Source organism: Gammaproteobacteria bacterium (assembly GCA_029881255.1).
GTDB lineage: Bacteria > Pseudomonadota > Gammaproteobacteria > S012-40 > S012-40 > JAOUMY01.
The window spans coordinates 115,344-173,014 of sequence record JAOUMY010000004.1 but is presented as its reverse complement, the minus strand read 5'-3'; the positions used below and the strand labels follow the sequence as shown (position 1 = coordinate 173,014).

48 protein-coding genes and 1 pseudogene (2 of these 49 cut by a window edge) are annotated in these 57,671 nt (G+C 46.5%); 13 read left to right on the top strand and 36 right to left on the bottom strand.

Annotation, left to right across the window (positions count from 1 at the left end; translation table 11 throughout):
- On the bottom strand, positions 1 to 1,785 hold the 5' portion of the coding sequence (htpG, locus tag OEZ43_10265) for a molecular chaperone HtpG (GenBank protein MDH5545968.1). It extends 90 nt beyond the left edge of the window; only the first 1,785 of its 1,875 coding nucleotides appear in the window; it begins with the start codon at positions 1,783 to 1,785; its stop codon lies beyond the left edge, outside the window.
- Positions 1,786 to 1,988: 203 nt separating this feature from the next.
- Between htpG and OEZ43_10260 the strand changes: the two genes are divergently transcribed.
- The 3 genes from OEZ43_10260 to gpmI all read left to right on the top strand — a co-directional run bounded on the left by OEZ43_10260 (position 1,989) and on the right by gpmI (position 7,178).
- Complete coding sequence (locus OEZ43_10260) at positions 1,989 to 3,044, top strand: sensor domain-containing diguanylate cyclase (protein MDH5545967.1); 1,056 nt, start codon at positions 1,989 to 1,991, stop codon at positions 3,042 to 3,044.
- A gap of 89 nt (positions 3,045 to 3,133) precedes the next feature.
- Entirely contained in the window at positions 3,134 to 5,518 is a 2,385-nt protein-coding gene (gene ppsA, locus OEZ43_10255) for a phosphoenolpyruvate synthase (protein MDH5545966.1), read from the top strand.
- Between the two features lie 106 nt (positions 5,519 to 5,624).
- Entirely contained in the window at positions 5,625 to 7,178 is a 1,554-nt protein-coding gene (gpmI, locus tag OEZ43_10250) for a 2,3-bisphosphoglycerate-independent phosphoglycerate mutase (protein MDH5545965.1), read from the top strand.
- Here the strand turns inward: gpmI and OEZ43_10245 are convergent.
- Positions 7,175 to 7,549, bottom strand: a pseudogene (locus OEZ43_10245) (NifU family protein). The gene gpmI and the pseudogene OEZ43_10245 sit on opposite strands and share 4 nt — an antisense overlap.
- A 254-nt stretch (positions 7,550 to 7,803) precedes the next feature.
- Between OEZ43_10245 and OEZ43_10240 the strand changes: the two are divergent.
- Positions 7,804 to 9,696 carry a hypothetical protein gene (locus OEZ43_10240; protein MDH5545964.1) on the top strand — a complete coding sequence of 631 codons (1,893 nt, stop codon included), beginning with the start codon at positions 7,804 to 7,806 and terminating at the stop codon, positions 9,694 to 9,696.
- A 14-nt stretch (positions 9,697 to 9,710) separates the two neighbouring features.
- On the opposite strand, the gene arsC is transcribed toward OEZ43_10240, so the two are convergent.
- The 4 genes from arsC to OEZ43_10220 all read right to left on the bottom strand — a co-directional run bounded on the left by arsC (position 9,711) and on the right by OEZ43_10220 (position 14,160).
- Complete coding sequence (arsC, locus tag OEZ43_10235; protein MDH5545963.1) at positions 9,711 to 10,061, bottom strand: arsenate reductase (glutaredoxin); 351 nt, start codon at positions 10,059 to 10,061, stop codon at positions 9,711 to 9,713.
- A gap of 631 nt (positions 10,062 to 10,692) precedes the next feature.
- Positions 10,693 to 12,129, bottom strand: coding sequence for a sigma 54-interacting transcriptional regulator (locus tag OEZ43_10230; GenBank protein ID MDH5545962.1), 1,437 nt, complete (start codon positions 12,127 to 12,129; stop codon positions 10,693 to 10,695).
- Positions 12,119 to 12,712, bottom strand: a complete 594-nt coding sequence (locus OEZ43_10225; GenBank protein ID MDH5545961.1) for a hypothetical protein — start codon at positions 12,710 to 12,712, stop codon at positions 12,119 to 12,121. The genes OEZ43_10230 and OEZ43_10225 overlap by 11 nt, the downstream gene beginning before the upstream one ends.
- Positions 12,700 to 14,160 (bottom strand): ATP-binding protein, encoded by a 1,461-nt coding sequence (locus OEZ43_10220; protein ID MDH5545960.1) that lies wholly within the window; start codon positions 14,158 to 14,160, stop codon positions 12,700 to 12,702. The genes OEZ43_10225 and OEZ43_10220 overlap by 13 nt, the downstream gene beginning before the upstream one ends.
- A gap of 277 nt (positions 14,161 to 14,437) precedes the next feature.
- On the opposite strand from OEZ43_10220, the gene OEZ43_10215 reads away from it, so the two are divergent.
- Genes OEZ43_10215 through OEZ43_10200 form a run of 4 tightly spaced genes read left to right on the top strand, consistent with a single transcriptional unit; the run spans position 14,438 to position 17,774 of the window.
- Positions 14,438 to 15,265 (top strand): phosphate ABC transporter substrate-binding protein, encoded by an 828-nt coding sequence (locus tag OEZ43_10215; GenBank protein ID MDH5545959.1) that lies wholly within the window; start codon positions 14,438 to 14,440, stop codon positions 15,263 to 15,265.
- A complete protein-coding gene (locus tag OEZ43_10210; GenBank protein ID MDH5545958.1) occupies positions 15,249 to 16,130 on the top strand; it encodes an ABC transporter permease subunit in 882 nt (293 codons plus the stop codon). Before OEZ43_10215 ends, OEZ43_10210 begins: the two co-directional genes overlap by 17 nt.
- Complete coding sequence (pstA, locus tag OEZ43_10205) at positions 16,117 to 16,956, top strand: phosphate ABC transporter permease PstA (protein ID MDH5545957.1); 840 nt, start codon at positions 16,117 to 16,119, stop codon at positions 16,954 to 16,956. Before OEZ43_10210 ends, pstA begins: the two co-directional genes overlap by 14 nt.
- A complete protein-coding gene (locus OEZ43_10200; GenBank protein MDH5545956.1) occupies positions 16,953 to 17,774 on the top strand; it encodes an ATP-binding cassette domain-containing protein in 822 nt (273 codons plus the stop codon). The genes pstA and OEZ43_10200 overlap by 4 nt, the downstream gene beginning before the upstream one ends.
- Positions 17,775 to 17,788: 14 nt before the next feature.
- On the opposite strand, the gene OEZ43_10195 is transcribed toward OEZ43_10200, so the two are convergent.
- A complete protein-coding gene (locus OEZ43_10195) occupies positions 17,789 to 19,315 on the bottom strand; it encodes a DUF1835 domain-containing protein (protein MDH5545955.1) in 1,527 nt (508 codons plus the stop codon).
- A 277-nt stretch (positions 19,316 to 19,592) separates the two neighbouring features.
- On the opposite strand from OEZ43_10195, the gene rrtA reads away from it, so the two are divergent.
- On the top strand, positions 19,593 to 20,192 hold the full coding sequence (gene rrtA / locus OEZ43_10190; protein MDH5545954.1) for a rhombosortase: 600 nt from the start codon (positions 19,593 to 19,595) through the stop codon (positions 20,190 to 20,192).
- Here rrtA and OEZ43_10185 read toward each other — a convergent pair.
- From OEZ43_10185 to leuC, 16 genes are all read right to left on the bottom strand, one after another.
- Positions 20,189 to 20,647 (bottom strand): cyclic nucleotide-binding domain-containing protein, encoded by a 459-nt coding sequence (locus OEZ43_10185; GenBank protein MDH5545953.1) that lies wholly within the window; start codon positions 20,645 to 20,647, stop codon positions 20,189 to 20,191. The two genes, rrtA and OEZ43_10185, sit on opposite strands and share 4 nt — an antisense overlap.
- A 152-nt stretch (positions 20,648 to 20,799) precedes the next feature.
- Positions 20,800 to 22,314 (bottom strand): amidophosphoribosyltransferase, encoded by a 1,515-nt coding sequence (gene purF / locus OEZ43_10180; protein MDH5545952.1) that lies wholly within the window; start codon positions 22,312 to 22,314, stop codon positions 20,800 to 20,802.
- Between the two features lie 15 nt (positions 22,315 to 22,329).
- Positions 22,330 to 22,821 carry a CvpA family protein gene (locus tag OEZ43_10175; protein MDH5545951.1) on the bottom strand — a complete coding sequence of 164 codons (492 nt, stop codon included), beginning with the start codon at positions 22,819 to 22,821 and terminating at the stop codon, positions 22,330 to 22,332.
- A 103-nt stretch (positions 22,822 to 22,924) separates the two neighbouring features.
- Positions 22,925 to 23,527 carry an SPOR domain-containing protein gene (locus OEZ43_10170; protein MDH5545950.1) on the bottom strand — a complete coding sequence of 201 codons (603 nt, stop codon included), beginning with the start codon at positions 23,525 to 23,527 and terminating at the stop codon, positions 22,925 to 22,927.
- 2 nt (positions 23,528 to 23,529) lie between these two features.
- The gene (gene folC / locus OEZ43_10165; GenBank protein MDH5545949.1) at positions 23,530 to 24,801 is read right to left on the bottom strand and encodes a bifunctional tetrahydrofolate synthase/dihydrofolate synthase; all 1,272 of its coding nucleotides are present in this window, start codon (positions 24,799 to 24,801) and stop codon (positions 23,530 to 23,532) included.
- Positions 24,802 to 24,805: 4 nt separating this feature from the next.
- Complete coding sequence (gene accD / locus OEZ43_10160) at positions 24,806 to 25,699, bottom strand: acetyl-CoA carboxylase, carboxyltransferase subunit beta (GenBank protein MDH5545948.1); 894 nt, start codon at positions 25,697 to 25,699, stop codon at positions 24,806 to 24,808.
- A 21-nt stretch (positions 25,700 to 25,720) separates the two neighbouring features.
- Positions 25,721 to 26,527 carry a tryptophan synthase subunit alpha gene (gene trpA / locus OEZ43_10155; GenBank protein MDH5545947.1) on the bottom strand — a complete coding sequence of 269 codons (807 nt, stop codon included), beginning with the start codon at positions 26,525 to 26,527 and terminating at the stop codon, positions 25,721 to 25,723.
- On the bottom strand, positions 26,524 to 27,723 hold the full coding sequence (trpB, locus tag OEZ43_10150) for a tryptophan synthase subunit beta (GenBank protein ID MDH5545946.1): 1,200 nt from the start codon (positions 27,721 to 27,723) through the stop codon (positions 26,524 to 26,526). Before trpB ends, trpA begins: the two co-directional genes overlap by 4 nt.
- Positions 27,710 to 28,348: a phosphoribosylanthranilate isomerase gene (locus tag OEZ43_10145; GenBank protein ID MDH5545945.1), complete on the bottom strand. Its 639-nt coding sequence runs from the start codon at positions 28,346 to 28,348 to the stop codon at positions 27,710 to 27,712. Before OEZ43_10145 ends, trpB begins: the two co-directional genes overlap by 14 nt.
- 36 nt (positions 28,349 to 28,384) lie before the next feature.
- Positions 28,385 to 29,185, bottom strand: a complete 801-nt coding sequence (truA, locus tag OEZ43_10140; GenBank protein MDH5545944.1) for a tRNA pseudouridine(38-40) synthase TruA — start codon at positions 29,183 to 29,185, stop codon at positions 28,385 to 28,387.
- Positions 29,182 to 29,874 (bottom strand): hypothetical protein, encoded by a 693-nt coding sequence (locus OEZ43_10135; GenBank protein ID MDH5545943.1) that lies wholly within the window; start codon positions 29,872 to 29,874, stop codon positions 29,182 to 29,184. The genes truA and OEZ43_10135 overlap by 4 nt, the downstream gene beginning before the upstream one ends.
- Positions 29,875 to 29,926: 52 nt before the next feature.
- Positions 29,927 to 33,154, bottom strand: coding sequence for a hypothetical protein (locus OEZ43_10130; protein ID MDH5545942.1), 3,228 nt, complete (start codon positions 33,152 to 33,154; stop codon positions 29,927 to 29,929).
- 46 nt (positions 33,155 to 33,200) lie between these two features.
- Complete coding sequence (locus OEZ43_10125) at positions 33,201 to 34,226, bottom strand: aspartate-semialdehyde dehydrogenase (GenBank protein MDH5545941.1); 1,026 nt, start codon at positions 34,224 to 34,226, stop codon at positions 33,201 to 33,203.
- 15 nt (positions 34,227 to 34,241) lie between these two features.
- Entirely contained in the window at positions 34,242 to 35,405 is a 1,164-nt protein-coding gene (gene leuB / locus OEZ43_10120; GenBank protein ID MDH5545940.1) for a 3-isopropylmalate dehydrogenase, read from the bottom strand.
- A gap of 46 nt (positions 35,406 to 35,451) precedes the next feature.
- A complete protein-coding gene (leuD, locus tag OEZ43_10115) occupies positions 35,452 to 36,090 on the bottom strand; it encodes a 3-isopropylmalate dehydratase small subunit (GenBank protein MDH5545939.1) in 639 nt (212 codons plus the stop codon).
- Between the two features lie 13 nt (positions 36,091 to 36,103).
- Positions 36,104 to 37,510 carry a 3-isopropylmalate dehydratase large subunit gene (gene leuC, locus OEZ43_10110; protein MDH5545938.1) on the bottom strand — a complete coding sequence of 469 codons (1,407 nt, stop codon included), beginning with the start codon at positions 37,508 to 37,510 and terminating at the stop codon, positions 36,104 to 36,106.
- A 104-nt stretch (positions 37,511 to 37,614) separates the two neighbouring features.
- Here leuC and OEZ43_10105 point away from each other — a divergent pair, with 104 nt between their 5' ends.
- On the top strand, positions 37,615 to 38,478 hold the full coding sequence (locus OEZ43_10105) for a LysR family transcriptional regulator (protein ID MDH5545937.1): 864 nt from the start codon (positions 37,615 to 37,617) through the stop codon (positions 38,476 to 38,478).
- Between the two features lie 66 nt (positions 38,479 to 38,544).
- On the opposite strand, the gene OEZ43_10100 is transcribed toward OEZ43_10105, so the two are convergent.
- The 4 genes from OEZ43_10100 to OEZ43_10085 form a co-directional block, all read right to left on the bottom strand.
- On the bottom strand, positions 38,545 to 38,727 hold the full coding sequence (locus OEZ43_10100; GenBank protein MDH5545936.1) for a hypothetical protein: 183 nt from the start codon (positions 38,725 to 38,727) through the stop codon (positions 38,545 to 38,547).
- A 260-nt stretch (positions 38,728 to 38,987) separates the two neighbouring features.
- A complete protein-coding gene (locus tag OEZ43_10095) occupies positions 38,988 to 39,422 on the bottom strand; it encodes a DUF1249 domain-containing protein (GenBank protein MDH5545935.1) in 435 nt (144 codons plus the stop codon).
- Positions 39,423 to 39,595: 173 nt separating this feature from the next.
- Positions 39,596 to 40,324, bottom strand: a complete 729-nt coding sequence (locus OEZ43_10090) for an RNA polymerase sigma factor FliA (protein MDH5545934.1) — start codon at positions 40,322 to 40,324, stop codon at positions 39,596 to 39,598.
- A 263-nt stretch (positions 40,325 to 40,587) separates the two neighbouring features.
- The gene (locus tag OEZ43_10085; GenBank protein ID MDH5545933.1) at positions 40,588 to 41,121 is read right to left on the bottom strand and encodes an HPF/RaiA family ribosome-associated protein; all 534 of its coding nucleotides are present in this window, start codon (positions 41,119 to 41,121) and stop codon (positions 40,588 to 40,590) included.
- A gap of 507 nt (positions 41,122 to 41,628) precedes the next feature.
- Between OEZ43_10085 and OEZ43_10080 the strand changes: the two genes are divergently transcribed.
- Genes OEZ43_10080 through OEZ43_10070 form a run of 3 tightly spaced genes read left to right on the top strand, consistent with a single transcriptional unit; the run spans position 41,629 to position 46,369 of the window.
- A complete protein-coding gene (locus tag OEZ43_10080) occupies positions 41,629 to 43,551 on the top strand; it encodes a PrkA family serine protein kinase (GenBank protein ID MDH5545932.1) in 1,923 nt (640 codons plus the stop codon).
- Between the two features lie 26 nt (positions 43,552 to 43,577).
- A complete protein-coding gene (locus OEZ43_10075; protein MDH5545931.1) occupies positions 43,578 to 44,855 on the top strand; it encodes a YeaH/YhbH family protein in 1,278 nt (425 codons plus the stop codon).
- A gap of 8 nt (positions 44,856 to 44,863) precedes the next feature.
- Complete coding sequence (locus OEZ43_10070; GenBank protein MDH5545930.1) at positions 44,864 to 46,369, top strand: SpoVR family protein; 1,506 nt, start codon at positions 44,864 to 44,866, stop codon at positions 46,367 to 46,369.
- Positions 46,370 to 46,390: 21 nt separating this feature from the next.
- Here OEZ43_10070 and OEZ43_10065 read toward each other — a convergent pair whose 3' ends face one another.
- From OEZ43_10065 to OEZ43_10025, 9 genes are all read right to left on the bottom strand, one after another.
- The gene (locus OEZ43_10065) at positions 46,391 to 47,179 is read right to left on the bottom strand and encodes a capsular biosynthesis protein (GenBank protein ID MDH5545929.1); all 789 of its coding nucleotides are present in this window, start codon (positions 47,177 to 47,179) and stop codon (positions 46,391 to 46,393) included.
- Between the two features lie 118 nt (positions 47,180 to 47,297).
- Positions 47,298 to 48,494, bottom strand: coding sequence for an O-antigen ligase family protein (locus OEZ43_10060; GenBank protein ID MDH5545928.1), 1,197 nt, complete (start codon positions 48,492 to 48,494; stop codon positions 47,298 to 47,300).
- 198 nt (positions 48,495 to 48,692) lie between these two features.
- Complete coding sequence (locus OEZ43_10055; GenBank protein MDH5545927.1) at positions 48,693 to 49,358, bottom strand: hypothetical protein; 666 nt, start codon at positions 49,356 to 49,358, stop codon at positions 48,693 to 48,695.
- A 72-nt stretch (positions 49,359 to 49,430) separates the two neighbouring features.
- Positions 49,431 to 50,648 (bottom strand): hypothetical protein, encoded by a 1,218-nt coding sequence (locus OEZ43_10050; protein ID MDH5545926.1) that lies wholly within the window; start codon positions 50,646 to 50,648, stop codon positions 49,431 to 49,433.
- Positions 50,648 to 53,314, bottom strand: coding sequence for an XrtA-associated ATPase (locus OEZ43_10045; protein MDH5545925.1), 2,667 nt, complete (start codon positions 53,312 to 53,314; stop codon positions 50,648 to 50,650). Before OEZ43_10045 ends, OEZ43_10050 begins: the two co-directional genes overlap by 1 nt.
- 51 nt (positions 53,315 to 53,365) lie before the next feature.
- Entirely contained in the window at positions 53,366 to 55,645 is a 2,280-nt protein-coding gene (locus OEZ43_10040) for a polysaccharide biosynthesis tyrosine autokinase (protein ID MDH5545924.1), read from the bottom strand.
- A complete protein-coding gene (locus OEZ43_10035; GenBank protein MDH5545923.1) occupies positions 55,645 to 56,385 on the bottom strand; it encodes a polysaccharide export protein in 741 nt (246 codons plus the stop codon). Before OEZ43_10035 ends, OEZ43_10040 begins: the two co-directional genes overlap by 1 nt.
- A 647-nt stretch (positions 56,386 to 57,032) precedes the next feature.
- Complete coding sequence (mrtJ, locus tag OEZ43_10030; protein MDH5545922.1) at positions 57,033 to 57,470, bottom strand: JDVT-CTERM system glutamic-type intramembrane protease; 438 nt, start codon at positions 57,468 to 57,470, stop codon at positions 57,033 to 57,035.
- Positions 57,471 to 57,485: 15 nt separating this feature from the next.
- Positions 57,486 to 57,671, bottom strand: partial view of an FAD-binding oxidoreductase gene (locus tag OEZ43_10025; protein ID MDH5545921.1) — the end only. It continues 786 nt past the right edge of the window; only the last 186 of its 972 coding nucleotides appear in the window; its start codon lies beyond the right edge, outside the window; its stop codon occupies positions 57,486 to 57,488.

Genomic DNA, 57,671 nt, shown 5'->3' with positions numbered 1-57,671 from the left:
AAACAACAATGTCGACCAATTTGCAAAATCTTCCTTATTCGAGACTGAATCCAGTCGCTTGACCAGAGGATGGCTCGGGTTGATTTCGAGTATAGGCTTGGAATCCGGTATGGCCTGCCCCGCTGCCTTGAGCATGCGTTGAAGATTAGCAGCCATCTCGTCCTCATCGACGACCAGACAGGAAGGAGAATCGGTCAGACGGTGCGTCACCCTCACCTCTTTGACCTTATCTTCAAGCGCTTCCTTCATACGTCCAAGCAGGTCTTTAGCTGCTTCAGCCTCTTGTTCGCGCTTTGCCTTTTCTTCCTTATCGCCCAGTTCGTCCAGGTCTAGGTCACCCTTAGAGACGGACTGAAAGGACTTGCCATCGAATTCTGTCAGATGGCTCATCAACCACTCGTCTACACGATCAGACAAGAGCAAAACCTCTATACCGTTCTTGCGAAAGACCTCCAGATGGGGACTATTTTTCGCGGCGGCGAAACTTTCCGCCGTCACGTAGAAAATCTTCTTTTGATCCGGCTTCATACGCGAAATATAGTCTGCAAGCGAAACATTCTGCGTATTGTCATTATTGTGAGTAGATGCAAAACGCAAAAGACCGGCGATCTTTTCTTTATTGGCGTAGTCTTCGCCAGGACCTTCCTTCAGAACATTGCCAAACTGCTGCCAAATCGTGGTGTATTTTTCTGCCTCATTCTTGGCAACGCCTTCGAGCAAACCCAAAACCTTTTTAACAGAACCGGAACGCATCGAATCAATTTGTTTATTCTTCTGCAATATCTCACGTGAGACATTCAACGGCAGATCGTCTGAGTCGACTATACCGCGCACAAAACGTAGATAGTCAGGCATCAAGTGCTCGGCGTCATCCATGATAAATACGCGCTTGACGTACAGCTTCACGCCCTGGCGGCGGTCACGATCCCAAAGATCGAACGGCGCGCGCTTGGGGATATAGAACAACGACACATAGGATTGAGTACCCTCTACACGGCTATGTATATGGGCGATCGGGTCCTCAAAATCATGGGAAATGTGTTTGTAAAATTCATTGTATTCGTCGTCGCTGATGTCTTTCTTGGCGCGTGTCCAGAGAGCGGCGGCCTGATTAACACGTTCCTCACCCGCTTCATCCTCACCTTCCTTCGCCATCATGATAGGAATGGAAATATGATCTGAATACTGTCGAATAATATGACGCAGACGGTAGGATTCGGCGAATTCCTTTTCCTCTTCCTTTAGATGTAATGTGATAGTGGTACCACGTTCCTCGCGCTCGACATTCTCCAGGGTATACTGCCCATCGCCTTTAGATTCCCAACGTACTCCATGCTCAGCGCCCAGCCCACCACGTCGCGTCTCCAGTGTAACGCTGTCAGCGACGATAAATGATGAATAAAAACCAACACCGAACTGGCCTATAAGCTGAGCATCACGCGCTTTGTCTCCAGTAAGCGATTCCATAAACTTCTTGGTACCTGAGCGGGCGATGGTGCCAATATTTTCGATCACCTCTTCGCGACTCATTCCAATCCCATTGTCACGGATAGTGACTGTATTGGCTTCCTTGTCAAAGCTCACGTCAATCCTGAGTTCGCTATCGCTTTCAAATAAGGCATCGTCACCCAGGGCCTCAAAGCGCAGCTTGTCGCAGGCGTCAGAGGCATTTGAGATAAGCTCTCTCAAGAATATTTCTTTATTTGAGTAAAGCGAATGGATCATCAACTGCAGTAGCTGATTGACTTCGGTTTCAAATTGGAGGGTTTCTTTGTTTGTTTCCACGCTAGTCACGCCTATTCCTCTTAATGTTTACAATTACTTAGCCCCGAATGTGGGGACATAAAGCATAAATTCAATACCAAGTAGCGGCATTATAGAAGATATCTACCTTTGCTTCGAGCCACCCGATCGTTCTGACGTTTAATCCACTTTTCATTTTTCCTTCATAGGATAGGGACAATTTTTTCGTGGAAGCTTTGAGGCCAATGACTATGCACGATAGCCAGGTACTAAACCGAATATTTATGCTATCCGAGCGCATGATCGTCTTCGATGGCCTGGACGATGTCTTCGAACATATCGTAAAAACCGCCGTCGCCCTCACCCACGCCGAGGCGGCAACGATACGAATCTTTGATATGGACTCGGGCAACATAGAAATCGTAAAAGGTTTTGGTGTCACCGAAGGCTTTCTATCCCAACCACCCATCCGTATTGGAGAAGGTATTACTGGACGAGTCGTTCAAACCGGCAAACCGTTTTACTCGCCCGAAATTTCCATCGAACCCGCCTGCAAAAATGCCGAGCTGGCGCAATTGGAGGGTATACGTTCGATTATCTGTGTACCTATGAAGACCCGTGAAAGCGCCATTGGCAGCATTTCAGTTTACAGAAAGACCAATGAGCCTTTTGAGCAACACGAAATGCTGATACTTAGCATCTTTGCTGCCGAAGCAGTGCAGGCTGTCGAGAAGGCAAGGCTACTTCAGGAGCTACATAAACAGGCTACCTACGACCCACTCACCGGTCTGTACAATAAACGCGCCTTTATGCAGAAGCTCACGGCCGAGATGGACCGCAGTATTCGCAATAACCAGCCCTTGTCTCTGCTGTTTCTCGATCTTGATCATTTCAAGAAATTTAATGATCAACATGGTCACCTAATGGGAGACAAAATGATTCATGATTTTACTTCCATCCTGAAACAGCATTGCCGCAAGATCGATATCGTTGGACGTTTTGGTGGTGATGAATTTGTCATTTGCGCACCGCAAACTGACTACGAGGGTGCAAAAACTCTGGCGAACAAATTACTCGAAACCGTGAGAGGCCAGCGCTTCCTTAGCAGCAAACTGGATCAATATTTCCAGACGACGAGCAGTATCGGCGTCGCAGTCAGTTACCCCAACGAACCCATGGTAATTGAAGAACTCTTAGAACGCGCTGACAAAGCGCTGTATGAAAGCAAACACAAGGGACGGGATTGTTATTCCATAGCGCCGCAAACACCGGTTTCCAAGGCCATCATCTCTCAGGACTGAGACCCGCACTTTCTTATTTGCAGCCCATCCGATAATATTTGCCTTATATTCGCTCCGAATTTTTCGGAGCCAAACCCTGAGGCAAAGCCATGGCCTATATCAAATTCTTCTCAGAAATCTCAAATAAGGATGTTGCTATCGTTGGCGGCAAGAATGCCTCCCTGGGAGAGATGTATGGTGCTCTCACCCCGTTAGGCATTCGTGTACCTAATGGTTTTGCAACTACGGCAGAAGCCTTTCGCCACTATCTCACCTATAACAACCTGCATAAGCGTATATCCTCGTTACTCTCCGAACTCAAGCCCGACGATGTAGAGTCACTCGCGTCAGTCGGTGCCCAAATACGACATTGGATCACTTTAGGCGATATGCCTGATGATCTTGCAACTGAAATTCGCGACGCCTATCACCGGCTTGAAGAAGAGTATGGCCCTAACCCTGATGTAGCCGTACGCTCCTCTGCTACGGCAGAGGATTTACCAAATGCATCCTTCGCGGGACAACAGGAAACCTATCTGAACATTCGCGGCAGTTTTAATCTGATCAATACCTGCCGACAGGTATTCGCCTCTTTGTTTACCAATCGAGCCATTTCCTACCGTATACACCAGGGATTCAATCATCTCGACATTGCGCTATCTGTCGGGGTACAAAAAATGGTGCGTTCTGACAGCGGTGCATCGGGCGTCATGTTTACTTTGGACACGGAGTCCGGGTTTCGCGACGTCGTATTTATCACGGCAGCCTACGGACTTGGCGAAAATGTCGTCAAAGGTGTTGTCAATCCAGATGAATACTATGTATTTAAACCCACGTTGGAAACCCACCACCGATCAATACTCAAACGCCAATTGGGCGATAAAGCCATCAAGATGGTCTATAGCCGCGACCCGCTTGCCGGGCGTTCCACACGTAACGTCGAGGTCAGCAAGGAAGACCGTGAACGCTTTGCGATAACAGACAATGACGTTTTACAACTCGCTTTATACGGAACCTCTATTGAGAAACATTATTCTGCGCTTGCTGGCCGGGATATGCCTATGGATATCGAATGGGCCAAAGACGGTGAAAGCGGTGAGCTTTTCATTGTACAGGCAAGGCCCGAAACCGTTCAGGCCCAGGCTGACCAAAATCAGTTGAAGATATACCGACTCAAAGAAAAAAGTGATGTGTTGTGCACAGGGAAATCCGTAGGAACCGGTATTGCCAGTGGAAGCGTCCGCGTCATTTTTGATGCGGAAGACATGCACACTTTGCAGCCGGGCGAAATTCTTGTGACTGACATTACGGATCCTGACTGGGAACCAGTAATGAAAAAGGCAGCAGGCATAGTCACCAATCGAGGAGGTAGAACGTGTCACGCGGCTATTGTTGCGCGTGAACTTGGCATACCCGCCGTCGTCGGATGCGGCGATGCAACGCTTAAACTGGAAGACAGTGACGCAGTAACGATATCCTGCGCCGAGGGAGATACCGCATATATCTACGCGGGCATACTCGAATATGAAATTGAACGCCAGGATTTACGTTCTGATCGGCAAACGCGCACCAATATCATGGTCAACCTGGGTAATCCGGAATATGCCTTCGTAACTTCCCGTCTACCGGTCGCTGGTGTTGGTTTGGCGCGCCTGGAATTCATCATAAACAACACCATTCAAATTCATCCCAAAGCGCTACTCGAATACAAATCGTTACCGACTGAATTACAAACACGCGTTGATCACATAACGGCGGGGTACGCAGATAAGGTTTCGTTTTATATCGATCGTTTAATGGAAGGCGTTGGCATGATCGCCGCCGCCTTTTATCCGAAACCCGTTATTGTTCGTTTGAGCGATTTCAAATCCAATGAATATGCCTCAATGATAGGTGGTGAGCTTTTTGAGCCTATCGAAGAAAATCCAATGATAGGTTTGCGTGGTGCAGCGCGTTATCCGTCGAAAGAATTTGCTGACTGTTTCGCCCTGGAATGCGAGGCCTTGCGACGCGTGCGCGATGATATGGGGTTGGACAATGTCGCCCTGATGGTACCTTTTGTACGCACTGTTGAAGAAGGTATAACCGTCCTGGCGCTATTGGCAGAACATGGCCTGCAACGCGGCACAAACGATTTAAAAATTTATTTAATGTGTGAAATCCCCTCAAACGCGCTTTTAGCCGACGAATTTCTACAACATTTCGATGGCTTTTCTATCGGATCTAATGATCTTACACAATTAACTCTCGGTGTCGATCGAGACTCCGGAATTGTTGCAGGTTTTGATGAACGAAATCCGGCTGTACTGAGTCTAATGGAAATGGCGATAAAGGCATGCAAACAACATGAAAAATATGTTGGAATCTGTGGTCAGGCGCCGTCTGATTATCCTGAAATCACCCGCTGGCTGGTAGAGCAGGAAATAGACTCAATTTCACTTAATCCTGACGCAGTTTTGCGCATGCGACAAACTGTCATCGAGGCGGAAAAGTAACAATCACTTCACATTTTCCCCTCCCCCTTACCGCCTGGTATGGCGCTTGTATTCAAACCGCCAGATTCGTGCCGATAAAACACTACACGCCTTCCAACGGACGCATATGGACACACACAAAAAACTACGCAAACCCGTATTACTCATCATAATGGACGGTTTTGGATTAAATCCAGAAACGGAAAACAATGGCATTGCCTTAGCCAACACCCCACACCTAGACGAACTTTTTACCCACTATCCCATGACTCCAATTAAAGCCTGTGGAAACGCCGTCGGGTTGCCCGAAGGACAGATGGGTAATTCGGAAGTTGGACACCTAACCATTGGTAGTGGGTCTATTCAGCGCCAAGACCTGGTTCGTATCGACGATGCGATACGTGATGGCAGTTTTCGACGCAATGCAGCATTACGCACAGCCATGGCCCGTAGCCGGACGAGAGGGCGACCTGTCCATCTAATTGGCCTGTGTTCCGACGGCGGTGTACATAGCCATGTAAATCACCTGAAAGCCTTGATCGATATGTGTGGAGATGAAAATGTAATTCCCTCGCTACATATGATTACCGATGGTCGTGATACCGCGCCAAATAGTGCCATGAAATTCTTAGAACAGATACAACCCAAACTTGAAGCAGTTGGAGGATACGTCAGTACCGTCAGTGGTCGCTTTTTCGCCATGGATAGGGACAAACGCTGGGAACGCACTATCAAGGTGTGGGAAGCAATGATTCATGGTCAGGGTATGCCTGCCTGCGCAGCACAACTGGCAATAGTACAAGCATATGAAATGGGCCAAAGTGACGAATTCATCGTACCTACGGTAATTACCGGCGGCCAATGCATACAGCCGGGTGATGGAGTGATTTTTTTCAATTTCCGCAATGATCGCGCGAGACAATTAACCTATATGTTGGCCGGTAAAGAGTTTCTGCCATTTGACCGAGGTGAATACCAACCGGTAGAACTCACCTGTCTCACTGAATACGATCCGCAACTACCCTTACCCATTGCCTTCACGCCGGAAGCACCTCGTGTCACCCTGGCCGAAACGCTCAGCAACATTGGCGTTGCGCAGCTTCACTGTGCAGAAACCGAAAAATACGCACATGTCACTTTTTTCCTCAACGGTGGCAGAGAACAACCGTATCCACTGGAACAACGCATCATGATAAATTCGCCTGCTGTGGAGACATATGACATGGCGCCGGAAATGAGCGCCGCCGCATTGGCAGATACGGTAATTAACGCCGTTCAGGAAGGCGAATTCGGCTTCATTGTATGTAATTTCGCCAATGGTGATATGGTTGGTCATACTGCCAACCGTAATGCTGTGATCCAGGCAGTGGAAACACTGGATACAGAAGTTTACCGGGTCGTGGAGGTAGCAAAGGAATGTGGTTATAGCGTCGTACTTACCGCCGATCACGGTAATTGCGAATTATTGCTAGATCCAGTGACGGGTCTGCCACATACGCAGCATACGACCTTTCCAGTACCTTGCGTTATCATTGATTCAGATGTACATGAAATCAATCAGGAAGGAGGGTTAAGCCAAATTGCCGCGACTATTCTTGAGTTGATGGGCCTGTCTGTGCCACCGCAAATGAGAAGCAGCCTGCTTTCACATTTCGTATCAGGAAAGATAAACGCCGCTTAAAATACATTTTCGATACGCTGGACACCCGGTGCATGCGCCCTTATTAGCCGTTCTACGACATTTTTCAAATCCAAGGCTGCATTTGGACAACCAACACACGCTCCTTTCAGCCTTACTCTGACGGTTCTGTCATAAATCCCCACTAGTTCAAGATCGCCACCATCCTGTTGCAATATCTTTCTCGCCTCTTCAATCGCCAGACTTACATCTTCGATATGAATTGGTTCATCGCAGTCTTGCACGACGCGCGCTTGTTTGGCCAAGAACTGCATACGATCAATACGCAAGGCCAATGCAGCGTCCAACTGCTCGATCGCGTCCAGTTCCTCATCACTATATACGTGTTCGGAATTGTCACTCAGCAGATGCGCAGCGGGTGACGATTGTTGGGAATTTGACATATTCTAAAAATCTCATTTAGCTAATAATCGGGAGAACCCTTCCCCATGAACGCCGAACAATGGCACAATAACTGAGAAAGCAAGTATTCGCATGTATGGTGTCTATAAGCCAATCACTACAATTAAGTTTTATTTAACGCCATTACACTATAAACATCTGAAAAATAAAGACCGCCTTACACAAAGTCAAGGCAGCATGGGGACAGGAAATAAGGGGTAATATCTTGTACGTAAGAGTCACGTTATTTTCGCTCGCTCTTTTTTCGCTAGCCAGTTGTGGGGGTGGTCAACCGCCAACTGGACCGGTGGGAGACACAACTGTTAAATGTGACACCCTGCAGGAAATTGAAGCCCCAAAAAATAATATTACCAGCCCTGTCATTCTAAGCTCAGGTTGTTATCGAATACGCAACCATTTATATGTCGCTGCCGGCGGTTCGTTAAATATTGCCCCCAATACCGTAATTAAATTCGATGCTGACGCCGCACTTACTTTGAATGGTGGTGACTTATTTGCCAGTGGTGAACCGAACAATCCCATCAAATTTACTGGGATGATTGATCAGGCGGGTTACTGGCAAGGTATACGTTTCCATCACCAGGGTACTGGAAGTAGCTTTATTCGTAATGCCATAATCCAGTACGCTGGTGGAAAGCCATTTGATGCACCTGCTGGCGTTTCCACCTCAGTTGTGGTTTCAGGTCCGGCAGACATGGAAGACATGCAGGTTCAGCCCTTTGTATCGCTGAGCAATAATCGGATTGAGTACAGCGGCGGTCTCGGCGTATACATCGGAAAGCACAGTTTTATAACCGAATTTCGGAATAACCTGATTCATGAAGGGCGTGATGCGCCACTGTCAGTCGATGCCGCAAAACTCAACCTTGTTGAAACATCTAATCAAATGAAGAACAACTTCTATGATTATATTGTGGTCACAGGTGATAAGTTGGGCGATCCTGATATACGAGTCACGTCGCAATTTGCCTACTGGCCCAAACACCAGGGCACTTCCTATTTTGTGAATGAGCTGATTAAAGTATATACAAACTTAACGATAGAACCTGGTGTAACCGTGCGCTTTGATGATGGCGCGGGATTAGCTGTCTTAGGAGAACGGGCATCTTTTAGCGCGCGCGGAAATAAAAACCAACCTATCGTATTAACATCAGCCACCAGCACCCCTGGCGGATGGCGAGGTGTAACGATTGATGGCAGTTCTTCAGAGTCCAATCAACTTGACTATGTACGGCTCGAATATGGTGGGAAACAGATCCTAAATTCGTATAAAGAAGTCGTAAATACCACAGGTTTACACGTTCTTGGCTCCAATGTTGACAGTATAACCATGCTAAAAGTTTCTAATTCAGAGTTTAGTTTTTCAGATGGCTACGGAATTATTTTAGAAAGCAAAGGTAATTTGCTCAATTTTGAAAATAACCGAATTTTCGGCAACGCAAAAGGGGCTATGATTTTACCGCTTTCCAAAGCAAACACGGTATCGCTCACGTCAAATCTTGAAGGAAATGGCAATGACCACATACTGATTACGCCCAGTGTTTTGCAATCAGACCAGACATTAGATCATTGGACTGCAGCTAACATCAGGTATCGATCTATGAGCGATATTAGAATTGAAGGTCGAGCTACAATTGATGCGGGCGTAACTATTGAGATTGCGCCAAGGAAATTGTTTCTCGTTCGTGGTCAAAGCTCACAACTTCAAGCGAAAGGCTCATCAAATAATCCGATTACCTTTACACGAATAGAAAACTACGGTGACGGAATATCTTTTCCGCAAGCTTGGTCTGGTATTAGATTTCGCAATTCTGATGACCGAAAAAATTTGTTGGACAATGTCGTTGTGAAATACGGTGGTGAAATGTCTGACTACATAGGAATCCAATCTGTGAACAATGCGGCAAATATCACTGTAGAACCTGAGCGCTCAAACAGCACGGTTCAATCCTATGTAAAAATTCAAAATAGTGAAATAACTGATAGCATAGGTTACGGTATCTGGGTATCAGAAAACTCCGAAGCCGTCATTGACCAGAATACGACACGTGTTCTCGGTAATGCGCTAAATCCCATCTGCCACTATCCCTGTAATTAGAAATAGAGACTAGTTTACAGTAACGACGCTACCAGCTTGGGAGGCCGACCAATTACGGCTTGCTTGCCGTCTTTAATAACGATGGGCCTTTCAATAACCCTGGGATATACGACCATTTTTTCCAGAATGACCTCATCACTCAAGCTCATATCATCCAGACCCGCTTCTTTATATTCATCTTCTCCTGTCCGCAACAATGCGCGAGGCTTGATACCCAGGAGTGAAACAATGTGTCGCAGCTCTTCCACTGTTGGCGGGGCCACTAAATATTCGATTATTGTTGGCTCGACTTCTTTATCACGTAGCAATTGCAAAGTTTCACGCGATTTGCTGCAACGCGGATTATGATAGATAGTAAATGACATACGTCTTCCTAAACTCAATAAAAACATGTACGTATTTTGGCAAAAAAAAAGCCCCTTAAAAAGGGGCGTTCTGAGGAGTATAACAGAGAAACGTAGTGCGAAAATCGTAATTAACCAATAATAGAGGCGTAACTGGCTACATAGAACATCGTTACACCGATAATGACAGTACCTACAAGAACTTTCATCTCAACTGCTCCAAACCGAATACTATTAAACTGTGTCCATGATCTTTCGATCGCTATCTCGTGAGTGACGTCCCTGCTCAACCCATGTGTTCAAATTCGTTCAGCGACTATGTAAACTTTCGTCACAAATCGTCAGACCTTTAGTCCCAATTTTGGGAAGCCTTCGGGAGACCGTCCTTGGCACCTCCCATTCCTCGAAAGTCCGGGGAATAACGCCTCTAAAAACTTCAATCCTTGAATAATGAATTGTCAAAGGCCTTCGCATCACCGATTCCTAATGATGCTAGTTTATTTATTACAAAAACCAGACCAACTTTATTATTTCCTATTAATACAAGCAGATACATGGATCACAACAAAGATAGACTGAATCACTACAGGTAAAAAGGCTTGAGATGTCGTGGCGAAGATACATGTCGCACATGCTCTACGCCACGACTCTATTAGACTAGCGCTACTTGCGGCTTTTGAGATGGTTCTGTTTTTTCTGTTTCTTGAACAGTACGAGAACGTGCTAGCTTGAACTCCGCAGGATTCAGATGATGTCTATGTAAAAGCTTATAAAACTCGGTGCGATTGCGATTGGCTAAACGCGCCGCTTGACTGACGTTGCCACTGGTCAACTGCAAAAGTTTCAACAGATAATCATGCTCAAACCGCCTCTTGGCCTCAGTAAGAGGCATAATCTCGCCTGACTTTCCACGTAAAGCCTTCAGCACCAGCCTTGCCGGAATGATAGGCGTTGTACACAGCGCAAAACTTTGTTCAACCACATTCTTTAATTGGCGAATATTTCCCGGCCAGGGAGCCGTCATGAGCATTTCCATTGCCTCAGGTGCGAAAGCCTTTACCTTCTTCTTCTGACGTTTTACCAAATCTTCGAGAAAGTGATTGGCCAATAACGGAATATCCTGCCTTCTGTCGGTTAACCGCGGTAATTCCAGGTTGACCACGTTCAAACGGTAATATAAATCCTCGCGAAAATTCCCCAGGTTCATTTCTTTGTCAATATCACAGTGTGTTGCCGAAATAATACGGACATCCACATCGACACTCTTAGTCGAACCAACCGGCCTTACCTGACGCTCCTGTAGAACCCTTAGTAGTTTGACTTGTAAGGTCAAAGGCATATCACCGATTTCGTCCAGAAAAATTGAGCCTTTGTGAGCTGCCTGAAAAAGTCCTTCATAACTGCTGGCCGCCCCGGTAAATGCACCTTTAGTGTGACCAAATAGTTCAGACTCCAGCAAATGTTCTGGTATTGCTGCGCAATTTACAGCAATAAACGGGTGATCCCGTCGTGAGCTGGCCTTGTGTATTGCCTTGGCCAACAATTCCTTACCCGTACCGCTCTCGCCATGTATAAAGACACTGGCGTCCCCTTTTGCCACTAAGGCTGCCTGACTCAGCAGTTCCTCCATAACAGGGCTACGGGAGATGACTTCAGAACGCCATTCACTGGGGTTGTCTTCGTAATCGTCATCGGCGTGGGTATTTGAACTGATACTCAGGGCTTTTTCGATTTGAGTCAGTAGCTGTTTGCTATCGAAAGGTTTGGTTAAATAGCTAAACACGCCTTGCTTGGTCGCTTCGATGGCATCGGGTATGGTTCCGTGTGCGGTGAGTATAATTACCGGCAAAGCAGAATTTACCTTATGGATGGCGTTGAACAGCGCCATTCCGTCCATACCTTCCATGCGCAGATCGGTAATCACCACAGCGGGACGCTTCAACGACACCTGAACCAGGGCCTGTTCACCACTTTCTGCAGCAACGACATCGTATCCCGATGCCTCTAAACGCATGGACAGTAGGCGTAAAATATCCTCTTCATCGTCCACAATTAAAATCGTCTTGTTTTTCAAGCGATTATCTTCCATCATGTATAGTACCTACTTCTCGTTCGTGAATATTTTTGTCGATAGATTTCAACGCATTCAACTGTTCTTTAATCGTTTCCAGCTCAGACTCACGCTTCTCCAGCCGCTTTTCCAATCTACCGATTCTCTCAGCCGCATGTACGCGATGTAAGGTGATCTGCCCCAGAAGCTCAACCAACGCGATATAGCCGTCTCCCGGCTTTACGCTTTTGGACTTCTGTAGTGATTTGACAACAGAACGGGCTTCGGCCAAATCTTCGGTTCTCCCGGATAAAATGAGAATAAGCACATATTCGATACCCTTATCCAGGGTCTCATGCTCCCGAAACTGTTCTTTGGCCAGTTCCCTGTGTTGCTTAATTTCCTTACTCGGCGCTTTATACAAGCCTTCGTAAAGCGCTAGTAACTCCTGCGCAGTCATTGCTTCACTGCCTAATGCGATATCCTCTTGTTCCTTCTGTTCCGGGATATCCAGTTCCTTGCTGGTGGAGTCACGTTGGGCCCCGTCCTTGACCCAGTTTAACGCGCTACAACTACTCAGCAAGAAACAAACCACAATCAATGCACCAACTACACGGCCCATGCTAACTCCTCTTCTTCCACCTTCATTGGCAACACCACTCTGAAATGCGCGCCGTGGCCTTCTTCACCTACCACCTCTATTGAACCATTGTGGTTTTCCACAAATTCTCTAACTATGGAAAGCCCCAGGCCGCTACCGCGAATCAGCCCCTTACCAGCGCTATCTCCTCTATAAAAGGCCTCAAAGACCTTTTCTCGTTCTTCTGCCTTGATGCCTGGACCGGTGTCCCTTACGTCCAGTATCAAATTATTCCCCCTGGACCCCATTTCCAGATTGATGGCTCCACCGTCCGGAGTGTATTTGATTGCGTTTGACAATAAATTATCCAGAACGGCTCGCAATTGTTCTTCGTCACCATGAATAGAAACCTCGCTACAACGAGTTTCCAGCTTTAACTGTTTGGTCATGACGACAGCTTTATGATCCGCCACCACGGTTTCTACCAGTTTTGCCATATGCACTTCAGACGAACCCGAGGTCAGTGACGCCTGACCTGGTAGGTTAAAATTCAGAAGCTTCTCAATCATTTTCTGAAGATTGACGCTACTTTTCTTCAGTATCCCGGTGACTTCCTGCTGATGGTTGGTCAGTGGGCCAATGACGCCTTCTGACAACAGTTCTGCGCTTTCTCGAATTGAAGTGAGTGGGGTTTTAAGCTCGTGAGAAACGTAATGCAGAAATTTGACCTTTTTTTCTTCCAAATATTTGAGACGCAGACGCAACCACTCGAGTCGCTCACCTAAATATTCAATATCTCTCGGGCCCTTTACTGCAATTTCGGTATCGAACTCCCCTGCCCCCAGGCGTCTTATCGCAGCATCTATCTGGCGAACCGGACGAGACAATAAGATAACGAACACTATGATAAATATTACCGCGCCGGGAACAACGGCCAATAGTTCCCAATAAATAATTCGTCTGGCCTGCTCTGACATATCATGCATGATGGCCATTTCGCTATCGATCAAAAGATTACTGTCGCGTAATAGAATCTGAGCTAACTCAGTCAAGGCAATTGAGTCATTATCATCAAATTGCTCCCGCTCATCGCCCATAAATCGGTCGTATAGACGCCTTTCCATATCGTTCAACATATTGAGCCGCTGTTTCAATGAGTCATCAAGAAATAAAGGCGTCAATTTTACTGACGTTTCTGCATAAACTTGATGCCGTTCAGCGTAAAGGTTTAACAGTTGTTTATCTTTCAACACCAGATATTGACGCGTATAGCGCTCCATCGTCGAAACCTGTTCCACCAGGCTGCGGCTCATCTGAGTCGCCTGTACTGCCCGGTACACTGCCTCCTGACTTTGATTAGTCAGCCGGTCAACATAAAAGGCGCCGGTAACCAATGCCACTATCAGTGGAAGTGCTACCAATGAAAAACCGGCGATGATGAGTTCGAAGAAGGATCTGGGATGTGAAAAATGGCGATGCTTTCGATCCATAGTCTCATTCCCCAAAGGGTTTGTTTTAAATCCAAGTCGTGAAATTACCCCGAAACCACGTGTGGCACGGTTAGCATGTTTCGTGTTCAACCTGTTTTTCCTACGCAGCCTATTGGCCTGCCGTACGGCTAGCATGCCATTGATTATTATCTGATGACTCGGAATTGCCGTGTCAACTATTTGACCCGCACTTCCCAGTACGAAGAAAACGGGAACTTATTGTAACAAAATTATTGATTTTACATCTGATTAATAACTTGGCGACCGGGGGTAACATATGTCTCGAATAGCGACATTTTTTGTTTTTATGTATGGGCTGTTGATAGGGGCTTGTCAGAGTGAATCTGCGCTCGACGCCTCCCCACCAAGAGAAAAAATTGTCATCAGCGGGTCGAGTACGCTTGCGCCGATGATATCGGTGATGGCAAAGACGTTTGAACAAGATCATCCAAATTTTCGCATTGATGTACAAACCGGCGGATCATCACGAGGAATTAACGATGTTCAATTGAAACTAGCAGATATTGGCATGGTTTCTCGGCATCTGGAAGATACTGATACATACCGCGCCCATACCATTGCGCAAGATGGCGTCACCATGATTGTTCACAAAAACAATCCTCTGACCTCATTAAACAAGAACACCATAATAGCAATTTATCAAAAACAGATTCTCGATTGGTCCGGCCTGACTACATTCAGTGGTGATATTACTGTCATCAGCAAAGCTGAAGGACGATCTACACTGGAAGTGTTCTTACACTACCTTGGACTTAAAAACAGCGAATTGCGACCTGATTCTATCATTGGAGACAATGAGCAGGCGGTTAAGCTCGTCGTAAATAATCCCAATGCCATCGCCTATGTTTCCAGCAGTACTGCTGAGTCACATATCAAAAACGGAAGCCCGATTAAAACCATACAGATTGATGGTGTCATTCCCAGTACCGAAAATGTTGCCAATGGCAAATTTCCAATAGTTAGAAAACTCAATCTTATCGCCTCTCCCTCACCGTCGACCGCAGTAAAACAATTCTTAGAGTTTTGTAGTAGTGTGCAAGGTAAACGTCTGATTGAGGAATTTCATTTTGTACCATCTGTCTGACAAGTTTTTTCGCCTATCGCAATTACTAGGTGGACTAATTGCTACTACGATAATCGCAATCATTGTCATAGTCCTTTTGATCGAGGCTTGGCCAAGCGTTGCACACTATGGCCTTTTTCATTTTTTCACTGCCAGCGGGTGGTTTCCGCTTGAAGCGGAGTACAACCTGGCGCCTATGTTGACGGGCACATTGGTGATTACTCTTGGCGCTATGTTCATCGCCATTCCACTAAGTCTTGCCTCTTCTATTTTTGTTGTATTTTACATTCATGGCGTATATCAACACCTGGTTACGCGTCTACTTGAGTTATTAAGCGGAATTCCGTCCGTGGTGTTTGGCCTTTGGGGAATGATATTCGTCGTTCCAGCACTACTAAAAATCAAATCCCCCGGCACTAGTCTCGCGGCCGGCAGTATTGTTCTAGCAACAATGCTAATTCCCGGTCTGGTACTGATGTGTATGATGGCGTTCCGCCAAACACTGGAACATTTCTATTTAGCCGGTAGATCCCTTGGTTTAACGAAAATGCAGACAGTGATTCAAGTTTTAATCCCATCTTCACTACCATCGTTAAGTTCAGCGATGTTCTTGCAAACGGCAAGAGCAATCGGAGAAACCATGGCAGTACTCATGGTCTGCGGTAATATAATTCAATATCCAACAAGCCTTTTCGATCCAGTTCGTACGTTGAGCACCAATGCGGCCTTGGAAATGGCCTATGCCACAGGTGATCATCGCTCTGCTTTGTTCACCAGCGGTCTGTTACTATTAGGGCTAGTCGCAATACTGTTGAAGACCTCCAGGCAACGATCAATCCCTGAAAATATTGCTTGCTTCAGGAGCAGAACCCGTGAATCCCTCTGAGAAAGTCATTCTTGGCACATGCATTTTTTCTATCACTTTGCTCGCATTACTCTATGGCCAAATAGTTTGGGAAATCACCATTAACGGCCTGCCCAGGCTTTCATGGAATTGGTTTACACAAGCGCCAGCAAACGCTGGTTTACAAGGTGGCATTTCTTCTATATTAATTTCGACCATGCTCATTATTTGTGTCAGTTTGATAACCGCGACACCTGTCGCGTTGGCCATTGCCATTAATCTCAGTGAAATACCAGCCACTCACTCCCGAGGCATATCTTTTCTACGCGCTTCACTCGACTTGTTGGCTAGCATTCCTTCGATTGTCTATGGTTTGTTTGGATATGCTTTTTTCGTCATCCTCTGCAAACTGGGGTTTAGCTTACTTTCCGGCGGATTAACTTTGGCGTGTATGATTCTGCCCTTGTTAGCGCGTCTTTTCGAAGATCGCTTGAAAGAAATTCCCATAGCTCATTTCCAAAGTGCGCGAGCTTGCGGTATGCATCAATGGCAAATCTATTTTTTTGTTTTGTTGCCATCTATATCCCGCGGATTGATTGGCAGTATTATTTTGGCCCTGTCCCGGGCCTTATCAGAGACAGCGGCCTTGGTATATACCGCAGGATACGTCGATCGCATGCCATCAACTCTTAGCGACTCGGGGCGCAGTTTGTCGGTACACATACTGGATTTATCTATGAACGTACCGGGTGGTAATCAAAACAGTTATGCATCAGCGTTAACACTTCTACTACTTTTACTTTTTATAAATAGTAGTGCCCTGTGGATGGGAAATCAAAAATCTAATCAGGAACGCATAAAAGTATGAAACCAGACCTTAATACGAATATCTCTACGACTGATTTGACGGAAACACTGTCCAAACCCACTATTCTCGAATGTGAAAATCTCAGCACCAAGTTCCATCAGCAATATGCATTTAAAGATATCTCGCTATCTTTTGATTTCAACAAAATTCACGCCATCGTTGGCCCATCAGGATGTGGAAAAACCAGTTTTCTCATGTCTATCAATCGAATCAACCAACATCTACATGGCTGTTCATCTGAAGGAAAAATAAATTATAAAGGAAAAAATATATTAACTTTGGACGCCGATTTGACGATGTTACGAAGACAGATAGGCTTCGTGTTCCAAACGCCGCAACCTTTCCCTTTTTCTATAGAAAAAAACTTCACTATTCCTTTGAAAGCCCATGGCATACGTAACCGACAGGAAATAGCCGATCGAATAGAGCATTTTCTGAAACTCACCGGGTTATGGAACGAAGTAAAATCTCGGCTGCATCTGCCCGCGCTAGCGCTTTCTGGCGGACAGCAACAGCGACTGCTAATAGCGAGAACACTGGCACTTGAACCAGAGCTGGTCCTATTGGATGAGCCCTGTAGTGCGCTCGATCCGATATCAACACGTAAAATTGAGGATTTATTAATCGATCAGCGCAGTCGTCACACCTTCATTGTCGTCACGCACAATCTTTCCCAAGCCAAACGCATAGCTGATACAACTACGGTTTTCTGGCAAGATCACGATCATGGCATTGTGCTGGAACATAACAGCAGCCAACATATTTTCTCTTCATCTGCACTTCCGCTAACACGTCGATATATACAAAGCGCAAATTGACATCATTTCCTATTCTATTTAAGTACTGGCTGTTGATGCTCTCCAGACCAATACCAATTTCTATAACCTTGACGAATTACCACGCCACCAAGATGTCTGACATAGTTTTCATTGATCATCAGCCAATTCGATTCTCCACTAAGCAGCTTTTTCCCGAATTCTGTTAGTGACAACCGCATCCGCCGCATTGGATTGTCATCCGGATAGCGGTCGACTATTTCTATCGCGGCATTCTTGCATTGCCAAAGTGGACGTATCCCGGTAAGCAACATAATGTCTCCAAGATATGGCAATGGCTCTAACTCTGACATCAATAGATTAAATATGGCACCTGGTCTCAATGGCCCATGCTCGGCAAGAATCGTAAGGACGAGGTGCTCGGTTAGACCGAGACCATTTCCCCTCCAGGGTAGCTCCATAAGCATGCGTCTTACGGCAGCCTGCAAGTGCGGAAGCGGAACTTGTGGCTCCTCCGTTAGTTGCCATAAGGTTATCGGGTCACTGGCAACAAAACCTTGCCACACGCGCGCGCCATAGGCTAGCATCGCCGCTGTTACCTCGACCCGCCGAGGCCACAAGGCAAGCAACACTTCCGGCGTCTGCGTCAGTTGCCCAATGCCGATGAATTTTTTAACGCCAGGGAAGCGATCAATTTGAATACACTCAATGGTAATGTCAAATAGATCCAGATTCGACAAATGCGCGAATACATAGGCTTTGCACAATTGATCAAAGGGATCATGTTCAAACCACAGTACTATGCGTTGATAATTCTTTGTCAGGTTATGAAGGGTGCGCTCAACGTGCAAAATCTCCTGTTCAGTGTTTTCAATTCTTTCCTTAGCAATATCGCTTGGTAAATCGTTTTGATAATTGTTACGGATAAATTCTGTACGCGTAGAGACAAAATATTCTAATGGTTCATAGTGCGGCACTGGACCCTGCGGAAACGGATTGCTGATTTCAAGATAGTCCCCAACAAAACCGCATTGCTTAAGCGACTCTTGTATATCGGTACCACATCGAATGTGCAAGGTTTTGAGTTTCTCATCCGGTCGAAATACATTATTGCCGAGGAATTCTAATGCCCTGTCCACCTGCTCTATGTGAGCTTTTAGTTTTGCCCAACTTGCCAGACCATTTTCTTTTGCAATCACCAATTGAGCATCGGCAAGCTTGTATTGCTCAGGCGATTTAGTATGGTACTGCATGATTCGTTTCAAAACTTCCGGAGAAGACGACTTTACCTGTCTGAGTAATTTCTTGGCGTCTTTCCTGAGTTTTTCCAAAGAAAGTTTCTTAATACGCATCGGTTCACTGGAAACCAACATACGCGCATCTATCAACTCAGGTTTGAAATCAGTGTTACTTGCTAAGGGGTGATGACGTCTAAATTGTGCGATCGCGCCGGCATCACCCGCAAAATACCTATTAAGCAGACTTACCGCCTTTTCCTGATTGCTATTACGTAGTGCTTCAGTCGGTTCAGGTACACAATACAGACTCGTCTCGGCCGACAAGCCGGAATGTTCTTTAGACATACGATTCTCCTTCTGTCCGTATCCGCCCGACGGGAAAAAATCGTATTTGATGAATTGTAATAAAGCGAATTCTCGTTGGGCTCAGCCCTTTCTGCGGATAAGTGGCGTTCGAGAGACACCAGGACACTTTAGCTGCTCGGCTACCCGAATGTCAATTGTGGCTTAACTACACGACGAAACAAGTTTTCCCCTTAACGAGCACCTGTCGTATAGCGGTTTGCTCATATCGGCGCTAAACTACGATTCCGTGAATTAGTGCGATGAATTGCGTCTAGCCATGAATCTCTTTGCAGAAAAAATTCCCTTACCCCAATTGATTTTGCTAGGCCTAGTCTCGCTAGTGGTATTAATCAATACCCTATTCGAGCAATCACTTGTTGAACTGTTGCCTTATGAACGCGAGTTGATTGCTGAAGGAGAGTATTGGCACATGTTGAGCGGACACTTTATGCACCTGACCTGGGGGCATTTGTGGATGAACTTGGCGGGTTTGATTTTTATATTCTATTTCTTTGGTAGCCTCATTTCGGCTACGCATTGGGCGATATTGATTTTCTTTTCTGGTATGTTTATCAGTATTGTTTTGTATTTCACACAACCGACATTACACAGCTATGTTGGGCTATCTGGCGTGCTCCACGGACTTTTCATCGCAGGTGGCATTGCAGATCTCAAGCCGCGTCGCAAAGAAGCCATCCTGTTTTTAATATTTATTATTGGAAAATTGCTGTATGAACAAATTCAGGGGCCACTCCCAGGCTCCGAGGAAAGTGCTGGTGGCCCTGTATTAGTGGACGCCCATTTTTATGGAGGTGTTGCAGGGGGAATCTATATGTTGGGTGTATATGCGAAACAGTATTTGAGAAAGACAACTTAACGGGATTTATTGGTTTGCACCAATCTGTCGGCAAGAATTCTGGCCACGTTGCGCATAATTACATAACCGATACGTGGCTGTTTTTTGATGACTTCATGAAAAATTTCTGCATATAACTGTAACAACACACAGTCCTGCGCTGCCATTACCGTTGCTGTGCGTTTGACGTGTTTTACCAGACTGATCTCTCCGACGACTTCGCCGGCACGCATGGTGTGTACGACGCCAACGCCATCTACTTTGATCTGCATCTCACCAGACAGTAGTATAAACATACTTTTTCCAGGGTCGCCCTGTTTAAAAAGCACGTCGCCATCACGCGCAGCAGCACTGGTGCACATGCCCAGCACTTTAAAATATTCATCTTCCAGAAGGCCATTGAAACACGGAATTTTCTTCAGTATTTGAACGGCTTTAGCTCTGGCGATGACTTTTTCCGAAACCCTTCCACTCACATCCTGTCCCGTTAGAAAAGTCCAACCGGGTATATAGTCGGCAGCATAGTATGCAAACTGTAGAAACAGCTTAAAGAAGTAAGGATGTTAAGCATTTAAATTAGGCCGACAAACCAAATACTTAATCGAGTCCCTACTACCTAACTTACCCATTAGCGATTGTTGTACAACTCCATAACCTCACGCTCAATAAGGTTTCGTGTTTCTTTGGCGGCATCGTTTCGACGTTGTTCCAGATCATTTAAATAGGCTTCGGTGATATCACCTGTCACATATACCCCGTCAAAACAGGACGCATCAAAGCCTTGCACGCCTGAACTTTTCTCGTGTATTACGGCGGCGACCAGATCTTCCAGATTCTGATACACCAACCAGTCTGCACCTATCGCCTGGGCGATTTGCGCATCGTCGCGGTTATGCCCTATCAGCTCTTCCTTAGTCGGCATGTCTATTCCGTATACGTTCGGAAATCGCACCGGAGGCGCAGCTGAGGCAAAAAACACCTTGTTCGCGCCGGCCTCTCTCGCCATTTGTATAATTTGGCCTGATGTTGTTCCGCGCACGATGGAATCGTCGACTAACAGTACATTCTTGCCGCGAAACTCCAGATCTATCGCATTCAATTTTTGCCGAACGGATTTTTTGCGCTGTTTTTGTCCGGGCATGATGAACGTGCGGCCAATATAACGATTCTTGATAAAACCTTCCCGGTATTTAATGCCCAGAGAATTCGCCAACTGCAGGGCTGTAGTTCGACTGGTATCGGGTATAGGAATAACGACATCAATGTCTTCATGAAGATTCGCTTTTTCTATCTTGCGCGCCAGATATTCTCCCATGCGCAAACGCGCCTTATACACAGAAATCCCATCGATAATCGAATCAGGACGAGCGAAATACACGTACTCAAAAATACAGGGAGAATACTGCGTTTTTTCCGCACATTGCCGTTTCGCCAATGTGCCGTCTTTGCCAAAAAACACCGCCTCGCCCGGCGCAAGATCTGCGATCAATTCAAAATCCTGAGAATCCAGTGCTACGCTTTCCGAGGCAACCATGTATTCTGTGCCTTCAGGAGTTTCACGCTTACCATATACCATAGGTCGAATACCAAAGGGGTCACGAAATCCGACGATGCCATAGCCGGTGATCATGGCCACAACGGCATAGGCGCCACGGCATCGTCGATGCACACCTTTTACTGCGTCAAAAATATCGTCTGCAGTGATTTTCAGTTTACCTAAAGCCTGCAATTCATGAGCAAATACATTGAGCAGGACCTCTGAATCCGAGTCCGTATTGATATGGCGTAAATCTTCCCGATATAGATCTTCCATCAGCTGATGGGTATTGGTGAGATTACCGTTGTGCGCCAAAGTAATACCGTAAGGAGAATTCACATAAAACGGTTGCGCTTCCGAAGTGGACGAAGAACCTGCCGTAGGGTAGCGCACGTGACCAATGCCCATATAGCCGGTTAGTTTGATCATGTGTCTTGCGGCAAATACGTCCCGCACAAGACCATTATCCTTACGCAGATGTAGTCGCCCCATATCGCAGGTAACGATACCGGCCGCGTCTTGACCTCTGTGTTGCAAGACGGTCAATGCGTCATATAACGATTGATTCACGTCACGTTTGGCGACTATGCCGGCAACTCCGCACATACGTATTCTCCGGTGTTAGTTATAAACGATTCCAGCTGCGGCATCAGGTGGAAGATATTCGCGCAGCCAGGATGCCATTTGTTCAAAATGACTAAGTAAACGGGATTCCTGCCACCATCTTTCCTTTGGTAGTTCAGTAATTCCCGCCAGTAGCACTAATACTGAGACAATGACCGCTCCGCGGGCCACACCAAAAATCAAACCTACCATGCGATCCGTGCCACTTAGCCCGGTTTTTTTGACCAAACTGCTCAACAAGACATTCAAAAGCGTGGCCAGAATTAAAGTCACAAGGAATAAAACAATGAAAGCGACGCCAACACGCAGTGAGGGATGGGAAATATACGATTCAAGAAAAAGCGTTCCCAGACCTGTATAGGTAACTGCCACCCAGATAGCCAACACCCATGCCGCAAGGGAAAAGACTTCTTTGGTAAATCCACGCACAAAACTGATTAGGGCCGACAGTAGCAAGATCCCCAGAATCGCTAGATCGAGCGCATTCATACAAGGTATGCCTTTGATTTAATAGATAAATAAGCCACAACACCTTCCGGGCTGATTCTGGGCAAGGCGCATTGTAGCAAAAGACAAACTATGGGGTGAAGTTTTACGGATGTCGTACCACCAACGATTCCAGACCCGTTGTCGATTCGAGCCGTTGCTTTAATTCAACTGCCTTTTTGGCGCTCAATTCAGGCCCTACACGCACCTGCCAAATCGTTTTTCCTGCTTCATTTTTTCGTTCACGCAAGTAGGCAGGATAGTCCGCCTTACGAAGCCGATCGCGTAATTCGAGCGCATTTTTTTCGCTACTAAAACTACCCAGCTGTACCATCCAGGTCATCGCGGCACCCTCGGTAACAACAGTGCTCTCTTGAATGCGAGGCTTATTCGTTGCCTCCTCAGTTGCATTCGTTTTCTGCGCATTATTATCTTGAGCCGGTAGCACTCGGTGTTCATTTTCCAGGGCCTCGCGAATTGACACCGGCTTGCCTTCCTTTACCTGCTCTTTTAGTGAGCGAAATACGCCTTCATTATCCAGTTGAAAAACAACCGTAGCCACATTGTCCGGCATGGAAGGGATGTTTGTGCCTCGGATATTCTCATTAATGTCGTTTTCCTGTTCCAGAATCATAGGAACAAAGATGATTGCCAGGGAAAGCAAAATGATTGCGCCGAGTATTCTCTGTACGAAGGAAATATTATCCATAGTTAATCCGATAGATATTGCAGTGCATCAGAGACTGTGTAGAAAGATCCAAAAACAACTGTCAGCTGTTCAGCAATATTATTTAGCATACTGCCATGAATTGCATCCCTAACATTGGAGTAAACATGAATGTTGTCTTGTTTGACACCGAGTGACATTAAGGTTTCCTTCAAATGCTCTCCACTTCCACCTCTTGCTACTGCTATACCAGCCACATGCCACAACTCTATTCTTGGTAACATCGGTTTTAAAGTCTCAAGGGCATCTTTATCGCGCAACATGCCTACCACAGCCTGCATAGGCGTACCGAGTCCCTCATTCTCTATCGCCGACGCCAAAGCGCGCGCGGCCTGAGGGTTATGGGCTACATCGAGCATGAACATTCGGTTCTGGAATTTCACCATTTGCAAACGTCCGGGTAAGACTGCTGACAACAGGCCATTGCGAATTTCTGCATTACTCAAGGGTAGTTGCTGCTTTAACAAACGAGTCACCATGAGCACGACAGCGGCATTGGTGTATTGATGGACTCCGTTCAACACTGGTTTGGGCAATGCACTAATCCTCTCATCCGCGCTTTGCCAATGCCAGTGCTCTTCGTGCAGGAAGAATGCGAATTCATGGCGTATGCGATACAAAGGAATATGATGCGCCAGGCAATATTCGCTTACTGCGCACGGAGGATCCAAATCACCGCAAACCAAGGGATGATTCTCGCGACCGATACCCAACTTTTCCCTCGCGATACTTTCCCTGTCTGGTCCCAACCAATCCTGGTGGTCAAGATCGACCGTAGTCAACACCGCCACATCGGCATCGAGTATATTCACAGCATCTAGGCGTCCGCCCAATCCTACTTCGAGCACAACAACATCAAGGTTTGCATCGCGAAAAATTTCCAGCGCCGCCAAAGTACCGAATTCAAAATAGGTCAGAGTTATATCACCGCGCGCCTGATCGACTTTTTCGAATGCCTCACACAAGCGTTGGTCGCTGATTTCCACATCGCCAATGCGAATGCGTTCGTTATAGCGCAATAAATGGGGAGATGAATACCAACCGGCACGGAAACCAGCACTGTGGTATATGGCTGACAACATGGCGCACACCGACCCCTTGCCATTGGTGCCAGCGACAGTGATTATCGTTTTGAAGTCTTCACGTGTGAATAGTTTTTGTGCAACTACCTGAAGGCGCTCCAAACCAAGATCTATGTTCTTGGGATGGAGCGACTCCTGCCAAGTCAACCACTCATCCAGCGATGAGAAGCGCATGAAATCACGCGACCGTAGTAGTTGCTTCTTGTTTCGCGGGCTTTTTTAGATGCTCGCTAAGCATTGCCAACATACTGGAGAGCTTATCGCGCATATCTCGCCTGTCGACAATCATATCGATTGCACCCTTTTCGAGTAGAAATTCACTGCGTTGAAACCCTTCGGGCAGGGTTTCACGTACTGTTTGCTCAATTACCCTTGGGCCCGCAAAACCTATCAAGGCCTTAGGCTCTGCGATATTGAGATCGCCCAGCGTAGCGAAACTTGCGGAAACACCACCCATAGTTGGATCGGTCAAGACAGAGATATAAGGTATTCCCTTCTCGCTCAGTTTTGCGAGCGCTGCGCTGGTTTTGCCCATTTGCATTAGGGAGAATAAAGCTTCCTGCATACGTGCGCCGCCACTGGCAGAAAAACAAATAAAAGGAATTCGTTTTTCCAAACTGACGTTGGCGGCACGCACAAATCTCTCGCCGACTACGGATCCCATGGAACCGCCCATAAATTTGAATTCAAATGCGGCTGCGACAACGGGCACCCCTTTAACCGCACCACGCATGGCGATTAGGGCATCTTTCTCACCGGTAGACTTTTGTGCCTGAACAATCCGGTCCTTGTACTTCTTGCTATCCTTGAACTTAAGCAAATCCACTGGCTCAAGATTGGGCGCAATTTCTTCACGACCGTTTTCGTCGAGAAACATTGTCAAGCGACGACGGGCGCCGATGCGCATGTGGTGATCGCACTTGGGACAAACGTCGAGATTGCGCTCCAGTTCAGCCTTAAACAATACCGCGCTACATCCGTCGCACTTGGTCCACAGACCTTCTGGTACGGTGCTCTTTTGATTCGCTTCGGTACGAATTCGTGAAGGTAACAGTTTTTCAAACCAACTCATGTTTTCGTTCCACTACTCCGGTTATTTGCCATCCATCGCCGCGCGCAGTTCTGCCAGAAATGCACCCACTTCGGCGTTAATACTTTCGGGTTTGTCTTGCAAAGACTCTACCCGGGTTACTATCGCACTACCTACGACAACGGCATCGGCAATTGCTGCAACTTTTCGAGCAGAATCCGCATCACGAATTCCAAATCCAACGCCGATAGGTAAATCCGTCATGCGTCTTAATTGATTCAATCGGGCACTGACCTCGTCTACATTCAGACTTTTCACCCCTGTTACACCCTTAAGTGAAACATAGTAGACAAAGCCTCTGGCGTGACTGACGATTTTCTCTATTCGCGCATCGGTACTTGTCGGTGCGAGCAGAAAAATCGGCGCAATATCGTCCTGTTTAAGACACTTGCCCAAATCTTCCCCTTCTTCAGGAGGAAGATCAACAATTAAAACACCGTCGACACCGGCTTTTTTTGCCGCTGTGGTGAAAGTCTGATAACCCATGACTTCAATCGGATTAAGGTAGCCCATTAGAACCACCGGTGTTTCTGCATCGAGTTCGCGAAAACGCTCTACCATCGCCAACACATCGCGCAAGCTGACGCCGTGTTTCAATGCACGCTCGCAAGCGGCTTGAATCACCGGACCATCGGCCATCGGATCAGAAAACGGCACTCCCAGTTCAATTAAGTCCGCACCGGACTCGACCATGCTATGCATCAAGCTTACCGTTATCGTGGGATCTGGATCGCCAGCGGTTACATAAGGAATGAGTGCTTTACGGCCCTGGGCCTTCAAATCGGAAAATCGTTTTTCTATACGGTTCATACTTTCATACCTTCCAGACCTGCTACCGTATGGATATCCTTGTCACCACGGCCCGAGAGGTTTACCAGGATGTTTTTGTCCTTACCCAGCTCTTTAGAAAGTTTGGCCGCATAGGCCAGAGCGTGACTGGATTCCAGGGCAGGGATTATGCCTTCTTTGCGTGTTAGTGCGTGAAAGGCATCGAGTGCCTCGCTATCAGTAACAGCCACATAATTTGCTCGCCCGATATCTTTCAGCCACGCGTGCTCCGGGCCAACGCCAGGATAATCGAGCCCTGCAGAGATCGAGTGTGTTTCAATAATCTGTCCGTTTTCATCTTCCATCAAATAGGTACGGTTGCCATGTAACACACCCGGTGTGCCCGCACAAAGAGGAGCTGCATGACGACCACTATCTAGGCCATCGCCACCGCCCTCAACGCCATAGATAGCCACTTCTTTGTCATCCAGGAAGGGATGGAACAGTCCGATGGCATTAGAGCCACCCCCAACGCATGCCACCAGCGCATCGGGTAACCTTCCGGTCATCTCCTGCATCTGTTTCCGCGCTTCACGACCGATAATGCACTGAAAATCGCGCACCATGGCCGGGTATGGATGCGGACCGGCGACTGTACCAATGATGTAGAAGGTGTTATCCACATTGGTTACCCAGTCACGCATGGCTTCGTTCAAGGCATCCTTGAGTGTCTTGGAACCTGAGGTAACAGGGACAACCTCTGCGCCGAGTAGCTTCATGCGATAGACATTAATCGCCTGACGTTTGACGTCTTCTGCTCCCATATAGACTACACATTCGAGACCCAGACGTGCCGCCACTGTTGCACTGGCTACACCGTGCTGACCAGCACCGGTTTCGGCGATGATACGTGTCTTGCCCATATGTTTGGCTAACAAGGCCTGGCCAATGGTGTTATTAACTTTATGCGCACCTGTATGGTTGAGATCTTCCCGCTTAAGATAAATTTGTGCCCCGCCCAGGTGACGACTCCACCCTTCTGCGTGGTAGATAGGACTAGGACGACCGACGTAGTGGGCCAGGTCACGGTCTAATTCGGCCTGAAAACCGGCATCTTTCTTTAGGCTTTCATAGGCCTGCCGTAGTTCTTCCAGCGGCTCCATCAGGGTTTCCGCTACAAACTTCCCGCCATAAACGCCAAAATGGCCATTAGCATCGGGCATATCAGTCAATTTCATATATTCTGTCACCTTCTCTTACAGCATTTACAAAGTCCTGGATCAGGACTCTGTCCTTTATTCCTTTTTCGATTTCAACACCACTACTAACGTCAACGCCGTAAGGCCTGACACTGCCTATCGCCGCGGCCACATTTTCAGGTTTAAGCCCGCCCGCCAGTATGATCGGAATATCAAGCCCCCGGGGTATCCGATTCCAGTCGAAGGTGTGTCCACTCCCACCGAGCCCTCCATCGGCATGGCTGTCGAGCAAAAACCCTTTAGCAAGAGGATGTCCGGCCATATAGTCTGCTGGGTCAATATTGCCCCCCATAGGCAACGCCTTTATGTAGTGCCGCTGATAGCAGGCACATTCTTGCGCGCTCTCATTACCATGGAATTGCAGTATATCGAGCGGCACCTGGTCGATTATCGGACCGATATCCCGTTCCTGCTGATTCATGAATAAGCCAACTGCGCTTACAAAAGGCGGCAGACGCTGAATGATTGTGGCAGCCTGCTTCGCCCCGATACATCGTGGGCTATTTGGTACGAAGACGAAGCCCAGTGCGTCAGCACCGCACTCTACGGCCGCAGCCGCGTCCTCCCAACGGGTGATTCCACAAATTTTGATACGGGTTCGCACAACGGGTCAGCAATTCATTGAAAAAGGTGGCTAAGATTACCAAACTGGCGAGTCTAGGGAAAGTTGAGGCAGTTTAAATGACTCCGGGTAAGTGATTCTGGCCAAATATAAACCCCAGGGAGGCGCAGTTACGCCGCCAAGATTCCTGTCTCGATGTGCCAGCACTTCCGCAGCCCAAGAATCCTTGGCTTTACCGGCGCCAATATCCATCAAGACTCCAGCAATATTTCTCACCATGTGGTGTAGAAATCCATCGGCTTCAACGTCTATGACGACATACTGGCCATGCCGCGATACGCGAATCCAACGTAACTCGCGCACTGGCTTTTTCGCCTGACATGCCACAGCACGATACGAAGTAAAATCATGTTCGCCCACCAAGGCTTGCGCTGCGCTATGCATTTTATCTGCATCCAGTGCCCGATATTCCCACGTCACACGATGATTGAGCACTGCTGGCCTGATGGCTCGATTCAGTATGATATAGCGATAGCGACGAGCCGTCGCTGAAAAGCGCGCATGAAAATTATCATCCACTTCTTTTGCCCACAAAACACACACTTTTTTCGGAAGATTGGCGTTCGCGCCATAGACCCAGCCACGTAAACTTCTTTCGGCCAATGTGTCGAAATGAATCACCTGCTCGCTGCCATGTACACCAGCATCCGTTCGTCCAGCGCAATGAACTTGTATGGCTTCATCTGCCACCGCTGACAAGGCCTTTTCCACGTCGTATTGTACCGTGTTCTGGGTGTGTCCCTGATACTGCCAGCCACTATATTCAGAGCCGTCGTATTCCACGCCCATAGCAATGCGTTGTTTGGTGTTCTCAGTCATATTGCAGCTTCAAGTGTCATCATTGCCAAACCAATAGCCACCGGTACAAGCCAAGCAAGCACGGACGGTGGCTCACCTGTATCCACGACAATTTCTTCTCTATGGTGCTCTTGCATCAGTGCGTTTTCAAATCGTTGCTGCAATGTTTTGGCTGCCAAATCTAATCGTTGTGAGAAATTACCAGTTTCAATCGACGGCTGGGTCTGTCGTTTCTCACCGCTACCCTCAAGCGCATATTCCATTGTGAGCAAGGTGCGTAAGACTAATCGATCGATATCACACCCAACGCCATTAAGCGGACGAAACAACCAGTATAAACCGCGCACCAACTCATTTCTGGACAAGGCGTTTAACAACAGGTCAACGGCAATCACAAGCAATAGCAGTATTAACCCTCGCAGAAGGCCAAGCAACAACCCTTCTTTGCTAATAAAATCCAGGTTTGGCAGGACAGGAGCACCGGGTGTCATCGTGGCATAGACCGCCACCAGGGTAAGAAATATCCAACGCAAGCGACGGAGCAAGCGCCAGGTATTTGTTGAAGGTAGCCGTCTAAACATTAGAAAAGCGGAGGTCAGTAAGAATGCACCCGATATCAGGTGCGACCAGTCTCCTGTTGCAAGAACACCGGCGAATACGAAAAATATTACAATAAGGATACTGGGATGCAATGCGACTGGCCAATTCAAATGTGGCCTGAATTATACGTTGATTATTCTAAATTCAAAAATCGTGTGTATTTTAACCGGCTAACGCGAGTAGTTCCTCGGCATCCGAACGCTGCTTGTCATCGCCTTCGGCCTGAACTTCCCTGAGTAACTCAATTGCACCTTGTTTGTCGCCCATTTCAATATAAGCTCGTGCAAGGTCAAGTTTGGTACCGACTTCATCAGCTAGAAGAAACATAGTCGTGTCTTCAAATTCCGCTGCGGACTGGACTGGCGTTTCCGCGTCTTCAGCAAAAATATCGGTTACTTCGGTAACATCCGGTAATTCACCAGTTGCAGATGTGTGCAATTCCAGTTCATCCATGCCCTCAGAGAAAACGTCACTTACATTCTCAGCAACGCTATCCATTGGCAGTGAAACCTCTGGTATACCTGGCTCGCTAACGGGTGAAGAACTTAATAAGGCCGTTAAGGATTTATCTTCTTCGAGAAAAGCATCTGATATCAGATTCTCATCCGTCGATTCATCAAATACGGACATGCTGATGGCTTCGACGTTATTGCTCAAAGTTTCCAGTGGACCAATTTCTTCATCGAATACGACGGTTTCAGCCTCTTCTTCCAACCCTGATGACATTACAGGCGTCGATGCTGCCGCAACATCCACTGTAGTATCGTGCAGGCTACTCATTCCTTCACTGACCGGAACAGTTTCACCATCGAGTCCGAGAGATTGTATGGTCGGCGACTCGGTTGATGCGACATCTGTCAAGTCAGGGATAGTTTCCAGTTCACTGATCGGTGCTGACCTTATCGAATCTTCATTTTCAGCAACTGCAGCAGCCGATTTCATCTGCTCAATCGCACTGTTATCCGACTGAGTTTGTGCGAACTCGACTGCCTGCTGTTCTTCGAACAAACTATCGAGAGCTTCAGCTACCGCGATGCTGTCTTCATGTTCGTCGAGTGGGATAGCAGCAGTGACATCACTGAGTACCTGAGTGCTAGCGATGTCAGTCTGGCCACGCGTTTGTACAGGTTCTTCAGCAACTGTTTTGGAAATACTGGACCCGATATCAGGTTCCTCGAAGTTCTCCAGCATGCTGGTCAAACCACGATCGCTCACCATCGGTTCACTACGCGCTGGGTTCTCTCCCATATCGCCTGGCGCAATACTTTCGAGTTGCGACAATTCCAGATCGCTCATAGCAAGCGAAGGTACATCTTCTTCTCGCAGTGGGTCGGAATCCAGTTTAGACCCAGTATGGGCACTAGCGGTAGAGACACTAGAATATGTTGGTTGGCTAACTGTCGCATCGTCCTCAAACAAACGATCCAGAACAGCATCTGTTGATTCGCCGAACTCTGGAGCGCCTACCGAGTCCAGCTTGGTCTCCTCAGAGAAAACTGAATCATCGCTAACCACTACCTGTGAGAATAACTGGTTATCCGGGCTGACATCTTTGGCCAGTTCTGCTGCCTTACCCCAGAGTGGGTTTTCCCGGTCGCCAGCCAACGCAGCGTAAAACTCTTCTACATAACTATCAAACGAATGCTTGTCGCCCGCCAAAGAAAACACTTCCAATAACTTGAGTTTGAGCTCATGACGCTCTGGATTCTTTTCTATCGCTGGGCGTAGCAGTTCCTTGGCTTTATCGTATTTTCCATAAGCCAGATAAACATCGGCTTCTGAAATCGGATCAATAAACTCGTCCTCATCCGACTCCTCTGGAGGTATTTCCGAAACCCCGAACCCGAGATCACCCTCTGGTTTGGTCTCCAGCTTTTCAACTTCTTTGACTGCCTCGGATTTAACTGCATCGGACTTGTTTTCACTATACAGTTCCTCGTCGTCAAATAGTGGAGTGTTCAAATCACGTTGGCGTGAACGCGTTACGACATAGAAGAATGAGAGGAGAAGAACAACGACTAAGCCCAAGGTAACAATCGTGCGTGTGTCTGAAAAAATATCGATTTCTTTACTCTGCTCTGGCTCTTTTTCAGCCGCTGGAGCCATACCTTCATCGCCGGTATCTACAGAGAGCTGCGTGATGTCTTCCACTTCGCGAGGTGGTGATTCAACTCGTTCCTGCTGCAAAAGCTGCATTTCTTTATCGCGCAGCTCCACCAACTTTTTCATAGACTCAAGTTGAGACTCAAGTGCACTAATCCTACTTCTTAATTCCTGGTTTTCCTGCCTCGATGCCTCAAGCATTTCGTTAGCCATAGCCAATTCGATGCGCGCATGGTTCAGCTCACTTTCAACTTTTTCGCTAAGACTGCTATCGATGCCTTTTGATTGTGATTCTTCCGGACTAGGCGTTACCAGCTTTAGTACCGGCTGCTCCTCCGGACGTGTAGCCGCGAGTTCTTCATCGCTAACTTTGGATTCGCCATGTAATCGTTCGCCTATGGATTCCGCTGCAACAGCGCGCGAGGCAACTTTTTCGCGTTTATAAGCCAACCAATCCTGGTGATGGCGCGCCAGTTCCGCAATAGCCTTGTCCACCGGTATACGCCGGGCAGCATCGATATCATCCAGACGAAGAACACTTCCCTCCTTGAGCATGCTGACATTATTGCCAAAAAATGCCTCGGGATTTTGCTTGTAAAGCGCCATGATCACTTGTTGTAGAGTGAGATCACTGGGCTTAATACTATTGGCAATTTTCCACAAGTTTTCGCCTCGTTTGACAGGCCCGTATTGCAGATTCTCTACCAGTGTCTCCGTAGCGATTTCCGGTTCTTCCGCCAAGGATTCCGTGGCTGAAGGAACGACTTCCATTGGTTTATCGAAGTCCGGTTGGACGTCAGATATGGTCTCCGGTGGTGGTTCATCAAGCCCTGGCGTGGACACAGGCTTTGCTTCTTCCTGTTCAAACACCGGTGGATCTAACAAAATCGTGAATTCACGCAGCAAACGGCCACTAGGCCAGTTCACTTCAATGAGAAAATTCAGAAAGGGCTCGCCGAAAGACTCCAGCGTATAGACACGAATAAAAGCATCACCGTTACTATTCTGATCGACGCGGAACTTGAGATTTTCCTGTATCTCGCCCCGCTCAATACCCATGCGGTTATAGACATCATTCGGTGCTAGATTAACCGATAGGCCCTCGAGCTCGTCAGTGGTCGCGCCGAGCAGGTCGATTTTTGCGTTAAGCGGTTGATTTAATGAAGATTCAAGCGTTATCGCACCTACGCCGAGGGCGAACACGACAGACGGCCCCATACCTGCTAAAACAAGTATGAGACCGATCAAAGTTCTGCTAACAATCTTCCTGCTCAATAATGCATCCATTGTTTAGTCCAGCAACGCCACGGTGGCGCCTGAATGAGCCCAGGTCTTAAATGTATTTGTCGACCAGTAACTCCGCAATCTGAATACTATTTAGCGCCGCACCTTTACGAACATTATCAGCTACCACCCACAGGTTGAGTCCTCTCGGGTGAGAGACGTCCTCGCGTATCCGTCCAACGTAAACAGGATCATTGCCCGCCCCTTCCGTTACCGCAGTGGGATAGCCGCCGGCTTCACGCACATCCAAAAGCTGTACGCCCGGTGCTTTTTCTAGCAAGTCTCTTGCCATGAGAGTGGTAATTTTCTCTTTTGTTTCAATATGTACCGCTTCAGAGTGACCGTAAAATACCGGAACACGAACCGCAGTCGGGTTGACCTGGATACTGTCATCTTCGAGGATCTTTTTGGTTTCCCATACCATCTTCATCTCTTCGCGGGTATAGCCATTGTCCATAAAGACATCGATCTGAGGCAGAACATTGAACGCGATCTGCTTAGGATATACTTCGCAGCTGATCTCTTTCATGTTCAACAATGCTGTGGTCTGCTTTGCCAATTCCTCAATCGCTTCTTTACCTGTACCAGATACTGCCTGATAAGTCGCGACATTGATACGCGTAATACCGACAGCGTCGTAGATTGGTTTTAGCGCGACGACCATCTGTATAGTGGAACAATTAGGATTGGCGATGATGTTGCGATTGGTATAAGTAGCCACGGCGTCCGGATTGACTTCTGGTACAACTAAGGGGATATCGTCGTCATAGCGAAACTCTGACGTATTATCGATAACGATACAACCTGCCGCCGCTGCCTTAGGCGCATACTCTTTCGATACAGAACCACCGGCAGAAAACAAACCGATTTGTACTTTGGAAAAATCAAAAGTAGCAAGATCTTCTACTATTAAATATTTTCCTTTGTATTCCATTCTGCTACCTGCAGAACGCGCACTGGCCAAAAGATAAAGATTGTTTACCGGAAAATTGCGCTGTTCCAGTATCGAGAGCATGGATTCACCCACCGCTCCAGTGGCACCAACTATTGCAACATCGTACTTTTTCTGACTCATGACCTTCTTCCCGAATTAATCAATACTATTGGAAAAACCGTTACGCACACATTCACCCGCTTGCTGCGCGCAGTTGTTCGCGCCGGTCTCACTCCAAAGACTGCGCTTCATTGCGGCGACTACCGCGTCACCTATCTCCTCTGTACCCACCTTACGCATACCGTCTGTATAAATATCAGGTGTACGAAGTTTTTCGTCGAGCACAGTCGAGACTGCATTTTCCACTCTGTCCGCCAGTTCGCTTTCACTCAGTGAATAACGCAACATCATCGCTACGGACAAAATAGTTGCCAGTGGATTTGCTACGCCCTTCCCGGCGATATCAGGCGCCGAACCGTGTATTGGTTCATACATACCCTTGCCATTCGCATCAAGTGATGCCGATGGTAACATACCAATTGAACCGGTTAACATGGCTGCGCAATCTGACAAGATATCACCAAACATATTCGTCGTAACCATTACATCAAACTGCTTGGGCGCTCGCACTAGCTGCATGGCCGCATTATCTACATACATATGACTTAAAGCGACATCAGGATAATCCTTCGCAATTCGCGTCATCACCTCACGCCATAGCTCCGTGCATTCCAACACATTGGCTTTGTCAACCGAACAAACTCGCTTGTCACGCTTACGCGCGGTTTCGAAGGCCATACGACCTATACGTTCGATTTCTGACTCTTTGTAGACTAGAGTGTTGTATCCTTGACGCTCTCCATTATCGAGAGTACGAATCCCGCGCGGTTGACCAAAATAGATTCCACCAACTAACTCACGGACGATCATGATGTCGAGCCCTGATACTACATCGGGCTTCAAAGTCGATGCGTCGGCAAGCTGAGGATAGAGTATCGCTGGGCGAAGATTTCCAAATAATTCCATCCCGGAGCGCAGCCCTAGCAATCCCTTTTCTGGTCGGATGGAAATATCGAGTGATTCCCATTTCGGACCACCCACCGCACCCAGCAGGACCGCATCAGCATCCAGGGCCAGTTTCATCGTTTCTTGTGGCAGTGGACCACCAGTAGCATCGATTGCCGCACCACCAACTAAGGCGTTTTCACACTCGACTTTCAAACCAAAATCTTTTTGAAGGCAGTGAAGCACCTTGACGGCCTCCGCGACTATTTCTGGTCCAATACCATCGCCGGGAAGCACTGCTATTTTGTGTGTCATTTAATTACTCTCTCAATTACTACTTCTTTTGCATCTTTACTATCAATTATGCGAACAACCATGGCGCCCGTGTTTTGCGCTGAGCTTCATAAGCTCGAATTTCATCGGCTTTCTGCAAGGTAAGTCCAATGTCGTCGAGGCCGTTAACGAGACAATATTTTCTAAACGCATCGACCTCGAAGGAAATTTGCTGGCCCGATGGCGTGATGATGTTTTGTTTTTCCAGTTCTATCGTCAATTGATACCCGACCTCGGCTTCGGTTTCGCGAAAAAGCTGATCAACAATCGATGCACCAAGTTTGATGGGCAGAATACCATTTTTGAAACAGTTGTTATAGAAAATATCCGCGAAGCTCGGCGCAATAATGGTACGAAAACCATAATCTTCCAGCGCCCAAGGGGCATGCTCGCGGCTAGAGCCGCAACCGAAATTGTCCCTTGCGAGCAACACTGTCGCGCCTGCGAACCGAGGACGGTTCAACACAAATTCGGGATTGACCGCACGCTTGCTGTTATCCATCCCCGGTTCGCCATGATCCAGATAGCGCCATTCATCGAACAGATTCGGGCCAAAACCAGAGCGCTTGATCGACTTTAAAAACTGCTTTGGAATAATGGCATCGGTATCGACATTCGCCCGATCGAGAGGACAGACAATGCCTGAGTTCTTTACATAAGGTTTCATTACTATCTCCTCTTCAGGCCTGAATGCTGATATCGACGAAATGTCCGGCGATTGCCGCTGCCGCCGCCATTGCCGGGCTCACCAGATGAGTGCGACCGCCCTGCCCCTGTCGTCCCTCGAAATTGCGATTCGACGTAGACGCGCACCGTTCGCCTGGTTCTAGACGATCGGCGTTCATCGCAAGACACATTGAGCAACCTGGCTCACGCCACTCGAATCCGGCCTCGATAAAGATTTTATCAAGCCCTTCCTGCTCTGCCTGCTGCTTAACCAGGCCAGAACCTGGCACAACCAGGGCTTGAAGAATAGAGTCGGCGACTTTCTTTCCCTTGGCGACAGACGCTGCCTGCCGAAGATCCTCGATACGCGAATTCGTACAGGAACCAATGAACACCTTGTCCACGCTGATTTGCTCGATCGGAGTGTTGGCTTGCAGGCCCATATAGTTGAGCGCTGCCTTTATGCCTTCTTTCTTGACCGGGTCTGTGACAGATTCAGGGTCCGGCACTTTCGAACCTATATCGACTACCATTTCCGGAGAGGTGCCCCAGGTCACCTGTGGCCGTATCGCAGTCGCATCTAGTTCTACCACATGATCAAAGCTCGCATCCGCGTCACTGACCAGCGTCTTCCAGTAAGCAGCCGCCTGTGCCCAATCTTTTTCCGATGGCGCAAAAGGTCGCCCTTTTACATAATCCAGTGTCTTCTGGTCGACGGCCACGATGCCTGCACGAGCACCTGCCTCAATCGCCATATTGCACACTGTCATGCGCCCTTCTATGCTCAGATCACGGATGGCCTCACCGGCAAATTCTATGGTGTAACCAGTCCCACCAGCAGTACCGATTTCACCAATAATGGCGAGGATAATATCCTTGGCCGTAACACCAGGTCCGGTCTTTCCATTGACCTTGACCAGCATATTCCTGGACTTTTTCTGAATGAGGCACTGTGTTGCCAAAACATGTTCGACTTCGGAAGTACCTATACCAAACGCCAGTGCTCCAAAGGCCCCATGAGTCGCTGTGTGGGAATCTCCACACACTACCGTCATTCCCGGAAGCGTAGCCCCTTGCTCCGGACCCACGACATGTACGATGCCCTGACGTAGGTCAGACATATCGAACTCAGTGATATTGAACGTCCTGCAGTTTTCATCCAATGTTTCGACTTGCAAACGAGAGATGGGATCTGCAATCCCCTTTTCTCGATCCGTCGTTGGCACATTATGATCCGGTGTTGCCAGATTGGCGTTGAGTCGCCATGGCTGTCGCTGTGCAAGGCGTAAACCCTCGAATGCCTGTGGCGAGGTTACCTCATGTATCAAGTGACGATCGATATACAATAAGGCTGTACCATTTTCGTCAATATTGACCACATGGTCGTCCCATAATTTGTCATAAAGTGTTTTTCCGCCCATTGCCTTTTCCTGCGAATTATTGACCTTCCAACAAAGTCTATCGTATATTTCGTGTATTACTCTAATTTATATTATTCATATTTTCTATTCCAAAGAGTTATATATTGGATATAAGAGAAATTCGTGCGTTTGTTGCGGTCGCAGACCAGCGATCTGTGTCTCGCGCTGCAGAACAGATACATCTAAGTCAACCAGCGGTTAGCAAGCGTATCGCTAGCCTGGAGGAACAGTTGGGCACGCGACTATTTGATCGCGTGGGCAGGAACGTACTCATTACTGAGGCAGGTCAAACGTTTCTTCCCCATGCCAGACACATTCTTCACAGCATTGATGACGGTCGCAAAGCCATCGATAACCTTGCCAGTAGCGTTGGAGGCAGATTACTCCTGGGCACCAGTCATCATATTGGCCTGCACCGCCTGCCACCAATCTTGCGAACGTATTCTCAGCAATACCCCGGGGTCAATCTACAGTTGCATTTCAATGATTCGGAGCTGGTGATCGAGAAGATATTAAATGGGGATCTGGACATAGGCGTTGTAACCCTGCCGTCGCGCAATATCGAGTATTTACACTGCCAGACTTTGTGGAAAGACAAACTGCTCTTCGTCGTCAGCCGCGAGTACACAGTGAAGTCCACAGTCACGCCAGATGAGCTGATCCGCATGCCTTCTATCCTGCCAGAACGCGGTACCGTCACCCGAGATATACTGGAACGCGCGTTAAGCCAATTTGATATCAGCCTGACCCAGACCTTATCGACCAATTATCTTGAAACGATAAAAATGATGGTATCTGTTGGACTCGGCTGGAGCATTTTACCGGAGACTATGATTACACCTGAATTGCAGGCGTTTAGAGTAAAGAATATTGCACTGAATAGAAATCTCGGCCTTGTGTTTGACCAGAGACGTACGCTACCCAAGGCGGCAAAAGCACTATTAACTATTTTTGAAGATATCGCTTGAATAAAAAAAGCCGCACTAATGTGCGGCTTTGCTTCGTATCCTTACAATTTCTTGAGCCGAAATTGACTATAAATCGTCATCTGAGTCAGGGAAATTGACGTCCTTGAAATCTTCGTAGTCATCAAAATACTCTTCCATTAGCGTGTCCCAGTCCTCGCCTAATTGTCCGGACGTTGGTTCAAAATATGAGTCTTCAAACGAATAACTTTCTTCATAACCTTCTTCGTTCGCGTGCCCTGGCCGCCCCATTTTATGCCTCCTGAATTCTTTGTAAATCTCGATTCCTCAATCGATCTATCTAAATAATCGTCTGCACACGAAAGATATTTAACGAGACAAGAAAAAAAATTGTGAATGGAATCACAATTTGAATTTATAAGAATTTCGGAGTTCTTCGATTGGTCAATGAGACTAAGGAATTTCGCATATATTAGTGAATACGAAAATTCAACTAATACTAATATAAGAGAATAGTAGAAGTGTTCTTACGCTAAATATTGTTTACAGCTTTAGATTGCGATTCTGCTGTCCGCGGTTCTGACTTCGAGCCCAAATCGCTCACACATCATCAAACCTTCCCAAAGCAATCGATTGACCTGTCTTTTTTCATCGGCGTAATAGAGATTATCATTGGGATAGTGATAGTGCGGCTGGAGGCGTTCGTGACCTTGAAAGTTCAGCACCTCTGCAACTCTCGCATCATGATACATACGAATCAGAAATTGACTGGCTGGCACGCATAATTGCCCATGCACGGATAGCGCCATACGCGCAGTCGTTGTATAAGGAGTTTGTTCAATGATCTCGACGTCTAATTCCTGCCCCGATACAAAGAAACCACAAGTCCAGCACCCCAGGTCTTTAATCCCAGGAAAAAGACGGCGTAAGCTGCGATAATTCGCTTCGCACAACGCTTGTGAATTTTCTTTATGCGGCTTTCTCATGACCTTGTCTTTCCAATTCCGTTTCTACCTTATCGCTGCTTAATCGAAATGCTTTAACCAAAAAGGCCTCAGTTTTAAAAATTTTCTGGTTTCAGTTTAGCGGGAAAGGATGGTGAAAAACAGTCTTGACAAGAGAGTGGATGTGAGGACTAAAAGAAAGGCAAAAGCAATGCCTAGTCGCTAATCCATTCCTTCATGCGGGCACGTAAACGTATCATCGCCTGACTTAACAGCTGGCTGATACGAGATTCACTGACTCCGAGGACTGAACCTATTTCACGCAAATTAAGCTCGGAGTCGTAATATAGTGTAACTACCATCTTTTCCCTTTCCGGTAAGCCACCAATTGCCTCAGTGAGCTTGACCTTGAATCGCTCGTCCTTCATCGCTTCATACGGCGATATATTACCGCCAGACGTACTGCCCTCGAGGGCCTCCTCATCCACTCCAAGTTCCTCGAAGCCAAACATACGAGCACTGCTCGCATCCTGGAGTATTTTGTAGTAATCATCCAGGCTGATGCCCATCTCGTTAGCGATTTCTTCGTCCCTGGCATCTCTTCCTGTACGAGCCTCTATATTCCGTACCACTTGAGCTAACTCGCGCGTCTTGCGATGTACCGATTTAGGTGCCCAGTCATTACGTCTCAGCTCATCCAACATCGAACCGCGAATTCGAATACCTGCATAGGTTTCAAAACTGGCGCCTAGTTCTGCGTTGTAATTTTTCGCTGCTTCCAGAAGACCGACCATGCCAGCCTGAATCAGATCATCCACCACCACAGACGCAGGTAATCGCGCCATCAGATGATAGGCTATTCGTTTGACCAGTGCAGAGTATTGCTGAATCAACTGCGTCTGACTCTTGTCGCTTGGCAATTCCTGATAGGAAGAACTGGACATTTTCATCTTTCTCATTAAATTTTATGTGCTTTTCCATACCATTTGTTCAGCTTCCGTGCCTCTGGAAAAGTTTCGACATTCGGTTAAATAAACTTTAGAAACCACTGGCGACAGTATACATAAGCACTTGTTTTATTGTGACTAGCTTCGCGTGACAGTATTCATTTCTGTGATCGTGATCACAACAATCGAGCTGAAGAAATGTATAGACAAAAAAAAACCACGCCCAATGGACGTGGTTTCTATATTGAGTCTCAGATAATTTACAAACTGGAAACGTAACTCGCCTGTGGGCCATTAACGCCTTGCTTCTCAGAAAAGCGCACGGTATTTCCTATTTCCAATTCATCTAGCCCCTTGTCTATAACACTATTCTCATGAAAATAGATTTCTCGACCGTCATTGGTTTCAAGAAAACCATAGCCCTCCTGCTCAAATATCTTGCTCACTGTGGCGGTTGGAATCATCTCTTCGTGATGTTTCACTTCGCCACGACGTTTGCGTTGATAAGAAAGGATTTGGCGGCGTGCAGCGTCGAAAGCATCTCTGACGGCCACGGACAAATCCTGATCCGGTTCCCGTTTTACCACAAGCTCAATGCCTGGCATGGTAATGTCGATTCTGACATTGTATTGCTGACCGTGATTTTTGTGCCGGTGTGGCGTCTCAACCATCACTCTGCATCCGATAATACTATCAGTAAAATTTTCGAGCTTGGCTGCTTTGCGTTTTATTGAAGCAAGAACAGAATCAGACAAATTTACCTTGCGTGTTGTAATCTGTAAGGGAAGTTTCACTACTAGTCCTCCTGTCACGGATGTTATAAACCAGACTGGATGAAGGACGCGAAATCGAGAGCAGCTCTTAGGGTTCCAGAGAACTAAATTCCAAGGAATTTTACATATAAATACTGAGCATTTTATAAAGGCTTTTAATTAAACCGCGTCCGACATTTATATCTGTATCCTATCGATACCACCCTTTCAAATAGCTTTTTTTAATCCACTCTCATTAATTATATTTCTAATTCGAAAAGCTGATTTTTATTTCACTTGTGAACGAACCAATTCTTATGAGGTTTATCTAAAACGTGTGCCTGTGCAGTAAGTTATATTCACTGTCGGCTTCCCGTCAAACGAGGACAAAACCTTGATTCACTTCGGCCTAACACCAGCACTGACGAAAACACAAGCTTTTTTTACATTCACGGCCAGCACAGACTACTGGCTTGGATTTTGCTCCACTCATAACAGCATATTGGCAGATTCATGGCATGGACATAACCAGACGGTGGGAGATTTCATATGAGTATTTTTAGCCACTACCAAACCCGCTACGAAGAGTCGCAGGAAGAAGAGCTTTCCATACAGGAATACCTCGATCTGTGTAAAAAAGACCGCTCAGTATACGCAAATGCTGCGGAACGCATGCTGATGGCAATCGGTGAGCCTACCATGGTTGATACAAGGAACGATCCACGCCTGAGTCGTATCTTTTCCAATCGTATGATCAAGGTCTACCCCGCGTTTAAGGACTTCCATGGCATGGAGGAGACAATTGAACGCATCGTCGCCTACTTCAAGCACGCAGCTCAAGGGCTTGAGGAAAAGAAACAGATTCTCTATTTGCTAGGCCCGGTTGGTGGCGGAAAATCGTCTCTCGCTGAAAAACTAAAGTCACTGATGGAGCATGAGCCAATTTATGCGCTCAAAGGCTCACCAGTCAACGAATCGCCACTGGGACTATTCTCTCCTGAAGAGGACGGCGACATTCTTGAACAGGATTTTGGCATACCAAAACGATATCTGAATACCATTATGTCGCCCTGGGCCGTTAAACGGCTTCACGAATTCAATGGTGACGTAACCAAATTCAAAGTTGTAAAACTGAAACCGTCAATCCTACGCCAAACAGCTATCGCCAAAACTGAGCCAGGAGATGAAAACAATCAGGACATCTCTTCCCTTGTTGGAAAAGTGGACATCAGAATGCTTGAGGAGTACTCGCAAGATGATCCCGATGCCTATAGCTACTCCGGTGGCCTCTGCCTGGCCAACCAGGGGCTTCTTGAATTCGTGGAAATGTTCAAAGCGCCTATAAAGGTGTTGCACCCTCTACTCACTGCGACTCAAGAAGGAAACTACAAAGGTACAGAAGGACTTTCTGCTATACCATTCGAAGGCGTCATACTCGCCCACTCAAATGAATCCGAATGGCAGGCATTCCGCAACAACAAAAATAACGAAGCCTTTCTTGATCGTATATATATCGTAAAAGTACCGTATTGTTTACGTGTAAGTGACGAAATCAAGATCTACAACAAACTCTTGGTCAATAGCTCTTTGGCTAAAGCACCATGCGCGCCTGACACCTTGAAGATGATGGCTGAATTTGCTGTTCTATCCCGACTGAAAGTACCAGAAAATTCCAACATATTCTCCAAGATGCGTGTTTACGATGGTGACAACCTCAAAGACACAGACCCTAATGCAAAATCCTATCAGGAATATCGAGATTTCGCTGGTGTCGATGAAGGAATGAACGGACTATCCACTCGCTTTGCCTTCAAGATCTTGTCCCAAGTGTTTAACTTCGACAATACCGAAGTGGCAGCGAATCCAGTACACCTGCTCTATGTGATAGAACAACAGATCGAGCAGGAGCAATTTCCTCCTGAAATTGAGGAACGCTATCTTTCATATATAAAGGAGTTCCTGGTTCCTCAGTATGTAGAGTTCATCGGCAAGGAAATTCAAACCGCCTATCTCGAATCCTACTCAGAATACGGTCAAAACATTTTCGACCGATATGTGACGTACGCTGATTACTGGATACAGGACGAGGATTACCGCGATCCGGATACTGGCGAAATTCTCAACCGCTCTGCCTTAAACGAGGAGCTTGAGAAAATTGAGAAACCCGCAGGTATCAGCAATCCCAAGGATTTTCGAAACGAGATTGTAAATTTTGTACTCCGCGCACGCGCCAGTAACAACGGAAAAAACCCACGTTGGAACAGCTACGAAAAGCTTCGCAATGTTATTGAGAAGAAAATGTTTTCGAATACAGAAGACTTGTTACCGGTTATTTCCTTCAATGCCAAATCTTCCGCTGATGACAAGAAGAAGCACGATGATTTCGTTGATCGTATGACGGAAAAAGGATACACCGGCAAGCAAGTGAGGTTGTTATGTGAATGGTATTTACGTGTTCGTAAGTCGTCATAGCAGTAGACAACAACAGGATTATCAATATGTCTCGATTTGTAGACAGGCGGCTTAACGGTAAGAATAAAAGTGCAGTCAACAGACAACGCTTTATTCATCGTTACAAGAACCAGATCAAACGTGCAGTTTCCGATGCCATTGCCGGAAGAAGCATTACAGATATCGAAAAAGGCGAAAGCATTTCCATTCCCTCTAAGGATATTTCGGAGCCCAACATTCATCACGGTCAGGGTGGAAGACGTGACGTTGTACACCCTGGCAACCGCGAGTTTGTACCGGGCGATAAAGTTCCCCGCCCCGAGTCTCAAAGTGGAAAAGGCAAAGGCAACAAGGCAACGAACAAAGGCGAAGGTGTCGACGACTTTGTGTTTGAACTCAGCAAAGAAGAATTCATGGAATTCTTTTTCGAGGACCTCGAACTTCCTAATTTAACCAAGCGACAGCTAACAACGATTTATGAAAAGAGTCGTGTTAGAGCGGGCTATACATCAGACGGCGTTCCGTCAAATATCAATATTGTTAGATCACTAACCAATGCCTATGCACGACGCATCGCATTACGTTCGCCCTATAAAAAACGTTTGAAAGAAGCGGAGGCCAAACTTTCCGAAATCCGCAATCTCTTCGATTCAACCAATCCCCAAATCAAGGCATTGGAGTTAGAGATCGAGGAATTAAAGCGTCGGATTAAAAAGGTCCCATTTATTGATACCTTTGATTTACGCTATAACAACCGCATCGAACTACCTAAACCAACGACACAAGCAGTCATGTTCTGCATCATGGATGTATCTGGCTCCATGGATCAGAAAAAGAAGGATATGGCTAAACGTTTTTTCATTTTGCTATATCTCTTTTTAAACCGAAATTACGAAAAGATTGAACTTGTATTTATCTCCCATCACACGATCGCTAAAGAAGTTACAGAGGAGGAGTTTTTCTACTCCAGAGAAACTGGCGGCACGGTAGTATCCAGCGCATTGAAACTTGCCGATGACGTTATACGTGATCGTTATCCGACAAACGAATGGAATATTTACGTTGCACAAGCCTCGGATGGTGATAACTGGCACGACGACTCTCCGTTATGCAAGAACATATTGCAAAATAAAATTCTTCCACTTGTACAATATTTCGCCTATGTGGAAATTACTCCGGAGAATCACCAAAGTTTATGGTATGAGTACGAAACTCTGACCAGTCAATTTGCGCATTTTGCCATGCGCCAATTGGAAACTGTTGCAGACATTTACCCCGTATTCCGAGACCTGTTTAAAAAGCAGGATAAAATCAAAACCACATGAGGTAGCAGATGAAGCGTGAACCTATATCTACCGGTTCTGACTGGACCTTCGAGTTGATAGAGGAATACGACCGAGAAATTTCCAGAGTTGCTAAAGAGTTCGGACTGGATACCTATCCAAATCAGATCGAAGTTATCAGCGCTGAACAAATGATGGATGCCTATTCTTCTGTCGGTATGCCTGTTGGTTATCACCACTGGTCTTTTGGCAAACAATTTCTTGAAACAGAAAAACGCTATAAGCGGGGCGAAATGGGGCTCGCCTACGAAATCGTTATCAATTCCAATCCCTGTATCTCATATTTGATGGAAGAGAACACCATGATGATGCAGGCTCTGGTAATCGCCCATGCTGCCTATGGACACAATTCATTCTTTAAGAATAATTATCTCTTTCAGCAATGGACTTCGGCCGATGCCATAATTGACTATCTTCTATTTGCCAAAAAGTATGTCGCCAAATGCGAAAAACGTTACGGAGTCGAAGCGGTGGAAGCAATCCTCGATTCGTGTCACGCATTAATGAACTATGGCGTAGATCGCTACAAGAGGCCTCAACCCGTTTCGTTGCAGAAAGAGCAGACCCGACAAAAAGAACGTGAGGCCTATATTCAGTCCCAAATAAACGAACTCTGGCGCACCATCCCCAATTTCGGCAAAAAAACGGAAGACAAACAAGAGCACAATTTTCCTGAAGAACCGCAGGAAAACGTCCTGTATTTCATTGAAAAAAATGCGCCACTGCTGGAATCCTGGCAGAGAGAGATTGTGCGCATCGTACGCAAGATCGCGCAGTACTTCTACCCTCAACGTCAAACCAAGGTTATGAACGAAGGCTGGGCGACGTTTTGGCACTACACCATCTTGAACAAATTATTCGAAGAAGGATTGGTTACCGATGGCTTTATGATGGAGTTCTTAAAGTCACATACCAATGTTGTATCTCAACCAGCCTTTGATAGCCCATATTATTCAGGCATCAACCCCTATGCCCTCGGCTTCGCCATGTTCCGCGATATCCGCCGTATCTGTGAGAAACCGACTGACGAAGATCGTTACTGGTTCCCTGACCTTGCTGGTAGCAACTGGATAGAATCTCTGGATTTTGCAATGCGCAATTTTAAAGATGAGAGTTTTATCGCTCAGTATTTGTCACCACAAGTCATTCGTGATTTAAAACTTTTCTCCGTCCTCGACGACGACAAAAACAGTCATATTGAAATTTCGGCAATACACAATAATGAAGGCTATCGTACCGTGCGCCAAAAGCTGGCCGACCAGTACAACCTCGGCAGTATTGAACCCAATATTCAGGTTTATAAAGTTGATGTTCGAGGGGACCGATCGCTGACGCTCAGACATTACCAATACAATCGCCGTCCGTTGGGCAATAGCCTTGAAGAAGTTATGAAACATTTGGGGCGTTTGTGGGGATTCAATGTAAAGCTGGAGACTGTCAGCGAAGACAATGAACCAGAACTCACATTCGAACTACACAAAACCGAAGCGGCTTAAAAAACTGAGTATTTAGGCGATTCAAACGCCTTGGGACACCAGTTTTACCGGTAAAGGTTTTTCCTTTATAAGTGCCGGCGGCAATATTACATCTTGCGGATCCATATCGAACAACACCGCCTTTGGACGCCCTTCTACCAGTTGTGTTGCTTCCTGAGAACCAACACGTACCGATGCCAATTCAAAAGCCTCAGATAACATTGGTGCCCTTTTGTCTCTGGCATGAGCATCGGTAGCAATCAGATGCACTAAACCTTCGTCTAGCAAACGCTCCGCCCAATACTTGGGCAAACGGCCAAGATGACCGGTCAGGCTGTCACCCGTAATATGTAACCACGCGCCGGCCAATAGCAAATTAACTACTCGTTTATAATGCGAGGAAATCCAGTTCAATCTTTCTGGATGGGTCAAAATGGGTATATAACCAGCAGCAAGACATTGCTCAACTTCACCTTCGAGCATAAGTGAAGGAGCTTCTTTTGGTAATCTGAGTAGAAAGTAGCGGCTACGATTTATTGTCAAGAATTTCGCCGATCTAAGGTTTTCCGCCAGCCCTTCACTTAAATCTATATCAGCCCCAAGCTTCAAACTTATCGGGTAGCCTAGTTCCTGGACTGCGTGATAGAAACGAAAGAATCTTTTGCGTATGGTTGCCGCGCTCAGGCCACGATCTGCCCCCATTCGAGGCGTACATACGATGGTGTGAATACCATCTTCCATGGCAGTTCTTACCAGTTGCTCTGAGACTTGAGTGTTTTCAGAAGAGCCATCCACCAGTTTTGGCAGAATATGGGCGTGCAAATCAATCACAGGGCCTCCCTCTCTATATTTTCATTATTTGAACCGCTTGAAGCATGGTGGTTCAAATAAATTCAACAACAATTCAGAGCCCCATAACTCCCACGCGATGATTACCGTTTTTCGGTGATCAATTTTCTTTTTTTATTCTAAAAAATATACCGCAAAGCATTGAAAAATATATGGAATTAGCCGGTATTCGGAGATTGAAATCGACCAAGCTATGCAGAAGGAGCAGGATTATACCAACACCGCAGGATAATTGAACCAGTATATGCGGATTTTCTTTTGTTCCCTTCCATAGATACTGCCATTGCATGATAAAAAGCCATATTGCCGTCAACAGAAGCAGCCCCCCCCCCATTCCCATCTCAAACAACCATTGCAAATAGTCGTTGTGAGCATAGTTAACAAAACCCGTTATCTCTGGTACTTGAAAACGTGGATAGATATATGGAAATGTTCCCGGCCCGGAACCAAAGGGGAGAAAATATCGAATACCTTCCCAAGTGGAGGCAAACAGCGTCCATCGGCTATCCGACAGAGGATTTTGATTGGCCAGGCGTTCAAAAACTGGCAGCAAACCGATTTCGGCCGCGCAGGTAAAAACTATTACAACGGTAATCAACGTCGTTTTTCTCACCATCGTTAGCGAGCGTAGCTTTAGCAATAGGAATGCCGTTAACAAAACTCCAAACATACCTAAAGCCAACCCCGTTCGGGAACGGGTAAACACGATTCCCAGCAGCAACAGCACGCTCACTACAAACAATACCCCACTGCGCATATTTCCTAAAACCGCCAGCTTGGCAAAACGGCCACGCTTGGAATGCGCAAACTGACTCACCGATACGAAAAAAAACATCAATGCGAGCGGCAAAAACATTTCCAGAAAGCCTGCAAGATGGTTTCGATTAGGATAGGTTCCGATTCCACTATCAGCATGACCTGTCATTCCAAACCGTAGCAAGCTTTCGGAGCCTTGGGTGTACTGCAATAATCCCAGCAGCGATTGAAAAACTGCGATTGCCAAAACCACATAAACAAGTCGAATCAGCTGCGAGTAGGAGCTGTTAACAAAAAACAAAAATACTGCTATCACAGGGATTAGCGCTACCCACGCGTCGAGGCTCGCTCCAGAGTATAGAGTGATCGCGTGGAAGCTTGTTTTTTCTGGTAGCTGATTCAGAATTTCAACATAAATAGATGTACCTGGTAGCAACTCCCAAATCGATGTGGGTAGTGGAACCAGATAAATGACCGGCAAACAAATTAGAGCCACCAGCCAGCCAAATACACCGACCGTCAAATTCTCACGTTTCCACACAAAATATCCGAGAGCAAGGAGAATCAAGCCGAGTAACTCCAGACTCATCAAAGCCAGTGGTCGATTTCCTCCTCGATACAGAGGCGCGAAAACAATGATAGCAAGACAGAAATAAAAGGATAACGTGGAAGGAAAATAGGAATGGGTTCTCCCGCTAGGGGAAGAATTTTCTAACGAAGTCATTCAACCAAAAAAGTTCTAGGCCGGGCTAATAGGTTCGCCGTTTTCACCAGGCTCACCGGTTACACCACCAACTGTATTATCACCAGTTTCTCCTGATGTGCCACCTGTTGTCGGACCTACATCAACCGGCTCACCCGCTCCGCCAACTATCGCAGAAAACCCAATCGCGCCCAACACGGTTGCCGGTACCGCTAACTTAGTTGCCAGACCTTCTATGCCGCCGGATTCCGAAGCAGGAACCTCTTTTGGTGTATCGGCATCACTAATCTGAATAGGTTCTTCTTCAATGACTATCCCGCCCAGTGCCCCGTTTCCAGCTGGTTTAGCCGCGTCGTTTGTAGGAGTGTTTACTATGCCTATCGCCGCCGCATAGCGCGTGCCCATAAATTTGACGGTACTTGCGTTAATCTCGCAGAGACTTCCTGCAGGAATAGTTACTAAAGCATTTTGACGGATCTTGACGAAACAGGCTTCACCTTGGGCGAGCACCACAACAGAATGATCAAGGATATACACTTGGTCACCAGAATGTAGCACTTGTCCTGGTTTGGCGCTGATAAAGGCCTGGCCGTTGTTGACCAACACCAACCCTTTGAATTCATTGATTTTAACCTCGGCTGCCGAAACTGACAAGGAAGTAAAAGCCGCTCCCAGGATGCATCCCCAAATATACTGTTTCATAGTCCTTATCACTCTTTCCATCAATGTAGTAACTAATAGGAATAGAAGGGATTATAGTATAGGCGCCGCGGTTTACAAACGCTTAATCTCCAACTGATCAAACCAGAGCTCCCCTTTTACTCTTTGTTCTACTTCATTGCGACCATCGGCGACCAGTGACAGCTTCTGAACATCGCATTGATGCTGGATCTCGATCTTCATGCTAAAAGTTTCCCACGCGGAATTTCCCACAAAGTGGCTTGATCGTCCGAGGTTTTCATAACGGGGTGATACACAGTCGAGGCGCCACTGGACCCCACGGACGGCGCGTAAGGTCTGCGCCCTATAACGCCCGTTCAGCACATATTCTCCTGGCAATAGGCGAGTTAACTGCGATATATGCTGAAAACGAGCAGGGTCATCGCGAAAGATAATGTGCAAAGCCTTTCTGCCCGTTACTCCCGGTATATAGGCCGTCTCTATATAAGCGTGTCCCCGCCGTATATGCCAACCGAATCCATAATTAGATATCTTATGTTCAAAGCCGCCATTAAACAATAAGCCTGTATGTTTCCTGGACTCATCATCGAGACTGTTTAGCCAATATAAGTAGGCTCGATCCCAGGAACGTTCTTCTATTAGAAAACTAATCAGAACGCGCTGTTCTTCATCTGAAACCGCATTTTTATATAGTCTACGTTTCTCAAAAATGCTTTCCAGCAGAGGAAGATTTTCCGAATTCCTTGCCAGAAATCGATAAAGTCTTGGCCACCAGCTACCAGCGCTACCTATCCAACTGTCATATTCGGAAGAAGACATTTCTTGTCTGAGAAATTCCTGAAAAAACGGAAACAATCGGTCATCGTAGTTTCTTGTAATTGATAGGGCCTCACTCCAGAGGTTGAGCGCCTTTAAAATCTGTCCTTTTTCGAGCCAGTATGCTGCCGCTTGGGTCAATATTTCACCGTCGACCGGGCGCAATTGAGCGGCTGCCTCGACTAGAGCATCTGTATTTTTCGTCGAATCTTCTGCGGCGGACGCAAGTAAAACGTATTGAAGTATGGCGAAACTATTGGAAGGGTTATGCTGTATAGAAGAGATGAGTAGTTCTTTTCTGGCATCGCTATCAACTGTAAAGAAAGCGACTTTGTATTCGGCAAAAGCATTATGATTCCATTCTATTGCCTGTTGAAGCTTTGATAAGTCTTTATAAGAGGCTAAATGATTTCCAATTCCATTTGAAAACACCAAACCTGTCAAAATCAAAAACGGTATTACACCAAATAAGGTAGTAATTGCCGATTTATTCATTAGTTATTCAAATTATAGGTATGCAACATATCGGTGAGAAACAGTTTATCTTGCTTCTTCACGAAACCAATTGAAATTGTGCCAACAACGCGTTGCTGAGTATTGCCCTTTTGCTTTACAGTGACAACGAAGTCACCTTTACCACGAGCCTTATCATCCTTGATTAACCAACTTACGTTAGTGATATCAATGGTACGCATTATCGTATTCGCAAATAGCGCCTGATAATCTTTGCGTATACCTTCTTTGTTTTCCTGATCATTTGTATATGCTTCGTCGACAAACATTTCCATAAAGGCATCAATATCACCGGTTTCATAGACCAGTGAGAATTTCTGCAACATCTCATTTAACTCCTTCTTGTTAGGAATAGGAGCTTTCGTTTCGACGATATTCTTCTTCTGATCTCCATTTGAGGAAATCTGAGCGACTTTTGTCTTAGCTTCTGTATCCAGGCCGCTCTCTGCAACCTGACTTTCTTTAGTTGTTTTGGGTGGTTTTCGCTCAACCGGTTCCTTTGTTACTTTCTTAGGCGTAACTTTCTCAACTACAACTGGCGTCGGCGTCACCGCTTCATCTCTTCGCTTGTTGGACGTCGATAAGCGTGTGCTTTGATCTGTTAACACTGGTGTTTTCTTGCCAACCGACTCCTTTTCTACCGATATCTCTGGCTGGGTCTGTCTGATAGATTCGCTCACACTGCTTTTAGCCTCGTACACTGGCTCTTCAACATGAGCGGGAGCAGTTTCTTGGGTATTTGATTCTTCGGTTATGGCTTCTCGATTGATTCCACCCGATCGAATAGGTTTGTCTGAATCAGCCAAGGACGCAATGTGACTGGCCGACGAATTATCAGACATAGTGGTCGTATAAAACCAGAAACCACCGCCTCCCGCCGCCATAAGAAAGACCAACAATGCCCAAATGAGGCCAGACCCTGATTTTTTGCTCTCGCCAGAGTCGTATTCAATTTGTGGATCAGTTGTCGCAACTTCCATGTTTGAGTCTGGTTCTTCAACGTCAACACTATCAACAAAGGCCGACTGTTGAGATACATCTTGATTAGCCTGTAACTGAAGGTCTTCAAGAAACTGATCATATGCAATTCGCTTATGCGGATCACGCAAGGTCGCATAGGCTTGATTTATTCGCTGAGTGTGTCGCCTGTCCCATTGTTCCGCGTCGATATTGCTGTCCGGCTGGAATAACTTAAATAAATGTTGGTAGTGAATCTTAACCGATGCTTCATCGACTCTGCTGGGCAACCCCAATCGTCGGTAATAATCTGCCGAACTATTCAGCAAGGTCTCTTGGACATAAAATCGTATCGCTCTCTTGAGTTCACGTTGATCTGTCTTTCCGAACAAATGATGCAGATGTCCTGGTATTTGTCGCTGTCCACTAGTCAATTCCAGCAGATTGCGCAAATGAGGAGAAACCGGTTTATGAGCATGCTCAAAAAGCAGTTCCATATTACGTGTTTGATTTAACTGAACAACTTCACGTAAAAAAGCAACCCACTCATGTTCTGATGGTAAAGTTTTCGGTTGTATTGAGGGCAATTCTTCGCGTTTTGGCTGGGCAGAACTATTATTGGAAACCAGCGTCAGGCTTGGCCGGACAATATCGACTTCCTTCTCCTGTTCGCGCTCAACAGCTACCTTTGTTTCTTTTGTGGTCGCTTCCACTTTTTCTGGAGGCGAATTTTTTGTGACAGTTTGCTCCACTATCTGTTTTACGGGTAAATCTAATTCCTGATCGTCTTCGATATCGTCGACGACGTCATCATCGTCATCGTCGACGAACTGAAATTTCATCGCTTCGGTCGGAGCATCCTCGGGTTTCTTACCAGTACCCTCATACATTAATTCCTTAGCAACATTCTGTACCGCGTTCTCATCAACGACATCGATACCTTCCAATGATCCAAACAACAACAATCTGTCACAGAAGGTGTTAACACGTCTGGGAATACCCTGAGTTAAGGCGTAGATATGCGCAAAGGCACGTTTGGTAAAAGCAGGATTTTCCCCCGTCCAACCCACTCTGGTCAGGCGGTGCATGATGTAGTCTCTCGTGTCGCGTGCGCTAAGTGGCTCTAAATGTGTGGCTGCGACTACCCGCTGTCTCAACTGCTCATACTTGGGCATGTATAACATATCTCGAAACTGTTCTTGCCCAAGCAGGAATATCTGCACTAGCGCGTTGTTGCCCTGATAGAAGTTCGAGAGCATGCGCAATTCTTCGATCGATTCAAATGGCAGGTTCTGTGCCTCATCAATCATCAACAAACAGTGATATCCGGCGCGAAACTTGGCCAGAAAGAATTGCTCCAGGCGCTTTAGAAGACTGGCCTTGGAAGTGTTTTCATGTTCAAGCCCATAAGAGGCTGCCACCATACGTAAAACATCGTCAGCCTGAAGGTGAGTTGTGTTGAGCTCTGAAACAACGATACGCTCACTGCCAACTTCCTGTAACAGTGTCCGCGCGATAGTGGTTTTCCCGGTGCCAGGGGTACCGGTAACGACGATAAACCCCTCTTTTTGTGTAAGACCATAACGCAAATACGCCAGCGCGCGGTTATGTCCCTTACTTCCAAAATAAAAAGAAGGGTCCGGACTCAGCCGGAATGGAATCTCGGAATATCCGTAATGAGAGTCGTACACTTATTTACCTATTAATCTTAGGCTTAGGATATTATCACAATGAACTTGCAATTACACTGGCAGCCGAGGCTGGTCCTGCCCATCGGAACGTTCATAGTAATAATAACCGGCATATTGCCCATACCCAACCATATGCTCGCTGACTTTGGTTACCAAACCACCAATGAGATGAGCCCGCGCATTGCGCAGTCGTTTAACACTCGATTTAAGCGAATCTTGGCGCGTGACGCCTGACTCTGCGACTATCAGGGTCCCATCTGCCATATTTGACAACAATAGCGCGTCGGCCAGACCCAAAACAGGCGGGCCATCAAGAACAATACAGTCGAATGCTTCGCGGGCGTAAACCAGCAACTCCTGCATCCGCGTCCCTGACAAAAGCTCAGCCGGATTTGGACACACTGGACCTGATGTAATTACAAACAAGTTATCAATATTTGTCGCGTGTGACACATCAATCGGTTTACTGTTGCCGGTCAGAAAATTGGAAAGCCCATCGGCATTAGATAGATTGAGCATTTTGTGTAATGACGGATTCCGCAGGTCTGTATCGACAAGCAATACCTTCTTGCCCGTCTGATTAAACGTAATCGCCGTGCTAAGCGCTGTTGTACTCTTACCTTCACCAGGAGAAGGACTGGTTACCAACATGACTTGCGGTGCACCGTTAGTGGTGGAAAAATTCAGCGCCGTACGCATTGAGCGATAGGCTTCCGCAACTGCCGATGACGGATCGGTATAGCACATCAGGGCTACATCTACATCATCGCGCCCTTTCGATTCATGGAAGGGAATCAGGCCAATAACGGGAAGTTGTACCAGTCTCTCGAAATCCTCTGGCATTTTTATGCTGTCATCCAGGTGCTCGAAAAGAAACGCCAGACCGACTCCGCCTAGAAATCCGACGAACAGTGCTAACAACATGTTGATGAGCAGACGTGGCTTGTGTTTCTTGTCAGGAATCGCAGCGGGATCTACCACCGAAATATTATTGGTACTGATTCCACCCGCTACCCCAACCTCTTTCATACGTTGTAGCAAGCCTTCGTATAACTCTCGATTAGTGTCGACCTCACGCTTGAGTATATTGTACTGTATACTACGATCCTGCAGAGCTAACACGCTTTCTTTAATTTCCGCCAAATTCTCGCGCAACATGTTTTCTTTGTCTCTGGCTGCATTGTATTTGGCTTCTAAAGCCGCACGTACACTAGCAATTTCGAGATGAATCTTCTTCTCAATAATCTCAATCTGCCCTGCTAGCTGCAACATCGCCGGATATGCAGGCTTAAATACTCGGCGCTTGTCTTCATATTCAGCTTCCAGCTTTGCTTTGTTGTTTTTCAGCGTTTGTATGACTTCACTATCAAGTATTTCGGATAAATGATCATCCTCCGCTTTCCTCATTTCATTGAAAATTGCCTCACTGGAAATTCTAGCCTGTTCCGCCCTAGCGAGGGCAAGGTTCGTTTCACGCAATTTTTCAGTATCGATATTTTGCTTGTCATCAATATTAATGATTTGATTTTGCCGTGCGAACGCCACCAAACGCTGCTCAGACTCTTCAAGGCGAATCTTCACGCTTGCCAGGCGCTCATCAAGAAATGATTTCGCATATGAGGAAGCATCGTATCGACGCTCCAGATTCATGTTGATGTAGTTTTCGGCATAGTTATTCACAATCATTGTCGCGGTTTCAGGGTCTGTACTATCGAAATGCACGCGAACCAAACGTGAATTCTTGACTGGCTCCACCGTTAATCGATTTAAAAAATATTCCAGCCATCGATTATCTTCGCTTAATCGATTCTCCTGCTCCTCTGCAAACCAGAGCAACATTTCACCCATAACAGCGCGCAGACTGGAAGGCTCCGTTTCCTTTAACAGTACGGGATGGTGGATCAGGTCTAGTTCATTTATCACGCGTTTGACTAAGGTATAACTTCTGAGCAATTCGTATTGGGTCTGATAAAAGTCTTTATCATTGATAGACTCGACTGGCGTCACATCCTGGTAATTGAGCACCTTGGGTGATTCACGATCAATTTGCAACAACAAACTAGCGCGGTAGATTGGCGTCATCAACATGCTGGCAATCAAGGTAGTGAACAACACCAAGCCAGCAAAGAGTAAAATAATCGACTGTCGACGTCTGAGTATCTGCCAATAATCACGTAGATTGACCTGAGGTTCTTCCTGATACGATTCTAATACCAATTGACGAGCGAGGTAGTTATCGTCGACCGCGTCCGTTTTTCTTCGGCGTTCAGAAAGATGTCGAACCTCTCCCCCACCGATATCGCTACGCCGACGTTCAGGCCATTGAGACATTAAAAAGGTCTCCCAAATGTGACAAAGCCGCGCAAGGTATCGGTCAGTGCTTTGGTAAACGATCTAAATGTGGCGCGATGAACGACTAGAATATCATTGCCAAATACCAGCGGATCTCGCGTCTCGCCGTTGCGTATCGCTTTAACATCGAGAACATAACTCAGCATTCGACCATCACGATTAGGGCGAAAGAGTTGCACGCCACCAATATCCGCCAAATCCGTCAGTCCCTCTGCCATGGCAATCGCCTGTAAAACAGTCGTACGTCCCGTCAATGCATATAGACCAGGCTTCTTCACCTCGCCTTCTAGCGTTACTTTCTGGCTTGCATATTCTTTTACAAATACACTGACATGTGGTTCTTGAAGAAAACTCAACTGCAGCGATTTTGCGATTATCTGTTCCAGTTCCTCGCTGGTTTTTCCATGTGCCACGACCGAGCCAATCAAGGGCAGACTGATGCTTCCCCGCGAATTAACTCTGACAACTCGGGTAAATTCTTCCACTCTGAATACGTCTACTTCTAGCAAATCATGCGGTCCAATTCTGTACTCATGGGTACCTGCTTCCGGGCGCGTACTAGGGTCGCCATATTCAAGTGAATGTGGATCCGCAGCAATAATATCCAACTCCTGCTGAGCCATCGACTCAAACGGAAAAAATACTAATATCGTAATCACCAAAATTAGTCGCACCATAACTCTGAACGGACTCAATCCCGGTTTAATTTGTCCAGTCATATCGATCTAGGAACTCACTGCAATTTATTTTGAAAATACTGTTAACATAATCTGAAGACAGGGCCGGCATATGATATACCAGTAACCGACAGGACGACACTAAAGCTGGCAATATCATTGAGTACCAGCGGGCATAATAGACGATTTGACTTAATGAGCTGTTAAAGGGAAGTTTTCCGCGGATAAGACTGCATATAAACAAAAGCCACGAGTAACAACATGTCCCTGTTGTAAATCTCGTGGCCTCGTAAGTATCTTCTTATTATTTGTCCGTAACTTCTTATGTTTGCGAGAGGTCTTACCTCATTCGCTGATTAGTCCTTCCATAAAGCCACCTGTCCATACGGCAGGAAATAGAAGCCTACTACAACCAGCACGGGAGGTTTAGCAGGTATCGGACCAATTCATTTTTTGTCATTAAATACAATTAATTAGACCCATTCAACCATCAACCAATACTGGTTTGTAAGATATCTCGACAGGATAATTGGTTTCAAAAAAACACCCCAAGTGTCTTTTCACCCAAATATATACTCTAAAATTAATACGTTAATGAGTTTTAGTGACGCAAAATTAGAATTCGTGTGTTAAACAATTAATACATTAGTATTAGCAGGTTAGTGTCAAGTATTCCGGCAACTTCTGAGCTAGACCACCCATAAAAACCACCCGAAATTATAGAAAGCGTGCAGCAATATTGAAGGAAGCACACTATCATAGCGCTCACGAAACAAGCCAAATACCAGGGAGGGAAAAAAAACAAGGCCCGCCAACATCGCATGTTGCGCCACTATATGCACACCAGCGAACACAATGGATGTCAGAACATTCGCAGAACTCACCAACCACAGCGTCACACTCAAGCGGTTAAGCCGTAACAATTGACCTTGTAGCCAGCCACGAAATGCCAACTCTTCTAACAAAGGATAAATGAGAACGACCATTAATAGAAAGGTCGTGGAATCTTTCTTTGGAGATTCAAACGAAAAAACGGCGTCGCCAAAAACGTTGAGAATTATCCAAAGAATAATGGCAGCCAGGCAGGCAAACCAGAACAAAGGATCTCTGGCTAATCGACTAAACATGTCGTCGCATGTGAACTATGTTGCTGGGATAAATGGGTCCGCGTGAATATCGTAAAGCGATGCACCTGCAAGATAGCTTTTGAGCTTGGTCTTCTCCACCATATCTGGATGTCCGCATAAAAATACACGCCAATTCTTCAGATCCTTGTTCTCTTTGAGCGCCAAGTCATTCGCACGCCCCTCATGAAAACCTACAGGCAA

Bases quoted from the DNA above. Each gene is read 5' to 3' on its own strand.
- OEZ43_10090 (MDH5545934.1), bottom strand. From the start codon at position 40,324: ATGTCCAGTTCTTCCTATCAGGAATTGCCAAGCGACAAGAGTCAGACG.
- accD (MDH5545948.1), bottom strand. From the start codon at position 25,699: ATGAGTTGGTTTGAAAAACTGTTACCTTCACGAATTCGTACCGAAGCG.
- OEZ43_10220 (MDH5545960.1), bottom strand. From the start codon at position 14,160: ATGGATCGAAAGCATCGCCATTTTTCACATCCCAGATCCTTCTTCGAA.
- OEZ43_10100 (MDH5545936.1), bottom strand. From the start codon at position 38,727: ATGGGGCGGCCAGGGCACGCGAACGAAGAAGGTTATGAAGAAAGTTAT.
- purF (MDH5545952.1), bottom strand. From the start codon at position 22,314: ATGTGCGGAGTTGCCGGCATAGTCGCCAAACGTGACGTGAATCAATCG.
- folC (MDH5545949.1), bottom strand. From the start codon at position 24,801: ATGCGCTTCTCATCGCTGGATGAGTGGTTGACTTGGCAGGAGTCGCTC.
- OEZ43_10170 (MDH5545950.1), bottom strand. From the start codon at position 23,527: ATGGATAATATTTCCTTCGTACAGAGAATACTCGGCGCAATCATTTTG.
- truA (MDH5545944.1), bottom strand. From the start codon at position 29,185: ATGACTGAGAACACCAAACAACGCATTGCTATGGGCGTGGAATACGAC.
- OEZ43_10055 (MDH5545927.1), bottom strand. From the start codon at position 49,358: ATGAAACAGTATATTTGGGGATGCATCCTGGGAGCGGCTTTTACTTCC.
- gpmI (MDH5545965.1), top strand. From the start codon at position 5,625: ATGGACACACACAAAAAACTACGCAAACCCGTATTACTCATCATAATG.
- OEZ43_10125 (MDH5545941.1), bottom strand. From the start codon at position 34,226: ATGAGTCAGAAAAAGTACGATGTTGCAATAGTTGGTGCCACTGGAGCG.
- trpA (MDH5545947.1), bottom strand. From the start codon at position 26,527: ATGAACCGTATAGAAAAACGATTTTCCGATTTGAAGGCCCAGGGCCGT.
- OEZ43_10050 (MDH5545926.1), bottom strand. From the start codon at position 50,648: ATGAATAAATCGGCAATTACTACCTTATTTGGTGTAATACCGTTTTTG.
- mrtJ (MDH5545922.1), bottom strand. From the start codon at position 57,470: ATGTTTAGTCGATTAGCCAGAGATCCTTTGTTCTGGTTTGCCTGCCTG.
- OEZ43_10080 (MDH5545932.1), top strand. From the start codon at position 41,629: ATGAGTATTTTTAGCCACTACCAAACCCGCTACGAAGAGTCGCAGGAA.
- leuC (MDH5545938.1), bottom strand. From the start codon at position 37,510: ATGGGCGGAAAAACACTTTATGACAAATTATGGGACGACCATGTGGTC.
- arsC (MDH5545963.1), bottom strand. From the start codon at position 10,061: ATGTCATTTACTATCTATCATAATCCGCGTTGCAGCAAATCGCGTGAA.
- OEZ43_10075 (MDH5545931.1), top strand. From the start codon at position 43,578: ATGTCTCGATTTGTAGACAGGCGGCTTAACGGTAAGAATAAAAGTGCA.
- ppsA (MDH5545966.1), top strand. From the start codon at position 3,134: ATGGCCTATATCAAATTCTTCTCAGAAATCTCAAATAAGGATGTTGCT.
- trpB (MDH5545946.1), bottom strand. From the start codon at position 27,723: ATGAAATTGACTGATATGCCCGATGCTAATGGCCATTTTGGCGTTTAT.
- OEZ43_10260 (MDH5545967.1), top strand. From the start codon at position 1,989: ATGACTATGCACGATAGCCAGGTACTAAACCGAATATTTATGCTATCC.
- OEZ43_10225 (MDH5545961.1), bottom strand. From the start codon at position 12,712: ATGGGCCGTGTAGTTGGTGCATTGATTGTGGTTTGTTTCTTGCTGAGT.
- OEZ43_10175 (MDH5545951.1), bottom strand. From the start codon at position 22,821: ATGAATGCGCTCGATCTAGCGATTCTGGGGATCTTGCTACTGTCGGCC.
- OEZ43_10040 (MDH5545924.1), bottom strand. From the start codon at position 55,645: ATGTCTCAATGGCCTGAACGTCGGCGTAGCGATATCGGTGGGGGAGAG.
- OEZ43_10095 (MDH5545935.1), bottom strand. From the start codon at position 39,422: ATGAGAAAGCCGCATAAAGAAAATTCACAAGCGTTGTGCGAAGCGAAT.
- OEZ43_10195 (MDH5545955.1), bottom strand. From the start codon at position 19,315: ATGTCTAAAGAACATTCCGGCTTGTCGGCCGAGACGAGTCTGTATTGT.
- OEZ43_10215 (MDH5545959.1), top strand. From the start codon at position 14,438: ATGTCTCGAATAGCGACATTTTTTGTTTTTATGTATGGGCTGTTGATA.
- rrtA (MDH5545954.1), top strand. From the start codon at position 19,593: ATGAATCTCTTTGCAGAAAAAATTCCCTTACCCCAATTGATTTTGCTA.
- leuB (MDH5545940.1), bottom strand. From the start codon at position 35,405: ATGACACACAAAATAGCAGTGCTTCCCGGCGATGGTATTGGACCAGAA.
- OEZ43_10200 (MDH5545956.1), top strand. From the start codon at position 16,953: ATGAAACCAGACCTTAATACGAATATCTCTACGACTGATTTGACGGAA.
- OEZ43_10070 (MDH5545930.1), top strand. From the start codon at position 44,864: ATGAAGCGTGAACCTATATCTACCGGTTCTGACTGGACCTTCGAGTTG.
- OEZ43_10230 (MDH5545962.1), bottom strand. From the start codon at position 12,129: ATGGAAGATAATCGCTTGAAAAACAAGACGATTTTAATTGTGGACGAT.
- OEZ43_10130 (MDH5545942.1), bottom strand. From the start codon at position 33,154: ATGGATGCATTATTGAGCAGGAAGATTGTTAGCAGAACTTTGATCGGT.
- OEZ43_10035 (MDH5545923.1), bottom strand. From the start codon at position 56,385: ATGACTGGACAAATTAAACCGGGATTGAGTCCGTTCAGAGTTATGGTG.
- leuD (MDH5545939.1), bottom strand. From the start codon at position 36,090: ATGAAACCTTATGTAAAGAACTCAGGCATTGTCTGTCCTCTCGATCGG.